Origin of the sequence: Streptococcus sp. A34, from assembly GCF_043674115.1 — a bacterium.
Taxonomy (GTDB): Bacteria; Bacillota; Bacilli; order Lactobacillales; family Streptococcaceae; genus Streptococcus; species Streptococcus suis_V.
Genome location: NZ_JBIMJM010000013.1, coordinates 1 through 43,394, shown reverse-complemented (window position 1 = coordinate 43,394; position 43,394 = coordinate 1). Strand labels below are relative to the sequence as shown.

Genomic DNA, 43,394 nt, shown 5'->3' with positions numbered 1-43,394 from the left:
ATCAACTTACTCAAACATAGTGAAACATCTAATTCTTGACTAAGGTAAGGTGGCTAACTTCATTATAGAACTTTCGAAAATTTTCAGAAAAAATAAATATATCGATAATGGTAAAAAACTATTGACAAAAAAGCCAATAAGTTTACTATATTGATATACAAGAAAACGTTTACAAAAATTGCTTGCAATACAGGTTTGTGCTTCTCATAAATAGAAAGGAATAGGGAATGAAAAAAGTATTGAAATTTTTAGCAATTGCTTTTGTAGGTTTGGTTTTGGTTGCTTGTGGCCAGGCAGCTCAAAATTCGGGTTCAGATTCTGACGGAGGTTCAGGTGGAACTGGAGAAACCTTTGAAGTCGGCGTTGCTATCTATCAATTTAACGATAACTTCATGACACTCTATCGTGAAGAATTGGACGCATATTTCAAAAAATTAGGCGAAGAAACTGGTAATACCTATAACTTGGATATCCAGGATGGTAAGCAAGACCAGGCTACCCAGACAGAGCAAATCAATAACTTTATCGCTCAAGGTAAAGATATTATCCTTGCAAACTTGGTTGACCCAACAGCGGCAGGTACCATCATTAACTCAGCAAAAGCTGCAAATATCCCTGTTGTCTTCATCAATCGCGAGCCTGAAGTAGCTGAGTTGGAAATCTGGCCTGGTAAGACTGCCTATGTCGGTGCTGATGCAACTCAATCAGGTACTTATCAAGGCGAAATCATCGCAGCAACTGATTCTAAAGGGGATATCAACGGTGACGGTACTGTGACCTATATTACTCTCTTCGGTGACCCAGCTAACGTAGATGCTCAACAACGTACTACCTACTCTGTCAAAGCTCTTGACGACGCAGGTATCAAACGCGAAGCCTTGGCTGAACCATATCTTGCAAACTGGGATACTGCTAAAGGTCAAGAAGTGACTGCAGCTGCTTTGGAACAATTCGGCGACAAATTGGAAGTTGTATTTGCTAACAATGATGGTATGGCTGTCGGTGCGGTAACAGCTATCAAGGCTGCTGGCCGTACAGTTGGTAAAGATATCCTAGTAGTCGGTGTAGATGCTATTCCAGATGCTATGGAACTTCTTGGTAAAGGCGAGTTGACAGGTACAGTATTGAACGACCACTTCAACCAATCTCACACCGCAGCAAATATCGCAGTTGAGTTGATGAGTGGTAAAGACGTTTCACCTTACTACTGGGTTAACTATGTGAAAGTTACAAAAGCAGAAGATGCTGAACTCAAAGAAGCAGAAGCTAGAAAAGAAACCATCGACGAAATCAAAGAGCGTTATGCAAAACGTGATGCCGATAAATAAGCAAACTAACTAGTGTAATCAATTTTGGTAAACGACAGTGCGTTCTCACTATTCTATGATATCCAGTAACAATGGTCCTGATTAGTATAGTGAGAACTTAGAACCTGTATTCGCAACCCGGCACTTTTAGCTAAGGCCAATTTTCTGCCACTCATCGTTCGTTTTTCACTGGAATACAGCCAGTATTCCAGTGAAAAACGGCCTTGATTAGCAAGAAGCTATCTCTTATCTAAATGTGCCTTACTTGTGAATGTAGGTTCTTATTTTTTGAAAAGGAGACCTAGGAGAATGAGTGAATATATTTTAGAAATGAAACATATTACCAAGACATTTCCGGGTGTTAAGGCCTTGGACGATGTGACTTTCAAGCTCCGTCCGGGAACCGTTCATGCCCTGATGGGTGAAAATGGTGCAGGCAAATCCACCCTCATGAAATGCTTGTTTGGAATTTACCATCGAGATGGTGGCACTATCATCTTTGATGGCAAGGAAGTGGATTTCAAGGATTCCAAAGAGGCCATTGATGCAGGTGTGTCCATGATCCACCAGGAATTGCAGCCCATCCGCATGATGACCATCGCTGAAAATGTCTTTTTAGGCAATTACCCTCTGGGCAAGTTCAATCTAGTTGACCATGCCAAGATGAACCAGGATACAAGGGCTTTACTGGAAGAAGTTGGTCTTTACATGGACCCCAAAACCTTGCTTAATGCCCTGACTGTATCACAGATGCAATCGGTGGAGATTGCTAAGGCCATTTCGCATAATGCCAAGGTTGTCATCATGGACGAACCAACTTCCTCTCTGACTAGCTCAGAAGTGGAGAAACTTTTTGAAATTATTGCTCAGCTTAAGGCCAAAAACATTGGGATTATCTACATTTCCCATAAGATGGATGAGATTTTGAGGATTTCAGATGACATCACAGTCATGCGGGATGGTCAGTACGTTGGTACCTGGCCAGCTGCTGAGATGACGACGGCTAAGATCATCCAGGCCATGGTTGGTCGGGAATTGACCAGCCTCTTTCCACCTAAGACCAACAAGGTTGAGGAGGAAGTCGTTCTTCATTTAGAAGAGATGACCTCGCCAAATCCTCTATCCTTCAAGCAAGCCAGCTTTGACCTCAAAAAAGGTGAAGTGCTTGGGATTGGTGGCCTGGTCGGTGCCCAACGGACCGAGCTTATGGAGGCCCTTTACGGTATTCGGGCCCTCAAACAAGGTAAGATTTACATCAAGGGCAAGGAAGTCAAGATTAAAAATCCAGCCACAGCCATTGCCAATAAGATTGCCCTGGTAACAGAAGACCGGCGTTTCAACGGTATCTTCGGCGTTCTATCGGTCTCTGATAATGCCGCTGTAGCTTCTCTCAACCAATACCTGGGTGCCTTCGGTCTCTTAGATGACAAAAAGATTAAGAATGTTGTTGATCACAATGTTGATCGTCTGCGCGTCAAGACACCGTCGACCAAGACCCACATCGAAAGCCTGTCAGGTGGTAACCAACAAAAAGTTATCCTGGCCCGCTGGTTGGCCAATGACCCAGATATTCTCATCCTGGACGAACCGACCCGTGGTATCGACGTTGGTGCCAAGTACGAAATCTACCAAATCATCAACAATCTGGCTGCCGAAGGTAAGTCCATTATCATGATTACATCTGAGATGTCTGAACTTCTGGGCGTGTCTGACCGCATCATGGTCATGTGTGAAGGACGGATTTCTGGTTTCTTGGATAAGGAAGAGGCAACCCAGGAGGCTGTGATGCAACTGGCAACTAAATTTATGACTGGCAATCAAGGAGGAGATGACAATGCCTAAATTAGAAACAAAAGCCACTCAATCCTTTAATCTAGGAGAATTTCTAACCAAGAACTCCATGTACATCGTGGTAGCGGCTATGATTCTCTATACAGGATTGACCCAAAACAACTTCTTTACCCTGGGGAACGCGGCCAACATCATGGCCAATACCTCTGTTCGTTTCATCATTGCCCTGGGTGTGTCGGGCTGTTTGATTATCCGTGGTACTGACCTGTCAGCTGGTCGTATCGTCGGTCTGACAGCTATCATCACAGCAACTCTGGTGCAGCGTCCTGATTTCGCCCAGAAATTCTTCCCAAATTTGCCGGATTTACCGATTGTTGTCCCTCTCTTGGCAGCCTTAGCGGTGGGAGCTGTTCTCGGTCTGCTCAATGGTGCTATTATTTCCTTCCTCAGTGTGCCGCCATTTTTGGCTACACTGGGTACCCAAATCATGACCTATGGTTTTGTCTTGATTTATTCCCAGTCTAAGCCGATTGGTACCTTTAAGGATGAGTTTGTAGCGATTGGGCAAGGCAAGCTCTTCGGCTTTATCCCTTACATTACCATTATCGCAGGTCTGGTCGGCCTGGCTATGTGGGTGCTCTACAATAAGACTCGCTATGGTAAGTACATGTACGCTATCGGGGGTAATGAAAATGCGGCTGAGGTGTCTGGTGTCAATGTCCGCATGTCCAAAATCAAGATCTTCCTTCTAGCAGGTCTGCTCTACGGATTGGCAGGTTTCCTTCTGTCAGCCAAGACAGGTTCTGCTGGTGCGGGTGCAGGTATGGGTTACGAGCTGGATGCCATTGCCTCAGCGACAATCGGTGGCGTTTCAACGGCCGGTGGTCAGGGTACCGTTCCGGGCATTCTCTTAGGGGTATTCGTCTTTGAGCTCCTTAAGGTCTGCTTGACCTACCTGGGTGTCACACCAGATATGACCAACGTCATCCAAGGTATCGTTATCGTGGTGGCAGTTGCCCTCGATATTCGTAAGACCTTGGTGAAGAGATAGAATCTGTTTATAAAAAGGCGGATAAGGTAGTTTTCCATTGGTGGATGGCTGCCTATCGCCTTTTTTTTGCTTGCCTGATACTATAAAATTTCTTATATCAGCTCTTTTTCAATGATAAATGCTTGTTTTGACCAAGTAAATCAGCTATACTAGTAGAGTTATGACAAGAGAGAATGAGCAAAGAAAATCTCGGCGACAGGTTTGGACCAAGTCTGCCAAGCGAAAATATCCCCGAAGAGTTCCATCTAAGAGAAATCGTGGTCAGATTCATCAGCGTTTCCCAAGAACGGTTGCGCTAGATCAGTCTAGAGAGAAGCGGATTGTACCAGGAAGACTTGCAGAAAAGCGTCTTCTTCCAACCACAGACAGGATTAAGGGAGTTGTCAAACCGACTGTGGATAAATTTCTTTCATTTTGGAAATTGCCAAAAAGAAGAAAAAAACGTGGGTCGCGGCATGGTAAAAAGCAGGTTTGGACAGACTACATTCCTATCGCTCTAGGTTTACTAGTCCTCCTTACGCTTGGTATGGTTGCCCTTTTCAATCTGGATTCGACCAAGAAAGGGATAGGTAAAGCCGATTCTTCCAACCAAGCAGCGGCGAGTGGATCAAGGGAAACAGAAACCAAAAAAGAAGTAGTCAAGCCTGTTCATAAGTCTCAGGAGGCCAAAGACTTGGTCATGCAGGAAGATTTGGCTTACATGAACAGTCTCTATCTCTATTATGATTATCCTAATCTGAGTTTAGAAGATACGGTCAAGGCCTATCTCTTGGAGCAGGGATTGGACCCATCACAGGTGGCCTTTACCTATAAGAATCTCAAAACCAATGAAGTCTTCTCCATGAACGATACCCAGCCTATGACAGCTGGCTCCACCTATAAGTTACCCCTCAATATGTTGGTGGTAGATGCGGTGGAAAAAGGTGAAGTTTCAGCGACAGAGGCTTACGATATTACCGGCACAACTTATGAATACAAGCCTGAGCATGACGCCTATGTTGCCAATTATAATGGGATGATGACAATCGCAGATATGCAATACGGCTCCATTGTAGTGTCTGAAAATACTCCAGCCTATGCCTTGGCGGAGCGCATCGGTGGTATGGACAAGGCCTACACCATGTTTGGCCGCTATGGTAAATCGAAAAATCCTGACGTGCCAACTATTTCTGCTAATGGCAATCAGACGACAACGAGCTACTATTCGCAGGTCTTGGATTACCTTTATCAGCATCAGGACAAATACGCAGACCTGATGAAGTACCTAGATGATGCCTTTCCGGGAACTTGGTTTGAAGAGTATGTTCACGGGGTGACCGTCTACCAAAAACCCGGCTATGTCCGTGAAGCCCTCAATCTGGATGCCATTGTTATGGAGGAAACACCTTACAGCATTGCCCTTTATACAGCTTATTTTGGTGGCGCATCTGAGGACGATACCGAAATCGATCCTATGGGTTACAATCAAGTGGTCGCCCTCGCCTACGTCATCAACGAGTGGCACAGGGTCAATATGAATCCGGCCAAAGAAGTCCCGGCGCCAGAGGCAACAGAAACTTCCGAAGAAACAAGCAATGGAAACTAGGTTTAGGCCTAGTTTTTTTTTATAGAAAAAAGCCCGACGGTTATCGTCGAGCTTAGTTGGTAGGCTTATTGTTCTTTATTCAGGGTAGCCATTATTTGAGCAGGTGCAGTTAAATCAATAGTTGTTGGAAATTCAGGATTGGTTGAAACACCTTGCATAATAACCTTGTATTGTCCATTTTCTAGAATGAAGCCTGGCAAGAGTTGACCTCCAGCACCACCAATGCCTGTTACACCAGGAAGTAAAGCTGCTCCGTCTCCTGTCGACTTGCGAACTAGGTAATGGTTTGGTTTAGGTGAAATCAAGTCTGTAATGACAGCAGTCCGGTGTTGAACATTCCAGTCGGTTACTTCCTCATCTTCGCTTTGACGGAAGTCCTGAGTAACAGTGAAAGTCCCATCAGCTGCGACGGTCACCTCGACCATACGTGCTTGTGGACTAGTGCCTGTCCAAGTACCGACAAGTTCTGTCGGAAGAGCCACTGATGGTAAGGCCAATAGCTGGTCCCCTGTCATAGTTGTTGAGCTAGGCTGGCTAGCAGTTTCTTCTTGCTTGGTCTGGCTTGAAGATGAGCTACTTGTTGCTTGCGATGAAGTAGTTGTTGCAGCACTAGATTCGGTTGCTTGGCTAGAGCTTGTATCAGTTTCTTTCTTAGTGGAATTGTCTGTAGCTTTTTTACTAGAGCTGGTTTGTTCTGTTTTCTCACTGGTCTTAGTGGATGTAGCTGGGGTAGTTTCTTTTTCACAGGCTGTTAATAAAATAGCTGCAGATAAGAGTAGAATACCGTTTGTTATTTTCTTTTTCATATAAAAATCCTCCTGTTTGATTTTAGTATAGCAAAACAGAAGGATGGTGTCAACACAATTTTGTAACATTTGTAATATTTTTGTAACAAAAGTCGATTTATTTGAAAAATAGAGCAATATCTTCATCGGTCAGGCCAATCATGGGGTCAATGGTGAGGATATTTTTTTCGTTCAGAATGTAGCTAGTGGGCTGGATGGGGGTGTTTTCCACAGGTTCTTGGTACAGTAGGGAAAGTTGGCTGGGTGCAGATACAGTTTTTTCCTCAGGCACTTTGGTTGGTGCGGGCTGTTCAGACGAGATGGTCTGGGTGGCCTTTGTAGGTTTACTAGACGATACTTGCTCTGGCTGCTCTGCCTTTTCTTCAAAATCCCCTTGGAAACGGGGAACCAGATAGGTTTTGCGCAGGGTACCGGCATTCTTGACCGCGTAGTCAAAGGCGGAGATTTCGCCGAGAAGGATAAGCTTACTCTTGGAGCGGGTGATGGCCGTGTAGATCAGATTGCGCTGGAGCATGCGGTGGCTGGTGCGGGTGATGGGCAGAATGACCACCTGAAACTCGCTCCCCTGAGACTTGTGGATGGACATGGCATAGGCCAGAGTGATCTTGTACCACTCATTGCGGGGGTAGGTCACTTCGCTACCGTCGAAATTGATAGAAATCTCGTCCTGTTTGCTGTCGGTGTACTTGGCAGGCAAGAGGTCGGTGATGTAGCCCAAGTCGCCATTAAAGACATTGCTTTCAGCGTCGTTGACCAAGTGGATGACTCGGTCGCCCTGGCGGAAAATCTGGTCGTTATGAGCAAATTCCAATTGCCCCTCGCTTTTTGGGTTGAGTAGGTTTTGGGTCATGATATTGAGCTGGTCAATGCCTGCTGCTCCTCGGTACATGGGAGCGAGGATTTGGACTTCGTTTGCAGGGATACCGGACTTGATAGCTGCGCCGACAATGCGTTCAATCAGGGCAGGGATTTGTTCGTTTTGCGCCTCGAAATAAGACCGGTCTGCCTTTTTCTCACGGAAATCAGCTGGAAGGCTGCCTTGCCGGATTTGACTGGCAAGAGTGACAATGGTCGAGTCGTCGGACTGGCGGTAGATTTTCTCCAGCGTTAGGCTGGGCAATTTTTTAATCTTGAGCAGGTCTGCCAGGACCTGACCGGGGCTGACCGATGGCAATTGCTCCGCATCTCCGACAATGAGGACCTGCGTCTGAGAGGAAATATTCTGGAAGAGCTGGTTGGCCAACCAAGTATCGACCATAGAAAATTCATCGACGATGATAAATTCCGCATCCAGATAATCATCGCGGTAGGATTCTTCTTGACCTTCAACCAAGCCCAGATGGCGGTGGATGGTCGCAGCTGGCAGGCCGGTCAATTCATTCATCCGACGGGCGGCTCGGCCGGTTGGAGCAGCTAAGAGGACAGGACATTCGTCACGGCTTTTCGTCAAATCAATCTTGTGCAAGATAGCATAGACCGCGATGATACCGTTGATGACTGTGGTCTTGCCTGTGCCGGGTCCGCCAGTTAGGATAAAGAGCGGATTGGTAATAGCTCGGACAATAGCCTCTTTCTGAATAGCATCGTAGGTCAGTGATGACATGCTTTCCAGCTCTGCAATGGCAGTCTCGACGTCCTTGCGTGGGAAGGGCTTGAAACCATTTTTGCCCATGAGGCGGCTGAGGTTCTTGTGAATACCTTCCTCAGCAAAGTAGAGACTGTTGTCAAAAATTTTGGTGCCTGCTTGCTGGACCTTGCCGTCATTAATGAGACCGGTCAATTCCTGCGCTACGGCAGCCGGGTCCAACTCGACATGGCGGGATTTTTCCAGCACGTCAATGCTGGCCTCTAGCAAATCACGCGCCTCGACATAAGTGTCGCCCGTCTCCATAGAGCGCTGGAGCAGGCAATAGAGCATGCCGGCTCGGAAACGTTGTGGTGAGTCGCTCTCGATGCCCAGATTTTCAGCGATTTTATCGGCAATGGTAAAGCCCATTCCTTGGACATCTTCGACCAGCTGGTAGGGATTTTCCTCGATGATTTGCAGAGTTTTCTCCTTGTACTGGTCTTGGATTTGAAAGGCGAGTTTGTTGGGAATGCCGTATTCGGCTAGTTTGGACAAAATCATCTCTGTGCCGTAGTTGAGGCGGAGTTTTTCCACAAAAGCCTGCCGATTTTTGCTGGACAATCCTGTAATCTGGGTCAATTTTTCAGGTTCGGCTAGGATTTTATCAATGGTATCCTCGCCGTAGAGCTGGACTATTTTCTCAGCCGTCTTGCGGCCGATGCCCTTGAAATGGTCGCTGGAAAAATACTTGACCAGTCCAGAGGCAGTTGGTTTACTGCGTTCGTAGCGGGAGATTTGCAGCTGCTGACCGTATTTGGGATGGGTAACCAAGTTGCCGTAAAAGCGGTAATCTTCGCCTTCAATAACGTCTGCGATGGTGCCGGTCACAATAATTTCGTAGTCGTCATAATCCGCATTGGTCTCCTCGATTTCCAAGAGCAGGATTTTATAAAAATTACTGGGATTTTCAAAAATAATCCGGTCGATAGTTCCGGTGAAAGATACTTCTTGCATGATTTTTCCTTATCAAAAGGGAGTGGGACAGCTGTCTCACTCCTAATTAGTTTATTTTACGGTACCAATGCGGTTGAGGGGCCACATGCGGAAAACGACTTCTCCCTTGATATTGGCCTTGGTGAATGGACCAACATTACGGCTATCTAGAGAAACTAGGCGGTCGTCTCCCATGAGAAAGTAGTGTCCTTCAGGTACGACATAAGACAGGCTTGGGTAGCCATTGGCATCCAGTGTGAAGGCAGTAGCAGCTGCCGCACGGTTTTGGAAGCTCTTATTATAGGAGTAGGTGGACTGGAGTTTATCCTCTTTAAAGGCTGCCAGGTACTCTGCTAAATAAGGCTCGTCCACCACCTCTTCATTGATATAGAGAACGTCATTCTCAAAGCGGATGGAGTCACCAGGCATACCGATAACCCGCTTGACAATCAGCTTCTCCTTGCCTTGCGAGTCCACTTCGCTGGCCACGACAATGTCAAAACGGTCAATGGTCGTCGTGCGCGCCATGATCAAGCGCTCCTTGTCATGAAGGGTTGGATCCATAGAATGTCCATCGACAGAAACAGGCTGCCAGATAAAGAGCCGTGAGAGCAAGAATCCGATAATAATCAGAGAGAAGATGCCCCACTCAGCTAGGAAGCGAGCAAGGGAATTTTTTTTAGTTGAACGCATGTGGTTTCCTCTTATTTCAATAATTTTTCTGCTTTTTGTGTGTTGGCAAAGTGGAGTTTGGCGGCCTGGCTGAGCCCCGCCATTCCGTATCTCTGCAAAATCTTGGCTGCGACCTGGTCGGACTTGCTGCCGGCGCCGGATGGCAGATTCATGTCTAGTTGCTCCCCTAGTTGAGCCAAATTTTCCAAGAACATGGCGCGTGCGATAATGGATGATACGGCGACGGCCAGGTATTTGCCCTCAGCCTTTTCTTCCAAGGTGACAGGTTTGGCAAAGTGATTGGCCTCTTTTTTGAGATATTTCTGATAATTTTGGCTAGATGTAAAAGCGTCAATGACGATTTTCTCCGGCTGTACCCCTTTTTGGAGTAGCAGGTAGATGGCCTGATTGTGGAGTGCCACCTTGACTGATACGGCATTGTAGCCTTGCTCGATGACCTCGTTGTATTTTTTCGGGGACAATAGCAGAGCTTGGTGGGGGATTTTCTCTTTTAAGAGAGGGGCGATTTGGCAGATTTTTTGGTCTGTCATTTTTTTAGAGTCATTAACGCCCAGCAACTTGAGAAAGGCATGGTCATCAGGTGTGACGTAGCTAGCCACGACAGCCAGACCGCCAAAATAAGACCCGTTTCCAACCTCATCGGTACCAATCATGGGCAGGTTCTGCCCGGAGATGGTCTGATCAGTCTGAGCCTGCTCATAGCCCCAACGACTGGCTTCCTGCTCTGCCATTTCCCCTTGGAAAACGACTTTTCCAGAAGTGTAGATGGAAAGGCTGGCGCCAGGAAGTTTGAAAAATGCTTCGATGTAAGGATTTTTACTGGCCTGCTGGTAGCGGGCGTAGTGGTGGAGCATCTGTGCCTTGTCTGAGGCAGTCACTTTAAGTACAGCGGTCGTCATGTTCTTATTGTATCATAAATGCGACTTGGAGTGTGCGGAAAAGAGTAGAATCTACTATAATAGTTTTAGAACCTGTATGCACAGTAAGAAACTTGACTATGCATAGGAAAGTGAGGTTAAGATGGAAAATCAAGTTCAATATAAGTGGGCGACTCTGGGAACAGGTGTCATTGCCAACGAATTGGTTCAGGCCTTGCAGGCTATGGGAGGGAATATCTACTCCGTTGCCAACCGTACCTATGACAAGGGTGTAGAATTTGCGCAAAAATATGGCATTGAGAAGGTCTATGAGGACATTGATCAGGTATTTGAGGATCCAGAAGTGGATATTATCTACATTTCAACGCCGCACAATACCCATATTAACTACTTACGTAAGGCCTTGGCTGGGGGCAAGCATGTTCTCTGTGAAAAGTCCATCACGCTAAATAAGGATGAGTTGGCAGAAGCCATTCAACTGGCGGAGGAAAACCAGGTCATCTTGGCAGAGGCCATGACTATTTTCCACATGCCTATCTATCGTCAATTGAATGAAGTCATCACATCTGGCAAGCTTGGGTCGCTCAAGATGATCCAGATGAATTTTGGCTCCTATAAAGAATACGACATGACCAACCGCTTTTTCAATAAGAACTTAGCTGGAGGTGCCCTTTTGGACATCGGTGTCTATGCCCTGTCCTTTGTTCGCTGGTTCATGACTGAAAAACCAAATCAAGTCGCTTCCCAGGTCAAATTGGCTCCAACGGGTGTCGATGAACAGGTCGGTATTCTCCTGTCCAATGATGCGGGTGAGATGGCTACGATTGCCCTCAGTCTCCATGCCAAACAGCCTAAGCGTGGGACCATTGCTTATGATAAGGGTTATATCGAACTCTATGAATACCCTCGCGGGCAGAAGGCGGTTATTACCTATACAGAGGATGGTCGGCAGGAAGTGATTGAGGCTGGTGACACTGCTAAAGCTCTTTCTTATGAAGTAGCCGACATGGAGCGCGCCGTCTCTGGTCTCGAAAATAAGATGTATCTGGCCTACACGATCGATGTCATGGACATCATGACTCAACTGCGTGAGGAGTGGGGCTTGGTGTATCCGGAGGAGATGTAGTTAGTCTAGGTTTTGAGAGGTTGGAGAAGTCTAACCTTTTTTCTTTATGGCAGGAGATAGTCAGTCTTGGTGCCACATATCAGGTCACTATGACAATCTTGTGACAAATATAATGCTCAAGTGACAATCAATTTGGTTTGTTTACAGCTTGTTTAAAAGCCTGGGAAAGGCTTGTTTTGCAAAAAAAATTCCGCTATCATAGGTCTATCTCAAAAGAAAGAAGGAATGTTTTGTGAAACGTAAACAGACAAACAAACCGGTTTATATGAAAAGAAAGAGAAAAAGATCTGTACTGAAAGAGAATAAGAAAATGTTCTACGCATCCTCTGTAGCCTTGTCACTCTTGGCAACTGGCCTGGCAGCTCCGACAATTTCCGCCTTGGAATGGACACCACGCAATGTCTCTGAGATTAGCGCTGAATTGGTCAATCAAGGGGGCCAACTCACTTACACCATCAAGTATGGCGATACCTTGAGTGCCATTGCTGATGCCATGAATCTGGATATGGAAATCCTAGCCAAGGTCAATCAAATTACAGATGTCAACCTGATTTTCCCAGATACGGTATTGACCACGACAGTTGACCAAAATAACCAAGTGACCCAAATCGAAATTGAAGCACCTGCCCAGACAGCCAATCAAGAGCCTGTTCAAGCGACGGTGGATTTGCAGACAAACCAGGCGACCATCGACGATACAGTTGTTCATCTCGACGAGGTAGAAGTCCCTGCCGATATTCCAGCCGAGGTAGCTACAGTAGAAGTGCCCCAAGTTTCTATACCCGAAACAACAGAAGCGGTGGCAGCTCCAGCAGCAGAACAGGTTGCTCCAGTTGAAGCACCAGTGGCAGAGCCAGTAGCTGAAACTCCAGTAGTGGAGCCAGCAAGTGAGTCTGTTGTAGCAGCAGAGCCGGTGGTAGAGACTCCAGTGGTTGAAACAGCAGCACCAGTTGCTACGGTAGTTTATGACAATAGTGGCCTCCAGCCCCAAGTTGCAGCATTTAAAGAAGAAGTTGCAAATACTTTCGGTATTACGTCTTTCTCAGGATACCGTCCTGGAGATCCCCAAGACCACGGCAAGGGATTGGCTATTGATTTCATGGTGCCAGTGAGCTCAGCCCTCGGTGACCAGGTTGCTGACTATGCCATTGCCAATATGGGTGCCCGCAACATTTCCTACATCATCTGGAAACAACGTTTCTACTCACCATATCCAAGCATTTACGGACCAGCCTATACCTGGAACTTGATGCCAGACCGTGGAAGTATCACTGAAAACCACTATGACCATGTCCACGTGTCTTTCAATCCATAAAAATACGGGAAATCGAATCGAAACAGGTTCGATTTTTCTGTTTTTGATTGCAAAAATAGGATATACTGTTTAAAAATAAGAGGAGGGCTGGTTGTGCCAAATTTTGTATCTGGCTTATGGAAGGAATATCTGGAAACCCGGACCAATGCAGGAGAGGATTTTCTCTATTAGTTACTTCAGCGTAAGATGACCTGGGGACAGCGCTGGCTGGTGGTATTGGTTCTGACGTTTATGGTCCAACCATCCCTATGTTCTGTACATCCTCTTTCTGATTGGCACAATCTTGTTTGTGATTTATGCTTTTGGTAGCCTTTATTTTTTTATCAAAAGGCGATTACAATCAAAGAAACACTAAAAAACTCGGGAGAAACTTCCGAGTCTTGGTCTTTAATCGGCCCAAATGGCAAGGGATTGATAAGGTTTCAGTCGAATGGTTTTTCCGAGTTTGGTGTCGCTGTAGTTGTCAATGAGGATGCTGCCTTGTGCGTAATCGTCTGCCAACTCTAGTTGAACTTCTTCTGGGAAGAAGTTGTTGAGGACCAAGAGTTTTTGACCGTCGTGGAGGCGCTCAAAGGCGTAAACCTTATCGCTGTCCTTGTAGGCAGCCTTGTAATCCCCTTCAGACACGATTGGTAATTCCTTACGAAGTCGAATCAAGTCTTGGTAGAAGGTGAAGATTGGGCCTGTTTTTTCGGTCTCAACGTTTATGGTCTTGTACGATTTACCAGCTTTTAGCCAAGGAGTACCTGTTGAGAAGCCTGCATTGTCAGAAGCGTCCCATTGCATCGGAGTGCGGGAATTGTCACGGGACTTGGCCTGGATAATCTTGAAGGCCTGCTCAGGTGTGTGACCTTGATCCAAGAGCATCTGATAGGCATTGATAGACTCCACATCGACATAGTCGTCCATGCTGTTGTAGTCAGGGTCAATCATGCCGATTTCCTCGCCCATGTAGATGTAAGGAGTGCCGCGTGACAGGTGGATAGAGGCTGCCAGCATGGTTGCTCCTTCCTTGCGGAAATTCTCCACATCGACAAAGCGATTGAGGGCACGAGGCTGGTCGTGGTTGTTGTAGAAAAGGGCGTTCCAGCCATTTCCGACGGACATTTCTTCACCCCAAGTGTGGAAGAGGTGTTTGAGTTCCTCAAAGTCGAAGTCCATGATGGTCCATTTTTGACCGTCCTTGTAGTCCACTTTCAAGTGGTGGAAGTTGAAGGCCATGGACAATTCTTCCCGCTCAGGAGCCGTGTAGAGAATGCAGTTTTCAATGGTAGTGGCAGACATTTCCCCAACGGTCATGAAGCCTTTTTCGCTACCAAAAGTGGCATTGTTCATCATCTTGAGGTAGTCGTGGGTAATCGGGCGGTCGGTGTAGGCTGGCTTGCCGTCGTTGATTGGGCAATCTTCTAGGACTTCATCCTTACCAATCAAGTTGATAACGTCGAAGCGGAAGCCTTTGACCCCCTTGTCTTTCCAGAAGTTGACCACCTTGAAGAGTTCGTCGCGAACATGAGGATTTCGCCAGTTGAGGTCGGCTTGGGTCACATCAAAGAGATGAAGATAATATTTCCCCGTATCGCCGAATGGTGCCCAGGCATTGCCGCCAAACTTGGAAACCCAGTCAGTTGGCTGGTCACGTAGGATAAAGAAATCTTGATAGTATTTGTCGCCTGCTAGGGCCTTTTGGAACCATTCATGCTCCGTTGAGCAGTGATTGAGGACCATGTCCAACATAAATTCAATACCCAGCTCTTTACCGACAGCCACCATTTCTTCAAAGTCAGCCATGGTGCCAAAATCAGGATTGACAGCTGTGTAATCAGAAATGTCATAGCCGTTGTCCCTTTGCGGACTTGGGTAGAAGGGATTGAGCCAAATCATATCAATGCCTAGCTCTTTTAGATATGGAAGTTTTTCAATAATTCCTCGTAAATCCCCGACACCATTTCCGGTCGTGTCTTTGTAAGATTTGGGGTAGATTTGATAGACGACTTTACGTTTGTCAATGGTCATGATGATAGTACCATTTCCTTTCTCAAAAATGATGTAATCAACGGCAAAGAGTTGGGGTCACCAACTCTCTACACTTTTTGTTTTATGCTTTTGTTACTTTCAAGATTGCTTGGCCACGTTCTACTGAATGAGGAAGGCTTCCAAGAACCACTGTATTGAAATCCGTTTGGTTGGTCACGATAACTGGTGTTTCAGCGACGAGACCAGCACCCTTGATGACATCGATGTCAAAGCTGATCAATTTATCGCCAGCTTTTACCTTGTCACCTTGTTTGACGTGAGCTGTGAAGCCTTTGCCTTCCAATCCAACAGTATCCATACCGACGTGCATAAGGAGTTCAACTCCGTTTGTAGCAGTGATACCAACAGCGTGGTTAGTAGGGAAGAGGACAGATACTTCACCGTCAACAGGTGCAACTAAGATGCCTTCGCTAGGATCGATAAGGACACCTTGTCCCATGACCCCAGATGCGAATACAGGGTCAGTTGCCTGTGACAATTCTTTTGCTTGACCAGTTAGGGGGCTGATCAATTCGATAGCAGAACCAGTTTCAACGACAGTTTCAGTTACGACTACAACTTCTTCAACAGTTTCTTCTTTTTTTGAAAATGCACCTGTACGTTTGAAGACAGCTGTCAAAATCATTGGGACAACAATCGCAACAATCATTGTCATAAAGAATGCACCCCAGTATTCAGCCTTGATAGACAAGATACCTGGAAGACCACCGATACCGATAGAAGCAGCTTGGATGTTGAAGGTTACAGAAAGTAGGCCAGCGATACTTGAACCGATCATAGCCGCTACGAATGGGTAAACGTATTTCACGTTAACACCGAAGAGGGCTGGTTCTGTAACACCAAGGTAAGCAGAAATTGTTGCAGGAAGAGAAACTTGCGCTTCTTTTTCATTTTTACGGTTCATGAGGAAGTAGGCAAATACTGCTGAACCTTGAGCAATGTTAGAAAGAGCAATCATTGGCCAGAGACCAGTTCCACCAGCATCCGCAATCAATTGTGTATCGATGGCATTTGTCATGTGGTGAAGACCAGTGATTACGAACGGTGCATAAAGGGCACCGAATACCGCACCAAAGAGCCATTTCAATGGACCAGTCAAACCAGCTAATACAACTGTTGACAACCATTGCCCGATTGTCCAACCGATAGGACCAAGGACAGTGTGAGCCAAGATAATTGCTGGAAGAAGTGATAGGAATGGTACGAAGATCATTGAGACCACTTCTGGAACAACCTTACGCCAGAAGATTTCTAGGTAAGACAGTGCCAAACCGGCAAGGAGGGCAGGGATAACTTGCGCTTGATAACCGATACGAGCAATACTAAATGCACCGAAGTTCCAAGACCAGTCGCTGGCAATGGTTGCTGCATCTGTACCAGGTACAGCATAAGCGTTGAGCAACTGTGGAGAAACCAAACAGATACCAAGGACGATACCAAGGATTTGAGAAGTTCCCATTTTACGAGATACAGACCAAGTGATACCTACTGGTAGGAAGTGGAAGATGGCTTCACCTGGCAACCAGAGGAAGTGGTTGACACCATTCCAGAATGGTGATACTTGAACGATAGTGTTCCAGATTGGTTTACCACTTGCGTCAAAGAGGAGTTCTCCATCTTTCATAGCTTGACCAAGTGCTTCGATTTGTACGCCTTCCAAGACGTTACGGAAACCGAGGATCAAACCGCCGACGATAAGGGCAGGAATGATCGGTGTGAAGATTTCCGCCAGCATGGTCATGACACGTTGGATGGCATTTTGGTTACTTTTAGCGGCTGACTTAGCAGCTTCTTTTGATACGCCTTCGATACCAGACACAGCTGTAAAGTCATTGTAGAAGATTGGAACGTCGTTACCGATGATGACTTGGAACTGACCTGCGTTTGTAAAGGTTCCTTTTACAGCAGGAATATCTTCGATGACTTTTACGTTTGCTTTTTTGTCATCCGCAAGAACAAAACGCATCCGTGTTGCACAGTGAGTAACTGCGTTAACATTTTCTTTGCCGCCAATAGCGTCCAGGAGCTGTTTGGCTTCTTTTTCAAATTTTCCCATATATTTTTCCTTCTAGACGGCTTATGGAATCCGTCACCTTATATTTTTAGACATCTCCCAAAAGTATGTCTTTTTTAAAATTTGTACGAACAAATTTTGTTAACAAAGACCATTGTATCCGATTTCAAAAAATATTGCAAGCGTTTTTAACATTTTTTTATAAAATTTCATAAAATTTCTGTTATACTAGAGTAGTTGTATGATAAAGTGGCTACAAATTAAGGAGACATCATGAAGAAATACCAGGAAATTTACAATGACTTAAAGGAAAAAATCCGTACAAATACCTACCCTGCTGAAACCAGTCTGCCGACCGAGCAGCGCCTGCAAGAAATTTACGGTGTCAGTCGTGATACTGTCCGCAAGGCCCTGTCTATGTTGACAGAAAGAGGTATGATTCAGAAAGTTCAGGGCCGAGGTTCCCTAGTTCTCAAGCAAGAAATGCTGAATTTCCCTGTTTCTGGTCTGACTTCCTACCAGGAATTGGCTGAGTCTTTGCAGCTGGAGACCAAGACAGAAGTAGTCAGCCTGGATCAGATTGTTATCAGTAGCAACTTGGCGAATTTGACTGGGTTTGAACCCCATAGCAAGGTCTGGAAAGTTGTCCGTACACGTTCTATTGATGGCAAGGTGTCGGTTGTGGATACTGACTACCTGTCTGCGGATATTGTGCCGACCATTACCAAGGAAATTGCTGCATCTTCCATTTACAATTATCTGGAGAAGACCCTCAAGCTGGATATTGCCTATGCCCAAAAGGAAATTACTGTTGAGCCGACCAGCCGTGAGGAGCGAGAGCTCATGAAAAATGAAGATGACTATCTGGTCCTCATCAAATCCCGCGTCTATCTGGGAGATACCAAGCAATTCCAATACACTGAAAGCAAGCACAAAATCGACAAATTCCGCTTTGTAGACTTTGCGCGTAGAAAACACTCTATATAGTAGGAATTGGCGAAAATAGCCATTTTGAGGTATAATAGGAAGCGAGGTGTACTATGGCAAATCTGAATCGATATAAATTTACATTTGGTGAAAAACAATTAACCCTGACGACCGAGCATGACAATCGTTTTATGACGGAAGTGGAGAAGCTAGCCCAGGAAAAATACCAGGCCATCAAGGAGAAAATGCCCAAGGCAGACCCTGAAACCCTGGCCTTGTTGTTGGCTATCAATTCCCTCTCAGTCCAGCTGACCCGCGAGATGGCCTTTGAAAAGACAGAGGCAGAATTGGCGGCCATGAAAGAAAAGGTCTTAAAAAAGAACGTGACCCTGCTGGACCTAGATGAGCTTGAGGAGTAGACATGGTATCAATTGCAATTCTTATCCTCCTAGCCTGGAGTTTTTATATCGGCTATAGTCGAGGACTGGTCCTTCAAGGCTTTTACGGTGTGTCTAGCCTCTTTGCTATCTTGGTGGCGGCCTTGACCTATAAGAAGTTGTCAGGGATTCTCTATCTATGGGTACCCTTTGCCAATGCAACCCAGGGTAGCTTTAACTATTATTTTGATGAAAAATACCTGTTTGATTTGGACCAGGTCTTCTATGCAGGCTTGGCCTTTCTGACAGTCTATCTCCTGGTCTATGCCATCATGCGTTTTGTTGGAATCTTTGTCCACCTCTTGGAAGCCTACAATCCTGATACAATCCAATCAAACCTTATCAGTGGTGCCATTGCGGTAGTGGTGGCCTTGCTTTCTCTGCAAATGGTCTTGGTCCTGGTGGCGACTATTCCTGTGGACCTTGTACAGGAGCAACTCCAGAAAAGTTTCCTAGCAAATCTGCTAATCCAGTACATTCCGACGGCTCATTTTTTCAAGGCTGTCTGGCTAAGTAATATTACAGGGTAGGGCAACCTACTCTTTTTCTAAGTAGGAAAGTATGAATCATAAAATTTTAGAAACCCTTGAATTTCACAAGGTAAGACGAAAAATTGAGCCCTATCTGCTGACAGACCAGGGCTTGGACGAATTACGGCAACTGGAGCCCATGGTGGACATCAACCGTATCCAGCAGGCCTTTGATGAATTGACAGACATGGGGCAGATTTTTGTGGAAAATCCCTATTTCAGCCTGTCTGAGACTACAGACATCAATCCAGCCATGCGTCGTTTGGAGTTGGATACGGACCTCAATATTACGGAGCTCTTAGCTGTCAAAAAAGTCCTGGAGGTGTCCAAATCCCTCTTGGATTTTTATGGCAATCTGGAAAACATCCAGCTAAGCCAGTTGGACAAGCATTTTGAGAAAATCGAGCTCTTTCCGCATCTACAAGGCTCGCTCCAGTCCATCAATGATGCTGGTTTTGTAGAGGATTTTGCTTCTGAAAAGCTGGCGAAAATCCGCCGGAAGATCCGTGAAGCAGAGGATCAGGTCCGTCAGGTCATGCAGGATTTGCTTAAAAATAAGGCAGATATGCTGTCGGATGCCATCCTTGCCAGCCGGAATGGCCGCAATGTATTGCCGGTCAAAAATACCTTCCGCAATAAGATTGCAGGTGTGGTCCATGATATTTCCGCATCAGGTTCGACCGTTTATATCGAGCCGCGGGCTGTGGTGACCTTGAATGAAGACATCAGCCATCTACGGGCTGAGGAGCGCCATGAGCTCAATCGGATTTTGGAGGAGTTGTCTGACATGCTCCGTCCTCATGCGGGTATTATCCGTAACAATGCCTGGGTGATTGGTCATTTGGACTTTGTCCGTGCCAAGCATCTTTTTGCCCGTGACCATGAGGCGGTTGTGCCCCTCTTGTCTGAGCGGCAGGATATCGCCCTGCTCAATGTTCGTCATCCGCTGATTGCCCAGCCAGTGCCCAACGACCTTTACTTTGGCAGTCAGTTGATGGCCATCGTGATTACAGGTCCCAACACGGGTGGTAAGACTATCATGCTCAAGACCTTGGGTTTGACCCATCTCATGGCTCAGTCGGGTTTGCCAATCTTGGCTGACAAGGGGAGTCGGGTGGCGATTTTCAAGGAAATCTTTGCGGACATTGGAGACGAACAGTCCATCGAGCAGAGTTTATCAACCTTCTCCAGTCACATGACCCACACGGTGCAGATTTTAGCGGAGGCGGATCAAGATTCTTTGATTTTATTTGATGAGTTGGGGGCGGGTACAGATCCGCAGGAGGGTGCGTCGCTGGCAATGGCTATTTTGGATGACCTTCGCCTGCGGGGGATCAAGACCATGGCAACCACCCACTATCCTGAGCTCAAGGCCTACGGGATAGAAACCTCTGGTATTGAAAATGCCAGCATGGAATTTGACACCAATAGCCTGCGTCCGACCTATAAGTTTATGCAGGGTGTTCCTGGTCGCTCCAATGCCTTTGAAATCGCCCGGCGTTTAGGTTTATCGGATATCATCATCCAGTCAGCCCAGTCTTGGACCGATACAGATAGTGATGTCAATCGCATTATCGAGAAGTTAGAGAGCCAGACGGTTGAAAGCCGTCAGCGTCTGGATAAGATTCGTGATGTGGAACAAGAAAACTTCAAGATGAACCGAGTCCTCCGCAAGCTCTATGACGAGCTTAATCGTGAGCGGGAAAATGAGCTCAACAAGGCACGTCTGGAAGCCAAGGAAATTGTCGACTTGGCTCTGGCAGAGAGTGAGGGCATTCTCAAAAATCTTCATGCCGCAGCCACTCTTAAGCCTCACCAGATTATCGAAGCCAAGGCAGAGCTGAAAAAATTGGCGCCTGAAGTGGTGGATTTGTCTAAAAACAAGGTGCTGAAAAAAGCCAAAATCCAACGTGCTGTCAAGGTGGGTGATGATATTATCGTCACAGCCTATGGACAACGTGGTACCTTGACCAATCAACTAAAGGACGGCCGTTGGGAAGCACAGGTGGGCTTGATTAAGATGACCTTGACTAAGGAGGAGTTTGAGCTAGTTAAGGTGGAGAAGGCAGAGCAGCCTAAGAAGCGCCAGGTTCATACAGTTAAACGTGCCAATGTACGAGGACCAAAAGCCCGCTTAGACCTCCGTGGCAAACGCTACGAAGAGGCTATGATGGAATTGGATGAATTCATCGACCAGGCCCTGCTTAACAATATGGCCCAAGTCGATATTGTTCATGGTATCGGTACAGGGGTCATCCGAGAAGGGGTGACCAAGTACCTCCGTCGCAACAAACAGGTCAAGGAGTTCGGCTATGCCCCACAAAATGCAGGTGGATCAGGCTGTACTATTGTGACCTTTAAGTAAAAAAGTAAAGCACTTGCAAGTAGCAGGTGCTTTTGAATACAGTTGCAAAACTCAAAAAAATAGTAATATGAAATTAGGAGGTCTATATGATTATCAGAAAATATCAAACCAGTGATGAAAAAGGCTGGGTTTACTGTAAGGCACTCAGCTACCTCTTCTCTCCATTCTTTGATGATAGAGAAACAGAGAAGCCCGAACTAATGACAGACGTTTATGATCATCGTGTGGAATGGGTGGCTGAAGTAGACGGACAAATTGTTGGTCTAATCGACATCGATATTTACACAGAGGAGTGCAGCCGATCTTATGTTTACGCACCAAGTAAGCGAACAGCTTATTTTACTAACCTAGCAGTCCACCCTGATTTTCAAGGGAAGGGCATTGCCCAGGCACTTTATGAAAAAGCAGAGCAGGAGTTGAGAGAGCAAGGTGTAGAGAAACTAGCCATCTTTACTCGTGAGGATGACGCAGCCAACCATTTGTATCAAAAATGGGGGGACAATTGGTCTGCACTGATTATCTAGTCGTTGGAGCACTCAAGGACGTTCCAACCTTCCGTTTCGGAATTGATTTAGAGCGAGGTAGATTGTCCTTTTCAGATATGGAAGGTCAGCCGGTTCCCTACTATTTGAGAGAAGGTGTTTATGTAGTCAGTGAAGAAGCTGGCTTGGATCTCTTTGACATAGAAGATGTCTATCAGGAACTGACCTATGTGGTGGATTTGACGGAAAAAAGTTGAAAAGGTTCAACTTTTTTCTTTTTTTGCTTGCTATGGAGTGGACTCCATAGTTTATAATCGTATTATCATCAGCTGGTGAAAGGAAGTGATATTTTGAAAACGATGAAAGAAGTGGCGGAGGAACTGGACTTGTCCAATGACACCATTCGCTATTATGAACGAATCGGGCTTTTACAGGTGCCGCGAGACAAAAACGGCTACCGGCAATTTGACCAGCAGTCGATTGACTGGCTCTTTTTGGTCAAAATGCTCCGTAAGTCTGGGATGTCCATTGAAAGCTTGGTGGATTATGTTGACCTTGTGCGACAGGGTGATTGTACTATTGCTGCTCGAAAGGCTATTTTACAGGAGCAGGAAGAGTGGTTGAAGGAGCAAATTGCTCAGCAAGAAGCCGTCTTGGAAATGTTGAGTCACAAGGTGGCGACCTATGATAGTCACTTGCTACGCTTTGAACAAGAACATTTAGATCAGGGAGAATAAATATGCAAACAGTTACATTACACAACGGAGTTGAGATGCCAACAGTCGGATTTGGAGTCTTCCAAATTCCAGACCCAGAAACCTGCCAACAGGTTGTTGAAGAAGCTATTCGGACAGGTTATCGCTTGATTGACACTGCTCAGGCTTATGGCAATGAAGAGGCGGTTGGTCGTGCTATTCGCAATGCGAGTGTGCCACGGGAGGAACTGTTTATTACGACCAAATTGTGGATTTCGGATATGAGCTATCATGGTGCCAAGGAAGCTTTTGCGGCCTCTATGGAAAAGCTGGGCTTGGATTATCTGGATCTCTACCTACTTCATCAGCCAGTAGGAGATACTTTTGGAGCTTGGCGAGCCGTAGAAGAACTCTATCAGGAAGGGAAAATCCGTGCCATTGGCGTATCTAATTTCAAACCAGACCAGATTGCCAACCTAGCTCTCTTTAATACAGTAAAGCCGATGGTCAATCAGATTGAACTCCATGTTTTCAACCAAAAACCAGAAGAACGGGCTTATCTAGCTAGCAAGGACATCCAAGTCCAAAGCTGGGGAGCCTTTGCAGAAGGGAAATTTGACGTCTTTACTAATCCTATCTTGACAGAGATCGCCAATAAATACGGCAAATCAACTGCCCAGGTCATGCTCCGCTTCCAACTCCAGTTAGGCATTGTTTCCTTATCGAAATCTGCCAATCCAGAGCGTGTCCGTCAGAATTTTGACATCTTTGACTTTACATTGGCAGAAGAAGATATGACCGCCATCCAAGGGCTCAATACAGATACAACAGTCTTTGCGGATCACCACCAAGCTCAAACCATTGAAGCTCTAGCAGGCTATGTAGGGAAGACCTTTTAAGAGTGAGCTTGTTTTTGGCTACATCTAGACTTGACAAGCAAAACAGTCTCCCATTTCCCCCTCGTCCTCCTGCGGTCTAGTTTAGAATGATCAACATGCTTTCAAATCACAATTGTTTAAGCATGTCTATCTCATTTCTCTTCCGTAGCAAAAATTCGCTTTCTGTTTTTTTTTGGTGTAGAATGATAGTAGAAAAACAGAAACGGAGAAAATTATGGTTCAAGTTATTACAGATGCAAACTTTGAAGTTGAAACACAAGAAGGCGTAGTCCTTGTTGACTTTTGGGCACCTTGGTGTGGTCCATGCCGCATGCAAGCACCAATCTTAGAGCAATTAGCAGGCGAAGTGGATGAAGATGAACTGCGTATCTACAAGATGGATGTTGATGAGAATCCAAACACAGCTCGTCAATTTGGAATCATGTCTATCCCAACTCTATTGTTCAAAAAAGACGGACAGGTTGTGAAACAAGTAGCAGGTGTGCATACCAAAGACCAAATCAAAGCAATCTTGGCAGAAATTGCCTAGCTAGGAAGGACTGAGAAAAGTCCTTTTTATCTATCAAAAAATAGATTGTTATAATAAAGTCACCTAAAAAACTGAGAGTGGAGAATATGAAAAACAAGTATTTTACAACCATGGAATACCGTGATAAGCTCTTTGAAGAGTTGGATTTACAGACTCGTGATATGGTTATCCTAATGTGTGCGATTTTTATTGCTTCTGTTGGTTTAAATATGAATAGCACGGCAGTGATTATCGGTGCTATGCTGATTTCCCCCTTGATGACACCGATTGTTGGGCTTGGTCTGGGCTTGGCGATTTATGACCTTGCCTTGATGAAGAAGGCGTTGAAGTTGCTGGCTGTCGAAGTTGTTATTAGCCTGTTGGTCTCCAGCATCTATTTCTATCTTTCGCCGATTACAGTAGCCAGTACAGAGTTGACTGCTAGAATTTCGCCGACAGTCTGGGATATTATTATTGCCATTGCTGGCGGAATTGCTGGAGTGATTGGCAGTCGGAAAAAAGAGGCCAATAATATTGTGCCCGGTGTTGCCATTGCGACAGCCCTCATGCCTCCTATTTGTACAGCAGGTTTTGGCTTGGCTCATGGTAATACCCAGTACTTCTTTGGAGCCCTCTACCTCTTTTTGATCAACTGTATCTTCATCATGTTGACCACCTTTTTCGGCTCCCGCTTTATGATGCGACGGACCAAGGCAGTTGAATTGAACAAATTGAACCCAAAATTGAGATATGGTATGACGGCTCTAGTCCTTGCCTTGACCATTCCGAGTCTGCTTTCAGCAGGAAATCTGGTCTTAGACTATGCCCGTAAGGATGCCATGAATCAATACATTAGTGAGAAATTTACCTCTCACACTATTCTTAGCCGGACTTATAATAAAACTAAAAATCAGTTGGAGATTACCATTGTCGGACAAGAACTGACCGAACAAGAATTGGAAAAATTAGTCAAGGAAAAGTCGAAATACGGATTAGAGAAATTGACGGTCAAGGTCAACCAGGTTGCCAGCTTGTCACAGGCAGATGCTAAGGAGGTTTACCAGTATATTGACCAGTATATTGAGCAAAAGTTGTCCAACACAGATACAAAAAATGAAGAAATTCAAGATGAGATAGAGTAGGCGGGAGGAGTATGCGTCCTACTTTTAAGAATAGATTAGATGATATAGGAGGAAACTCACATGAAAGAAATCTACCTAGCAGGCGGTTGTTTCTGGGGGATGGAAGGCTACTTTTCCCAGATCGATGGTATTCTTGACACTAGCGTTGGCTATGCCAATGGACAGGTGGAGACGACCAATTATCAACTCCTCAAACAAACAGACCACGCAGAGACACTCTATCTAGCCTATGATGAGACTCGTATCAATTTGCGGGAAATTCTCCTCTACTATTTCCGCGTCATTGACCCTTTCTCTGTCAATCAGCAGGGACCTGACAAAGGTCGTCAGTATCGGACTGGTATCTATTACACCGATGAAGCTGATTTACCGACCATCGAGCAGGTTATGACGGAGCAGTCCCAGCTCTTTGGCGGACGTCCCCTAGCCGTTGAAGTGGAGCCACTCGCGCATTACATCCCCGCCGAAGACTACCATCAGGATTATCTCAAGAAAAATCCCCAAGGGTACTGCCATATCGATCTTGGGCAGGCAAAAATCCCTCTGATTGATGTTGCAGACTACCAAAAGCCAGACCAACAAGTCTTAAAAGACAGCTTGACCGACCTCCAGTACCAAGTCACTCAAGAAGCTGCGACGGAAAGACCCTTCGAAAATGAGTTTTGGAATAGCGACCAGGCTGGTATCTACGTCGATATTACGACTGGCGAACCCTTGTTCTTATCCACAGACAAGTTCGACTCAGGTTGTGGCTGGCCGTCCTTCACCAAGCCTATTTCCAAGGAAGTAGCTAGCTACTATCAAGACTTATCTCACGGTATGAACCGAATTGAGGTCCGCAGTCGGGCTGGTCATGCTCATTTAGGTCATGTCTTTGATGACGGACCGCGTGACAAGGGTGGATTACGTTACTGTATAAACTCCGCAGCCCTTCGTTTCATACCGAGAGAGGAAATGGAAGCAGCAGGATATGGCCTGTTTTTGGACTTGTTGGGATAATTTTTTGAAAACATTCTTGATTTTTTCTGAAAAATAGTCTAAAATAGAGCGAGATAAAACTAAATAACCGGTTGATAGTGGGCAGAAAGGCAACTGACTGTCCAAAGGACGGAACTCTGGAGAGACCATAAGGCACCGAAGGGGCAAGGTAGTTCTGCTTGGAAAAGTAGGGCTGCTGAAACTCTCAGGTAAAAGGACAGAGCGAAATCAAAGCGGGGTTAGCCGGTATTTTCGCGTTCCAGAAGTTGATTTCGTCTTTCTATTATGTTTATTGTGGTGTCAAGTTTCCTTGCCTCCTTCTAAACGTAAAATAGAAGACGAAGATTCGATTTCTGGTTTTTTATTTTCCAGCTGTTTTATCAGGAAAAAACCGGAGGATTCTATGTTAGAACTATTTAAGGGCATCAATGATATTGTCTGGGGACCGCCCCTGCTCATGCTTTTGGTTGGAACGGGTGTATATTTTACGGTCCGTATGGGACTTTTTCAAATCAGTAAATTGCCAAAGGCGTTTGGTTTGATTTTCAAGAGTGATCAATCTGGGGATGGCGACGTTTCTAGTTTTGCGGCCCTTTGTACGGCCCTGGCGGCTACGGTTGGTACGGGAAATATTGTCGGGGTGGCAACAGCCATTACGACAGGTGGCCCAGGAGCTCTTTTCTGGATGTGGGTGGCAGCCTTCTTTGGTATGGCAACCAAGTATGCGGAAGGTTTCTTGGCTATCAAGTACCGGACCAAGGACGCCAACGGTCAAGCGGCTGGTGGGCCTATGCATTATATCACCTTGGGGATGGGTCCCAAATGGAAACCCTTGGCTATCTTTTTTGCGGTATCGGGTGTCTTGGTAGCCCTCTTTGGAATGGGGACCTTTTCTCAGGTCAATTCGATTGCATCTTCGGTGTCATCTAGCTTTGGACTGGCGCCACAGTTTGTCAGTGTTGTCACTGCGGTGACGGTGGCCTTTTTCATCTTTGGTGGGATTGAGAAAATCTCGGATATTTCGACCAAAATCGTGCCCTTTATGGCTATTCTCTATATTTTGGCAGCCGTGAGTATCTTGGTTCTTCATGCAGACCAGCTACTACCTACCCTAGGTCTGGTCCTGAAATCAGCCTTTAGTCCCGCAGCTGCCGTAGGTGGCTTTGTTGGAGCTACCGTCAAGGATGCCATTCAGCGCGGGATTGCACGAGGAGTGTTCTCAAATGAATCTGGTCTGGGTTCGGCTCCTATCGCAGCAGCAGCAGCCAAATCAGACAATCCAGTGGAGCAGGGCTTGATTTCCATGACAGGTACCTTTATCGATACCGTCATCATCTGTAACCTGACGGGTCTGACCATCTTGGTGACTGGCAAATGGACAGTCGAGGGACTTGCGGGAGCCCCTCTGACTCAATCAGCTTTTTCAACAGTCTTTGGTAATCCAGGTGCCCTGGCCCTGACGATCAGTCTTGTCCTCTTTGCCTATACGACTATTCTGGGCTGGTCTTATTATGGGGAGCGTTGTGTGGAATATCTGATGGGTACCAAGGCCATTACTCCTTACCGAATTCTCTTTGTTATCATGGTGGCTCTGGGCGGTTTCCTCAAGCTGGACTTGATTTGGATTATTGCAGATATTGTCAATGGTCTCATGGCTCTGCCGAACCTGATTGCCTTACTGGCCCTATCTCCAATCATTATCAAGGAAACGCGGGAATATTTTAAGGAGAAGAAATAGAGAAAAAGACAGTTTCGGCTGTCTTTTCTGCTATAATAGTGTTATGAATGATTTTATCAACAAATACTTATCCCAATTTAATCTAGAAGATCTATTGACCAAGGGGCTCAATAAGGTCCTGTCCCTGGTCCTGCTTTTCCTGGCCTTTCTGGTCATCAAAAAGATTGCCAAGGGCTCAGTCAAGCGGATTTTGATTCCCTCGCTCAAGGTTTCTACCCAGGATATTGGTCGTCAAAAGACCATTAGCCGCCTGGTTGAGAGCATGCTTAGCTATCTGCTTTATTTTATCCTGATTTACTGTATTTTGAGTATTCTCGGTCTGCCAGTGACCAGCCTTCTAGCTGGAGCTGGGATTGCTGGTGTGGCTATCGGTATGGGGGCGCAAGGCTTTCTATCGGACCTGGTCAATGGATTTTTTATTCTAGTGGAGCGTCAATTTGATGTGGGAGATGTGGTTAAGCTGACCAACGGACCGATTACCATTACTGGAACGGTTGTTAGTATGGGCATTCGGACCAGCCAGGTACGGGATGCGGACGGGACCCTGCATTTCATTCCCAACCGAAATATCCTAGTTGTCAGCAATCAGTCTCGTGGTGACATGCGGGCCCAGGTGGACATTCCACTCAAGTTTAATACGGATTTGGACCGGGTTGCCCAGGTCATCGAAGAGGTCAATCGTCGCGAACTGGGCAAGAATGACCAGATTACAGGTATCACGGTTCTAGGACCGCAGAATACAGCTACTGGACAATTTGTCTACCGGATCAACCTCTTTGTGGCCAATGGTCAGCAGAGCAAGGTCTACCATAAATTTTTAGGATTTTATCAAGATGCCCTACGCCAGGCAGGCATCGACCTGCCTACAGCCAGCTTGAAATAAGGAGTTCCTATGCAGCAGAAAGATTTCGTCGTCGAAGACGGCTATATGTACTATCCTAAGAAAGCACTCTACAAACAGCCCCTCTTTTGGACCACCATAATTGGCGCTGTAGCCAGTCTTGTGCTGGGGGTGACTTGCTTGTTACTCATCATTGGTCTTGGCTTTAGCGAGCTTTCTCTGGACCAGCCTTCTACGGAATTTGATAGCACCAGGACCTATCGAGAGCATGAGGTCGGAGAAAGTGTTGACTTTGCGGATGGCCTGCGCGTGACGGTGCAATCCATGGGACAAGACGACAGCGTGGATCTGGTGGATGATTATTACCCTTCGGCCTATGTGGTGGATTTGGAAGTGGAAAATCCTGGTCAGGAAGATATTTACCTTGACGAATATTATTTTAACCTCATTGACCTTTCAACGGACTTCCCTTTGACCCTGGACTTACGGACCTATGATGTCAATCTGGCTGAGAAAATAAAGGCCGGTGAGAAGATATCTGTCCGTCTTATCTATGGTTTGGACGGTGAGACCAATCTTGGTTTTGTCTATGATGATGTCATGTGGACGGAGCAGCTGATTGGCCAGGGGATTTGATACTCTTCGAAAATCATCTTATCCGTTGTCAAGAGCCTCGGTGAGTGAAAAGATCCGGGGGAGGTTTTCAGACTTCAACTGTTCCCAAAACAGTTGAAGCTGGGCTAGATTGATTTTCATTGAGTATGAGTAAAGCGGGCAATCGACATAAAATTATATGTAAGTTAAAAAGCTGAAACTTCAGCTTTTTTTAAGTTCTTTCTCAAAACTCTCCGACCTTGCTTCTACTCTAATTTCTTCGAGTGTCAGTGGGTGGGTCAGGCTGAGGCGGGCTGCGTGGAGCATGAGGCGGGGAGCGCTGACTTTGCTATAGAGTGGGTCGCCAATGAGGGCATGACCGTGGTGGGCTAGGTGGACGCGGATTTGGTGGGTGCGTCCAGTTTCTAAGCGGCAGGAAATCAGGCTGTTCTTGCCGACTTTTTCCAGTTGTTTGACATAAGTGACAGCCTCCTGACCCTTGCGGTGATCGACCAATCGTTTCCTGCGATCATGACGGTCGCGCCCGATTTTGTCTGTAATGGTCCAACTCTCCTGCTTGAGATGACCTTGGCAGAGGGCTAGATAATCGCGATAGATGACCTTATCCTCTAAGAGACGGTTGAGAATGGGCAGGATAAAGGGATTTTTGGCAAAAAGAATGGCACCGCTGGTCTCCATATCCAGCCTGTGAACCACGTAGCAGGTTTGACCGACATAGGCGGAGACATGGTTGAGCAAGGCGATTTCCGTCGGTTCATTGCCGTGGGTTTTCATTCCTTCGGGCTTGTTGACAATAATCAGATGCTCATCCTGATAGAGCTCTTCGACCAAGTCTGCCTGCCCCATAGGAATCGTCTTTTCCGGATAATCTTCCTCATCAAAGGTCAATTCTAGTAGGTCGCCTGCCGCAATCGGACTCTGCCAGTTAATCAGCTCACCATTGACACGGACGTGTTTTTTGGTGCGGAGGAAGTGGCGGATTTTTCTGGGAATGAGAAAATAATCTTCCAAGACTTCTTTGATAGTCAATTCTGGAAAGGATTGGGGAATGCGAATGTCAATTTTCATCATAGGCTGGTTGAGTGTTTTGGTTGCACTTTTTCGTTTGGATTGATGTAGTTCATGGCGTTGTTGACGGCAGTCGGAGCCTCGCCAAAGCCTGTAGCAATCAGGTCAACCTTGCCTTCGTAATAGCAACAATCGCCGATAGCATAGACGCCGGCCTGCGAGGTTTCCTGTTTGGTGTTGACGACAATGCGGTGACGATGCAGGTCCAAGCCCCATTCTTTTAGCGTTCCGACCGATGATTTGAAACCGTAGTTGACAAAGAGGTGGTCGAAGTTCAGGGTGAGCTGGTCCTCGCTCTTGACTTTGTCGAAACGAATAGCAGCAGCTCTGCCATTTTCTCCAGAAAGTTCCTTAGGAACATAGGGAGTGTGGATGGCGACGCTAGACTTTTTCAGGTCCTCGACGCTGTGCTCTAGGGCACGGAAATTGTCGCGTCGGTGGACGATGCTGGTGGTTTTGGCGATTTTTTCAAAGGCCAGAGACCAGTCAACAGCGGAGTCGCCACCACCCAAGACAAGGACGTCCTTGTCTGCGTACTGCAGGATATTGGACACATGGTAGTGGACGTTTTCATAGCTGTCAGCTCCGTCAATCTCCAGAGGACGGGGCTTGAAGGCGCCACCACCCATGGCGATGATGACCGACTTGGTCTGGTGGGTGTCCTTGTTGGTTGTCAAAGTGATGACTTCACCCGGTTGGATAGCTGTCAGGGTTTCATTGAGGCAAATAGTGGTGTCAAAGGGTGCCAGTTGGGCCAGGAGGTTGTCGGTCAATTCTTGACCAGTCAGGCTTGGGAAGGCAGGAATGTCCAGGATGGATTTTTCAGGGTAGAGGATGGCGGGTTGTCCACCGAGTTGGGGCAGCGAATCAATCACTTTGACCTTGGCCTGGCGCAGATGGGCGTAGAAGGCAGCAAAGAGCCCAACAGGACCACCGCCGATAATGGTAATGTCGTAGATTTCAGTCATAGTCTTTTCCTTATCAATAGAGAATAGTCCTATTCTACCATATTTTCAGTCCTAAGACCGATTTTATGGGCTGTCACAGTTCAACCAAAGGATTGGTAGCTGAAAAATTTGGGCCGATATAGTATAATAGTCCAAAACTAGAGAAAGAGGAGGGGGCATGGACAAGGACGATTTGCAGTTTGAGCCCATTGAAGTGCCAGCGGATTTTGAGTCTCTGGACCAGACCAAGGCCTATACTAGCGACCAATTTACAAGCGCAGAGTCTGACATGGGAGAAACGAAAAACATAGACCTGCCAGGTTTAGAAAGTGGGAAGAAAACCAGATTTAGCCGTCGCTCAGCCCGAGGCAGTCGTGACAGGTCCGATAAACCTAAAAAGGAAAGTCGGATTCCAGAGCCTGCTCGCAAATTTTGGCGCCGTTACCAGCTGACTAAAATTATGCTGATTATCCTGGGTGTTCTGATACTGACGGTGGGAGGCTATCTCTTCTTCCTAGCCAAGACCGCAAATGTTGGCGATTTGCAGGAGGCCCTCAAGGCCAAGACGGTTATCTATGACAAGGACGGTGTGGAAGCTGGTACCCTGTCGGGGCAGAAAGGAACCTATGTGGAGCTAGATGCCATTTCGGATAATCTGGAAAATGCCGTCATCGCTACGGAAGACAGGACTTTTTATGAAAATTCTGGTATCAACTACAAGCGGACCCTACTGGCCTTCCTCACCTTGGGCCGGTCTGGCGGTGGTTCGACCATTACCCAGCAGTTGGCCAAAAATGCCTTCCTGACTCAGGACCAGACCATTAGCCGGAAGGCGAGGGAGTATTTCCTGGCCCTTGAAATCAATAAAAAATATAGCAAGCAGGAAATCCTGGCCATGTACCTCAACAATGCCTATTTTGGCAACGGGGTCTGGGGGGTTCAGGATGCTAGTCTCAAGTATTTTGGGGTTAATGCTAGCGATTTGAGTTTGGAGCAATCGGCTGTTTTAGCCGGCATGCTCAAGGGGCCTGAGATTTACAATCCTTATTATTCCATTGAAAATGCGACTAACCGCCGTAATACTATTTTGCAGGTCATGGTGGATGCCCAGTTTATTGATCAGGCGACTGCTGATGCAGGAATGCAGGTGGACGTGGGCAGTCAGCTCTACGATGCCTATGCGGGCAAGGCTAGCAACTATGCCTATCCCTCTTATTTTGATGCGGTTATTGCAGAGGCCATTGACCGATATGGATTGAAAGAAAGTGACATTATCAACAACGGCTACCGGATTTATACGGAGATGGACCAGACCTCTCAGGCTAATCTCCAGGTGATTTTTAATGATGAGAGTCTCTTCCCGCAGTCTGCCTATGATAGTTCCTATGCTCAGGGGGCAAGTGTGGCCCTGGATCCGTCTACAGGTGGCGTTCGAGCGCTGGTTGGGCGGGTTAATTCATCCGAAGATTATGCCTTCCGTAACTTCAATTTCGCGACCCAGGCCAAGAGAAGTCCGGGTTCGACCATCAAGCCCTTGGTTGCCTATGCTCCGGCAGTGTCGGCAGGCTGGGAAATTGATAAAGAGCTGGACAACCATACGACGACCTACGGGACCTATACCTTGCAGAATAATGACCTGTCTACATCGGAATCTATTCCCATGTACCAAGCCTTAGCCCTGTCTTACAATTTGCCTGTGGCATCCATTGTAGACACCTTGGGGATTGACATCGCCTTTGAATACGGGAAAAAATTTGGCCTGAGCATGAATAAGGTTGAAAAGGTACTGGGAGTGGCTATAGGATCTGGAGTGGAGACCAATGCCCTGCAAATGGCCCAGGCCTATGGTGCCTTTGCCAACCATGGGACCATGAAGGATGCTCATCTGATTAGCCGTATTGAAACGGCCAATGGCAAGGTCATCGTGGACCACCGTTCTCAGTCGACCAAGGTGATCGATAAGTCAGTGGCAGACAAGATGACCTCTATGATGCTGGGAACTTTTACCAACGGTACAGGGGTCAATGCGGATGTCTACGGCTACAATCTAGCCGGAAAGACGGGGACTACCGAGACCAACTTTGATGTCTCTCTTATCAATGACCAGTGGATTATCGCCTATACACCTGACTTGGTTATCAGCCAGTGGGTTGGTTTTGAAAAGACTGACGAGACCCACTATATCGATGCCAATAATTCCTGGAAGGCGCCTGTGCTCTTCCAAACAGTTGCGGCCAATCTCTTGAGTCAGACCAGCGGGACACCATTTACAGTGGACAATGCTTACGCCATGAATGGCATTGTGCCTATCAATCAAGTGGAGACAGGACCGACAGAGCCGGTCATAAGCCCAGAGCAAATCCAGGAAATCAGTGACCGAGCAAGACAGCTTCTAGAAGAAACCAAGCAACAAATCATTGATGCCCAGCTACCTGAGCGAGCACGCACCCTCATAGACAATATAAGAAGTTGGTTTGAGTAGTTGTCAAATGAGCTAAAACATGATAAAATAAGGTTTATTGGAGGGCTATATGGCACTAAAAAAAGCAAGCCTAGCCTGTACAGTTTGTGGATCTCGTAACTATTCAATTTCCCTATCGAGCAATCCCAAGCCAACACGGTTAGAAGTAAATAAATTTTGTAAACACTGTGGTCAGTACACGATCCACAAGGAAACTAGATAGGAGTAGCAGGTGAAATTCGTCGCAGATATTTTCCGTATTTTAAAAGACACTGCCTGGCCAACGCGCAAGCAGAGTTGGAAAGATTTCTTCTCAGTCGTAGAATACACAGCCTTCTTCGTGGTACTTGTGTATATATTTGACCTCATTTTGTCCAAGGGCTTGATGAGCTTGATCAATCTTTTCTAGTAAAATACTTGCCATTTGTAAAATGGAAGTGGTATAATAAAGAAAAGCGAAAGCCTTCGGGCTTTTTTTAGCGTCTTCAATACAGCTTTCAAAAGAAAGGAACGACTATGTACGATAGTTTTGACAAAGGCTGGTTTGTCCTACAAACCTATTCAGGATACGAGAACAAGGTAAAAGAAAACCTTCTCCAACGTGCGCATACCTACAATATGTTGGAAAACATCTTGCGCGTGGAAATCCCAACCCAGACGGTTCAGGTAGAAAAGAACGGCGAGAAGAAAGAAGTGGAAGAAAACCGCTTCCCAGGTTATGTCTTGGTAGAGATGGTCATGACTGACGAGGCTTGGTTCGTGGTTCGTAATACGCCAAACGTTACAGGTTTCGTGGGTTCTCACGGTAACCGTTCCAAACCAACTCCACTCTTAGAAGAAGAAATCCGCCAAATCCTGGTATCTATGGGACAAACAGTCCAAGGAGATATCGATGTCAAGGTGGGCGACACAGTCCGCATCATTGACGGTGCCTTCACAGACTACACTGGTAAAATCACTGAAATCGATAATAACAAGGTTAAGATGGTTATCTCCATGTTTGGTAATGATACCATTGCAGAAGTGAATTTGAGCCAGATTGCAGAATTATAATATCCATCAGACAGAACAGTCAACAACTGTTTTGTCTTTTTTATTAAAAAATACTTGACCAGTTAACCATTTTTGTGTTATAGTTAACTGGTTAATAAAAAACAAGGAGAAATCTAATGAAGTGGATGAAATATCTCTTTTTATCACTCATGCTACTAGTCCTCTCGGCCTGTGGCCAGCAGAGCCAGTCTAGCCAAGTCCAATCTGGCCTGCGGATTGTGACTTCCTTTTACCCAATTTATTCACTGGTTAAGGAAATTTCTGGTGACTATAATGACATTCGTATGATTGGCTCCAGAAATGGGATTCATTCCTATGAGCCCTCGCCAGCAGATGTCAAGGGGATATACGACGCAGATGTCTTTATCTACCATTCTAAGATTTTGGAGTCCTGGGCCGGTCGCCTGGAGCCGAATGTGCAAGGTTCCAAGGTCAAGGTCCTGGAGGCCTCCAGTGGTTTAGAGCTACAGCGAGTTCCTGGTCTGGAGGATGTGGAGGTGACAGAGGGCATGGACGAGGCCAGTCTATACGACCCCCATACCTGGTTGGACCCAGTTCTGGTGGGGCAGGAGGCGGTCTTGATTGGTAATTTACTGGCTGAGGCAGACCCTGAGCGGGCTAGTTACTACAACGAAAATGCCAGCAAGCTCCAGCAGCAATACCAGGATTTGGCAGACAAGTACAGGCCTATCTTTGAAAAAACAAGATCCAAGACCTTCGTCACCCAGCACACAGCCTTTTCCTATACGGCTAAGCGCTACGGCCTCCGGCAACTGGGCATAGCTGGTGTGTCAGAGGAAGAGCCTAATCCACGACAATTGGCAGAAATCAAGGAATTTGTCGATACCTACGATGTCAAAACCATTTTTGTGGAAAAGGGCAAGTCAGACAAGCTGGCCCAGACCTTGAAGAGCTCCACAGGTGTTGACCTGAAAATCTTGGACCCACTTGAGGCAGATCCAGAAAACAATCTAACCTATCTGGAAAATCTAGATGCCGTCTTAGACACCCTCGCCAAGGAATTACAGTAAAGGAGAAAACATGAAAAACAAGAAATTAGTTGGTTCAGTGGCCGTCCTGGTTCTGGGCATGAGCATTTGTAGCTACCAGTTGGGACGTTACCAAGCCACGGAAGACAGCAAGAACCGAGTAGCCTACATCGAAGACAGCGAGACAGAAAAGAGTATGCTGGCTGAACAGTTGACGCCAGAGGAAGTTTCTGCCAAGGAAAATATCGACGCCGAGCAGATTGTGGTCAAAATCACCGACCAGGGCTATGTGACTTCCCACGGTGACCATTTCCATTACTACAATGGCAAGGTGCCCTTCGACGCGATTTTCAGCGAAGAGCTGATTATGACCGACCCAGCCTATGTCCTCCAAGACAGCCACATTGTCAATGAAGTCCAGGATGGCTATGTGATTAAGGTGGATGGCCAGTATTACCTCTATCTCAAAGATAAAAAGCAGCAGAAAAATGTGCGGACAAAGGAGGAAGTTCAGAGACAGAAGGGTGTATCCTCTTCTGACAGGGCCTATCAGGAGGCTGGTGGCGGCCGGACAGCAGATGGTCGCTATAAGACCGATGACGGCTATGTCTTCAACCCTACTGATGTGATTGAGGACACGGGAGACGGCTTCATCGTGCCTCACGGTAGCCACTTCCATTTTATTCCTAAGAAGGACTTGTCTCCGTCCGAGTTACAGGCAGCCCAGGCCTCTATTGACGGCAAGTCCTCAAACAAGGGTCAGTCGACCAAGGCCACTTACCCGTCTCAGGGCCAGACTGGCTCGACCGCCCTTTCAAGCCACTCAGGTCAAGACTTGAACAGCCTCTTGGCCCAGCTGGATGCTACACCGCTCTCCCAGCGCCATGTAGAGGCCGACGGTCTGGTCTTTGACCCACGCATGATTAGTAAAAAGACCGCTGCCGGCGTCATCATCCCCCACGGCGACCACTATCATTTCATCCCTTACAGCCAGATGTCGCCACTGGAGGCTCAGATTGCTCGGATGATTGGGGAAAATAGCAGAGCAGGCTCAGGGCATGCAGCTACCCATCCGACGCGGACTGACTATCCGACAGGCACAACCCAGCCAGCCACACCAGCCAATCCCCCTCATCAAGCCCAGCCAAGTCCTGCACCAAAACCAGGTCCTACTGATTCCCAAGCCACTAACCAGCCATTTGTTACCTATCTAGGTCGTCGCATCCCTGCCTACGGCAAGGGATTGGATGGCAAGGTCTATTTCACCAGCGACGGCTACACCTTCAGCAAGGCCAGCATCACATCTGTTGATGACCAGGGCTTGATTGGTAGCCACGGCGACCATTTCCACTATATCGGCTTTGGCGAATTAGAAGACTTTGAAATCAAGCAAGTCGAAGAATGGGTTCGGGAAAAGCAAGGCTTGACAGGAAATACTAAGCCTGCTAATAAACCAGCCACTCCAAAACCAAGTCAGCCGACGGCGCCGACACTTCCAGTCCTGCCAAGCCAACCAGCTCTTCCTGAACAACCGACTCAACCAAGTCCAGTTGATACGAGCGTAAACAAACCAGTCTTTGATCCGCAAGCCGTGACTGGCAAGCGGCTTGAGGCAGGCAAGGTCTTCTACCAAGTTCAGCTGGACGGCAAAAGCTACCGTTACAGCCGAGATGAATTGGACCTGATGAAAATTTCCTTTGCAGAATTGCGCCTGATGGAACTGGACAAGGACTACCGCTTTGACACGGCTCCACAGGTTGCTGGAGATTTGGCACCAGCTATGCACGTCAGCATTGACAAGATCCCAATGAAGGGAGCCAACGCGACCTACGATACAGGCGAGTCCTTTGTCATTCCCCATATCGACCATATCCACATCCTGCCTTATAGCTGGCTGAGCAAGGAGCAGATCGCGACCATTCGCTACATTATGCAGCACCCAGAGGTTCGTCCTGCAGCTTGGACCACAGCAGGTCATGGCGATGATGTCATGGATCCAAATGCCCTGAAACCGATTGCCAATGCGACCGACCAGGCTCAGCGTACCGGCCTGAAAAACTGGCAGATTATCCACACGGCTGAGGAAGTGGCAGCAGCACGCGCCCAGGGCCGCTTTGCTACCAACGACGGCTATATCTTTACCCCAGAGGACGTCCTGGATCCGGCCAGCTTTATCTTCAGCGGCGCCTTCAGCCTGCCACGGGCGACCGGTGGTTCCCTCCGATCTATCGCCAAAAAAGAGCTGTCAGACAAAGAGTTGGCGGCAGTCCAGGCTCTCTTGGACCAGCGTGATGCAGAAATACTGGCTAAAAATGTTACACCGATTGAAAAACGTGAAGGGTTGAAAAACTGGCAGATTGTTCACTCTGCAACAGAACTGGCTGAAGCTAAGTCTGCAGGGAAATACACAACAAAAGATGGCTATATCTTTGACCCAGCAGACCTATTAGATCCCAAAGTGAAAATAGGTACGGATAACTATCGCATCCCACGTGTAATTACAGATGGTTACCGTCGGATTAACAAGAGTGATTTGAATTACTTAAGCGAGCTGATCCCAGCAGAGGCTATGGTGGCTCAACGTGAGAAATCTAATTCTAGTTCACCGTCAACACCTGCACCAACTGAAACAGAATCAAGTGCAGGCGAGACAACAACGCCAGAACAGCCGCAAGTTGCCAAAGAAACAGCAGAGGAAATCTATAACCGAGTTGAAGCGAAGAAAGTCGTTCCTTTCGAAGCACTGACCTACAATGCTGGCTATGCGACCGAAGTACGCAACGGGACTCTGGTAATTCCGCATCAAGATCACTATCACTATGTATCCTTTAAATGGTTTGACCAAGGTAGTGCAAGAAGTCCTGAAGGGTACAGTCTAGAAGATTTCCTAGCAACGGTTAAATACTACATGACTAATCCACAAGAACGCCCAGTTTCAGACGATGGCTGGGGAGTATTTACACCAAATACACCATCTGAATCGACAGAAGAAATAGAGACGGAAGAAAGTGATGAAGAAATTATTTCTGAGGAAACTGAGGAAATTGACGAGTTTACAGAAGAATTAAAACGAAGAGCAGAAGAGTTTGGCATGGACTTCAAAACCTTTGAACAAAGTCTGGTCACACTCTCAGACCGTTACAGAGTTTCTTTTGAAGCTTTCGAATATGATGCAGCAAGCAAAGTTGTTCGACTTGTAGATAAGGATGGGGTCAAACGGACCATCTCCCTTCCAAATTTAGAAGAACAAGTATAGTAAACAAAATACCTGTAGCGCTGAGCTCTGCAGGTATTTTTTACAGAAAAACGATAAAGATTATCTTTGACTATTTGCTTTTTTTAGCGTAAAATAGAAAGGAAAGACGAAAAAGGAGAAAAGCCTTGGAACTTAACGTATTTGCAGGACAAGAAAAAAGCGAACTTTCCATGATTGAAGTAGCTCGTGCTATTTTGGAAGAACGTGGACGTGACAATGAAATGTACTTCAATGACTTGGTCAATGAAATTCAGAATTATTTAGAAAAATCAAACAGTGAGATTCGTGCAGCCTTGCCAACTTTCTATTCTGACTTGAATGTGGACGGTAGTTTCATTCCGCTAGGTGAAAACAAATGGGGTCTTCGTTCATGGTATGCCATCGATGAGATTGATGAGGAAGTTATTACTCTCGAAGAAGATGATGAAGATGCGCCAAAGCGTAAGAAAAAACGTGTCAATGCCTTCATGGATGGTGATGAGGATGCTATCGATTATGGCAACGATGATCCAGAAGATGAAGATAGTTACGAAGACAAGCCTGGTTCAGAATACGATGATGAAAATCCAGATGATGAGAAGGATGAAGTAGAATCATACGACTCAGAAATCAATGAAATTATCCTCGATGATGAATTGACGGATGATGAAGAAGTTGATGTCGGTGAAGAAGATGACGACTATTCTGACGACGAGTCGACAGAAGACTAAGTTCAAGATTGACAAACGCATCGAATTGAGTTAGTATATTATCGGGCACCTCTTTTGAGGTCAGGGCTCCCTAGTTGATAGGGAGCTATTTTTGTTTTTTCTTCATGTTGCTTACCCCCTCCATGCGACATGAGCAGAGGAAAGGAGTTTGCATGACAAAATATATTTTTGTAACTGGTGGTGTGGTTTCGTCGATTGGTAAAGGGATTGTGGCGGCAAGTCTGGGGCGTTTGTTGAAAAATCGTGGTCTCAAGGTGACCATTCAGAAATTTGACCCCTATATCAATATTGACCCAGGGACGATGAGCCCTTACCAGCATGGTGAAGTGTTTGTTACGGATGACGGTGCGGAAACGGACTTGGATTTGGGACATTATGAGCGGTTTATTGACATCAATCTTAATAAATATTCCAACGTGACAACAGGGAAAATTTACAGCGAAGTCCTTCGAAAAGAACGCAAGGGCGAATACCTTGGGGCTACTGTGCAGGTTATTCCACATATCACGGATGCTTTGAAGGATAAGATTAAACGCGCTGCTCGGACAACAGATGCCGATGTGATTATTACAGAAGTCGGTGGAACTGTCGGTGATATTGAAAGTCTGCCTTTCCTTGAGGCTCTGCGTCAGATGAAAGCAGACGTGGGCGCGGACAATGTCATGTATATTCACACGACGCTCTTGCCCTATCTCAAGGCGGCTGGGGAAATGAAAACCAAGCCGACCCAACATTCGGTCAAAGAATTGCGCGGATTGGGCATTCAGCCCAACATGTTGGTCATTCGTACAGAAGCGCCAGCCGGCCAAGGGATTAAAAATAAATTAGCCCAGTTCTGCGATGTGACACCGGAGGCGGTTATTGAGTCACTCGATGTGGAGCATCTTTATCAAATTCCGCTCAATTTACAGGCCCAGAATATGGACCAGATTGTCTGCGACCATTTGAAATTGGATACACCGCCAGCGGATATGACAGAGTGGTCAGCTATGGTTGACAAGGTACTCAACCTCAAGAAAAACGTTAAGATTGCTCTTGTTGGAAAATACGTCGAACTCCAAGATGCCTACATTTCAGTTGTAGAAGCCTTGAAACACTCTGGCTATGCCAACGATGCTGCGATTGAGTTGGATTGGGTCAATGCCAACGACCTGACAGCAGAAAATGTAGCTGACCGACTTGGACAAGCCCAGGGAATCATCGTACCTGGTGGCTTTGGTCAACGCGGTACCGAAGGAAAAATTCAAGCCATTCGCTATGCGCGTGAGAATGATGTGCCTATGTTAGGCGTCTGCTTGGGCATGCAGTTGACCTGTGTGGAATTTGCTCGCCACGTTCTTGGATTAGATGGAGCCAATAGTTTTGAGTTGGATCCAGAAACCAAATACCCAATCATTGACATCATGCGTGATCAAATTGGCGTGGAAGACTTGGGCGGTACCCTCCGCCTTGGCCTCTATCCGAGCAAGCTCAAACGAGGCTCCAAGGCTGCTGCAGCCTATGACAACCAAGAAGTTGTCCAGCGTCGCCACCGCCACCGCTACGAGTTTAACAATGACTTCCGTCAGCAATTTGAAGAAGCTGGTTTTGTCTTCTCTGGTGTATCGCCAGACAACCGCTTGGTTGAGATTGTTGAAATTCCTGAGAACAAGTTCTTTGTGGCCTGTCAGTATCACCCAGAACTCCAATCTCGACCAAATCGTCCTGAAGGACTCTATACTGCCTTTGTCACAGCTGCAGTTGAGAATGAAAGCAAATAAGTATTGACAAGCGCATTTGAGTTGAGCATCCTTTTAGGGTGCTCGTTTTTTATGGGCAAGGCTTGACTAATTGGTGGATTCTGTTAAGCTTTTTAATATGTGTAATGAGTAATCTAGGAAAAGGAGGGAGAAGGAGTGAGGAGTCTTCATTTTATCGCGACATTGGTGGCGATTAGCTTGGTAGCAGGATTAAACGTGCTCTTTAACTACCAGTTAGCAGGAATAACCGATAGTCTAACTAGTGGGGATAGGGCTGGTTTTATGGTACAGATTTGGCAGTTGCTTGCGATTTTATGCTTGATGCTGCTAGCAGAGTTTGTTCGTCAAGTCTGCAATCAGCAGTTTTTGAATAGGGTTGGCTACAAGATTCAGGCTACTCTAGTCAATCGTTTTTTGCAGGGGCCCAGCTTGCTCAAGCAATCAGAAGTAGCGGCAAGGGTTTCAGCTATTCATAATGATAGCGAGATGGTCAAGGAACTCTACTATGATACCCTGTTTTCCCTCTATCAAGGAGTGGTGTCCTTCTTGTTTGCCTGTCTGGCTCTCTTTGGTTTGGATAGCCAGGTATCCATAGCAATCCTGCTTTTGACCTTGGTGCCGATTGGGCTTCCCTACCTTTTTCAAAATAGTCGGCAAAGGGTTCAGGAGGCCATCTCTCAGGAGAAGGCTGCCTATCAGATTCTACTCAATGACCTCCTTTCAGGTCTAGTCATTATCAAAAATGCCGATCGTAGCCAGTATTTTTCTGACAAGACAAATGATCAATACAAACGAATCTATCAACTGGAAGATCGGAAGGCTTTTCTGTCAGCCTTGTTGAATGTCCTATCTGGTTTGTTCTTCTATCTATTGACGGTTCTGATTCTCTGTTTGGGAGGTCAAAGGATTTTGGCAGGGCAAATGACAGTAGGAGCCTTGGTGGCAATTTATAGTATTTCTTTAGAATTGACCATGCCGATTAGCTTAATTGCATCGTCTATTGCGGATATGGCTTCTGTTCGCAATCTACGTGAGCAGCTCTTAAAACAGGAACCAGCTCTGCCATTTTCCCAAAAAACCAAACACCCCTTCACCTCTCTTCAGGTGCGCAATCTTTCTTTTTCTATAGAAGGAACTCCCCTGTTTTCGGAGTTGAGTCTAAACTTTGAGCCTGGGAAGAAGTATCTGATTCAGGGAGAGAGTGGCGTAGGTAAATCGACCTTAGCCTATCTCCTGATGGGACAAATGGGTCAGGGTGATGAAGGGGTCTATCTGAATGGGCAGTCTTTGAATGAAGTGGGAGAAGAGGTGGTTCAAGCTAATCTTGCCTTTTTGCCACAAAAAGTGAAACTTTTCCATGCCAGCATCTGGGAGAATATTAGTTTGGGAAGGGATATTGACGAGTTGGAGGTTCTTACTTGGTTGCAGTTGGTAGGCTTGGGACAACGTTTTGCAAGTCGTCAGCAGTTGGAAAGCGAGCTCTTTGATGCAGAATCAACTCTTTCAGGTGGGCAACAACAACGCTTGGCCTTGGTGCGGACCCTCTTGCTCCACAAACCTGTCTTGCTCCTAGATGAATCCCTTTCAGGTTTAGATGATCGGACCTTTGCCATGGTGGAACAAGCCCTGCTTGACTTGGAGAGGACAACGGTCATTCATATTAGTCATCGTTCATATCATGAGGCAGACTATGATCAGATAGTGGTGCTGGAGAGAAGAAAGTAATAAATACGCACATTGTCAAGTCAAGTGCAACAAGTTCATTGGTAACTAGAGTTCCAGAGGTTAAGCTGTCTGGGCTAGCCCAAACAGAAATTTCGAGGATTGATATTGAAGAAGTCGTCTGGGGCGCTC

Annotated in this window: 35 protein-coding genes, 1 pseudogene and 1 riboswitch; of the genes and pseudogenes, 28 read left to right on the top strand and 8 right to left on the bottom strand. The window is 46.4% G+C overall.

Features of this window, described 5'->3' with window-relative positions; translation table 11 throughout:
- Positions 1 to 227: 227 nt before the first annotated feature.
- The 4 genes from ACHBGV_RS05145 (at position 228) to ACHBGV_RS05130 (ending at position 5,734) form a co-directional block, all read left to right on the top strand.
- Positions 228 to 1,328: a galactose ABC transporter substrate-binding protein gene (locus ACHBGV_RS05145; RefSeq protein WP_105160112.1), complete on the top strand. Its 1,101-nt coding sequence runs from the start codon at positions 228 to 230 to the stop codon at positions 1,326 to 1,328.
- A gap of 288 nt (positions 1,329 to 1,616) precedes the next feature.
- Entirely contained in the window at positions 1,617 to 3,149 is a 1,533-nt protein-coding gene (locus tag ACHBGV_RS05140; RefSeq protein WP_172009082.1) for an ATP-binding cassette domain-containing protein, read from the top strand.
- Positions 3,142 to 4,149: a beta-methylgalactoside transporter gene (locus tag ACHBGV_RS05135; RefSeq protein ID WP_105160110.1), complete on the top strand. Its 1,008-nt coding sequence runs from the start codon at positions 3,142 to 3,144 to the stop codon at positions 4,147 to 4,149. The genes ACHBGV_RS05140 and ACHBGV_RS05135 overlap by 8 nt, the downstream gene beginning before the upstream one ends.
- A gap of 160 nt (positions 4,150 to 4,309) precedes the next feature.
- Positions 4,310 to 5,734 (top strand): serine hydrolase, encoded by a 1,425-nt coding sequence (locus ACHBGV_RS05130; protein ID WP_394735787.1) that lies wholly within the window; start codon positions 4,310 to 4,312, stop codon positions 5,732 to 5,734.
- 65 nt (positions 5,735 to 5,799) lie between these two features.
- Here ACHBGV_RS05130 and ACHBGV_RS05125 read toward each other — a convergent pair whose 3' ends face one another.
- The 4 genes from ACHBGV_RS05125 to rnhC all read right to left on the bottom strand — a co-directional run bounded on the left by ACHBGV_RS05125 (position 5,800) and on the right by rnhC (position 10,692).
- Complete coding sequence (locus ACHBGV_RS05125; protein WP_172022641.1) at positions 5,800 to 6,540, bottom strand: hypothetical protein; 741 nt, start codon at positions 6,538 to 6,540, stop codon at positions 5,800 to 5,802.
- 97 nt (positions 6,541 to 6,637) lie between these two features.
- Entirely contained in the window at positions 6,638 to 9,121 is a 2,484-nt protein-coding gene (locus ACHBGV_RS05120) for an ATP-dependent RecD-like DNA helicase (protein WP_394735786.1), read from the bottom strand.
- 51 nt (positions 9,122 to 9,172) lie between these two features.
- Positions 9,173 to 9,793 carry a signal peptidase I gene (gene lepB, locus ACHBGV_RS05115; protein WP_105111737.1) on the bottom strand — a complete coding sequence of 207 codons (621 nt, stop codon included), beginning with the start codon at positions 9,791 to 9,793 and terminating at the stop codon, positions 9,173 to 9,175.
- Between the two features lie 11 nt (positions 9,794 to 9,804).
- Positions 9,805 to 10,692, bottom strand: coding sequence for a ribonuclease HIII (gene rnhC, locus ACHBGV_RS05110; RefSeq protein WP_394735785.1), 888 nt, complete (start codon positions 10,690 to 10,692; stop codon positions 9,805 to 9,807).
- Between the two features lie 121 nt (positions 10,693 to 10,813).
- On the opposite strand from rnhC, the gene ACHBGV_RS05105 reads away from it, so the two are divergent.
- On the top strand, positions 10,814 to 11,797 hold the full coding sequence (locus ACHBGV_RS05105) for a Gfo/Idh/MocA family protein (RefSeq protein WP_394735784.1): 984 nt from the start codon (positions 10,814 to 10,816) through the stop codon (positions 11,795 to 11,797).
- A gap of 232 nt (positions 11,798 to 12,029) precedes the next feature.
- Positions 12,030 to 13,112: a LysM peptidoglycan-binding domain-containing protein gene (locus tag ACHBGV_RS05100; protein WP_394735783.1), complete on the top strand. Its 1,083-nt coding sequence runs from the start codon at positions 12,030 to 12,032 to the stop codon at positions 13,110 to 13,112.
- 387 nt (positions 13,113 to 13,499) lie between these two features.
- Here ACHBGV_RS05100 and treC read toward each other — a convergent pair whose 3' ends face one another.
- Both treC and treP read right to left on the bottom strand, forming a co-directional pair.
- Positions 13,500 to 15,125 carry an alpha,alpha-phosphotrehalase gene (gene treC, locus ACHBGV_RS05095; RefSeq protein WP_394735782.1) on the bottom strand — a complete coding sequence of 542 codons (1,626 nt, stop codon included), beginning with the start codon at positions 15,123 to 15,125 and terminating at the stop codon, positions 13,500 to 13,502.
- 82 nt (positions 15,126 to 15,207) lie between these two features.
- Entirely contained in the window at positions 15,208 to 17,202 is a 1,995-nt protein-coding gene (gene treP, locus ACHBGV_RS05090; protein ID WP_394735781.1) for a PTS system trehalose-specific EIIBC component, read from the bottom strand.
- Positions 17,203 to 17,433: 231 nt separating this feature from the next.
- Between treP and treR the strand changes: the two genes are divergently transcribed.
- From treR to ACHBGV_RS05025, 13 genes and pseudogenes are all read left to right on the top strand, one after another.
- Positions 17,434 to 18,147, top strand: coding sequence for a trehalose operon repressor (gene treR / locus ACHBGV_RS05085; RefSeq protein WP_105111742.1), 714 nt, complete (start codon positions 17,434 to 17,436; stop codon positions 18,145 to 18,147).
- Between the two features lie 53 nt (positions 18,148 to 18,200).
- Positions 18,201 to 18,506 carry a cell division protein ZapA gene (gene zapA, locus ACHBGV_RS05080; protein WP_105111743.1) on the top strand — a complete coding sequence of 102 codons (306 nt, stop codon included), beginning with the start codon at positions 18,201 to 18,203 and terminating at the stop codon, positions 18,504 to 18,506.
- A 2-nt stretch (positions 18,507 to 18,508) separates the two neighbouring features.
- On the top strand, positions 18,509 to 19,054 hold the full coding sequence (locus ACHBGV_RS05075; protein WP_105111744.1) for a CvpA family protein: 546 nt from the start codon (positions 18,509 to 18,511) through the stop codon (positions 19,052 to 19,054).
- 31 nt (positions 19,055 to 19,085) lie between these two features.
- On the top strand, positions 19,086 to 21,419 hold the full coding sequence (locus tag ACHBGV_RS05070) for an endonuclease MutS2 (RefSeq protein WP_394735780.1): 2,334 nt from the start codon (positions 19,086 to 19,088) through the stop codon (positions 21,417 to 21,419).
- A gap of 86 nt (positions 21,420 to 21,505) precedes the next feature.
- Positions 21,506 to 22,158 (top strand): annotated as a pseudogene (locus ACHBGV_RS05065) (GNAT family N-acetyltransferase).
- A 102-nt stretch (positions 22,159 to 22,260) separates the two neighbouring features.
- Positions 22,261 to 22,638 carry a MerR family transcriptional regulator gene (locus ACHBGV_RS05060; protein WP_238140697.1) on the top strand — a complete coding sequence of 126 codons (378 nt, stop codon included), beginning with the start codon at positions 22,261 to 22,263 and terminating at the stop codon, positions 22,636 to 22,638.
- A gap of 2 nt (positions 22,639 to 22,640) precedes the next feature.
- A complete protein-coding gene (locus ACHBGV_RS05055; RefSeq protein ID WP_394735779.1) occupies positions 22,641 to 23,495 on the top strand; it encodes an aldo/keto reductase in 855 nt (284 codons plus the stop codon).
- Positions 23,496 to 23,709: 214 nt separating this feature from the next.
- Entirely contained in the window at positions 23,710 to 24,024 is a 315-nt protein-coding gene (trxA, locus tag ACHBGV_RS05050) for a thioredoxin (RefSeq protein WP_105108141.1), read from the top strand.
- Between the two features lie 71 nt (positions 24,025 to 24,095).
- The gene (locus ACHBGV_RS05045; protein ID WP_394735790.1) at positions 24,096 to 25,145 is read left to right on the top strand and encodes a DUF389 domain-containing protein; all 1,050 of its coding nucleotides are present in this window, start codon (positions 24,096 to 24,098) and stop codon (positions 25,143 to 25,145) included.
- 60 nt (positions 25,146 to 25,205) lie between these two features.
- Positions 25,206 to 26,144 carry a peptide-methionine (R)-S-oxide reductase MsrB gene (gene msrB, locus ACHBGV_RS05040; protein WP_257104913.1) on the top strand — a complete coding sequence of 313 codons (939 nt, stop codon included), beginning with the start codon at positions 25,206 to 25,208 and terminating at the stop codon, positions 26,142 to 26,144.
- A gap of 106 nt (positions 26,145 to 26,250) precedes the next feature.
- Positions 26,251 to 26,354, top strand: a riboswitch (glycine riboswitch).
- Between the two features lie 172 nt (positions 26,355 to 26,526).
- A complete protein-coding gene (locus ACHBGV_RS05035; protein ID WP_172074713.1) occupies positions 26,527 to 27,861 on the top strand; it encodes an amino acid carrier protein in 1,335 nt (444 codons plus the stop codon).
- A 43-nt stretch (positions 27,862 to 27,904) separates the two neighbouring features.
- Positions 27,905 to 28,744 carry a mechanosensitive ion channel domain-containing protein gene (locus ACHBGV_RS05030; protein WP_172074714.1) on the top strand — a complete coding sequence of 280 codons (840 nt, stop codon included), beginning with the start codon at positions 27,905 to 27,907 and terminating at the stop codon, positions 28,742 to 28,744.
- 9 nt (positions 28,745 to 28,753) lie between these two features.
- Positions 28,754 to 29,338, top strand: coding sequence for a DUF4352 domain-containing protein (locus tag ACHBGV_RS05025; protein ID WP_172022660.1), 585 nt, complete (start codon positions 28,754 to 28,756; stop codon positions 29,336 to 29,338).
- A gap of 180 nt (positions 29,339 to 29,518) precedes the next feature.
- On the opposite strand, the gene ACHBGV_RS05020 is transcribed toward ACHBGV_RS05025, so the two are convergent.
- Together ACHBGV_RS05020 and ACHBGV_RS05015 are read right to left on the bottom strand one after the other, a co-directional pair.
- Positions 29,519 to 30,385, bottom strand: coding sequence for an RluA family pseudouridine synthase (locus tag ACHBGV_RS05020; protein WP_394735789.1), 867 nt, complete (start codon positions 30,383 to 30,385; stop codon positions 29,519 to 29,521).
- Positions 30,385 to 31,353 (bottom strand): NAD(P)/FAD-dependent oxidoreductase, encoded by a 969-nt coding sequence (locus tag ACHBGV_RS05015; protein ID WP_394735778.1) that lies wholly within the window; start codon positions 31,351 to 31,353, stop codon positions 30,385 to 30,387. Before ACHBGV_RS05015 ends, ACHBGV_RS05020 begins: the two co-directional genes overlap by 1 nt.
- Positions 31,354 to 31,621: 268 nt before the next feature.
- On the opposite strand from ACHBGV_RS05015, the gene pbp2a reads away from it, so the two are divergent.
- The 9 genes from pbp2a to ACHBGV_RS04970 all read left to right on the top strand — a co-directional run bounded on the left by pbp2a (position 31,622) and on the right by ACHBGV_RS04970 (position 43,265).
- A complete protein-coding gene (pbp2a, locus tag ACHBGV_RS05010) occupies positions 31,622 to 33,814 on the top strand; it encodes a penicillin-binding protein PBP2A (protein WP_394735788.1) in 2,193 nt (730 codons plus the stop codon).
- 49 nt (positions 33,815 to 33,863) lie between these two features.
- Positions 33,864 to 34,016, top strand: coding sequence for a 50S ribosomal protein L33 (gene rpmG / locus ACHBGV_RS05005; protein WP_125266548.1), 153 nt, complete (start codon positions 33,864 to 33,866; stop codon positions 34,014 to 34,016).
- 9 nt (positions 34,017 to 34,025) lie between these two features.
- Positions 34,026 to 34,202, top strand: coding sequence for a preprotein translocase subunit SecE (gene secE, locus ACHBGV_RS05000; protein ID WP_105111754.1), 177 nt, complete (start codon positions 34,026 to 34,028; stop codon positions 34,200 to 34,202).
- Between the two features lie 107 nt (positions 34,203 to 34,309).
- Entirely contained in the window at positions 34,310 to 34,846 is a 537-nt protein-coding gene (nusG, locus tag ACHBGV_RS04995) for a transcription termination/antitermination protein NusG (RefSeq protein ID WP_105111755.1), read from the top strand.
- 116 nt (positions 34,847 to 34,962) lie between these two features.
- Complete coding sequence (locus ACHBGV_RS04990) at positions 34,963 to 35,877, top strand: metal ABC transporter solute-binding protein, Zn/Mn family (protein WP_394735777.1); 915 nt, start codon at positions 34,963 to 34,965, stop codon at positions 35,875 to 35,877.
- A gap of 10 nt (positions 35,878 to 35,887) precedes the next feature.
- Complete coding sequence (locus tag ACHBGV_RS04985; RefSeq protein WP_394735776.1) at positions 35,888 to 39,091, top strand: pneumococcal-type histidine triad protein; 3,204 nt, start codon at positions 35,888 to 35,890, stop codon at positions 39,089 to 39,091.
- A gap of 125 nt (positions 39,092 to 39,216) precedes the next feature.
- Entirely contained in the window at positions 39,217 to 39,801 is a 585-nt protein-coding gene (gene rpoE / locus ACHBGV_RS04980; protein WP_105111758.1) for a DNA-directed RNA polymerase subunit delta, read from the top strand.
- 152 nt (positions 39,802 to 39,953) lie between these two features.
- The gene (locus ACHBGV_RS04975) at positions 39,954 to 41,561 is read left to right on the top strand and encodes a CTP synthase (protein ID WP_394735775.1); all 1,608 of its coding nucleotides are present in this window, start codon (positions 39,954 to 39,956) and stop codon (positions 41,559 to 41,561) included.
- Positions 41,562 to 41,696: 135 nt separating this feature from the next.
- On the top strand, positions 41,697 to 43,265 hold the full coding sequence (locus ACHBGV_RS04970; protein ID WP_394735774.1) for an ATP-binding cassette domain-containing protein: 1,569 nt from the start codon (positions 41,697 to 41,699) through the stop codon (positions 43,263 to 43,265).
- Positions 43,266 to 43,394: the final 129 nt, after the last annotated feature.

Excerpts from the sequence above, each read along its gene's own strand:
- treC (WP_394735782.1), bottom strand. The coding sequence starts at position 15,125 with ATGACCATTGACAAACGTAAAGTCGTCTATCAAATCTACCCCAAATCT.
- ACHBGV_RS05055 (WP_394735779.1), top strand. The coding sequence starts at position 22,641 with ATGCAAACAGTTACATTACACAACGGAGTTGAGATGCCAACAGTCGGA.
- zapA (WP_105111743.1), top strand. The coding sequence starts at position 18,201 with ATGGCAAATCTGAATCGATATAAATTTACATTTGGTGAAAAACAATTA.
- ACHBGV_RS04975 (WP_394735775.1), top strand. The coding sequence starts at position 39,954 with ATGACAAAATATATTTTTGTAACTGGTGGTGTGGTTTCGTCGATTGGT.
- ACHBGV_RS05125 (WP_172022641.1), bottom strand. The coding sequence starts at position 6,540 with ATGAAAAAGAAAATAACAAACGGTATTCTACTCTTATCTGCAGCTATT.
- ACHBGV_RS05020 (WP_394735789.1), bottom strand. The coding sequence starts at position 30,385 with ATGAAAATTGACATTCGCATTCCCCAATCCTTTCCAGAATTGACTATC.
- ACHBGV_RS05015 (WP_394735778.1), bottom strand. The coding sequence starts at position 31,353 with ATGACTGAAATCTACGACATTACCATTATCGGCGGTGGTCCTGTTGGG.
- ACHBGV_RS05105 (WP_394735784.1), top strand. The coding sequence starts at position 10,814 with ATGGAAAATCAAGTTCAATATAAGTGGGCGACTCTGGGAACAGGTGTC.
- lepB (WP_105111737.1), bottom strand. The coding sequence starts at position 9,793 with ATGCGTTCAACTAAAAAAAATTCCCTTGCTCGCTTCCTAGCTGAGTGG.
- trxA (WP_105108141.1), top strand. The coding sequence starts at position 23,710 with ATGGTTCAAGTTATTACAGATGCAAACTTTGAAGTTGAAACACAAGAA.
- msrB (WP_257104913.1), top strand. The coding sequence starts at position 25,206 with ATGAAAGAAATCTACCTAGCAGGCGGTTGTTTCTGGGGGATGGAAGGC.
- ACHBGV_RS04985 (WP_394735776.1), top strand. The coding sequence starts at position 35,888 with ATGAAAAACAAGAAATTAGTTGGTTCAGTGGCCGTCCTGGTTCTGGGC.
- ACHBGV_RS05030 (WP_172074714.1), top strand. The coding sequence starts at position 27,905 with ATGAATGATTTTATCAACAAATACTTATCCCAATTTAATCTAGAAGAT.
- pbp2a (WP_394735788.1), top strand. The coding sequence starts at position 31,622 with ATGGGAGAAACGAAAAACATAGACCTGCCAGGTTTAGAAAGTGGGAAG.
- ACHBGV_RS05145 (WP_105160112.1), top strand. The coding sequence starts at position 228 with ATGAAAAAAGTATTGAAATTTTTAGCAATTGCTTTTGTAGGTTTGGTT.
- treP (WP_394735781.1), bottom strand. The coding sequence starts at position 17,202 with ATGGGAAAATTTGAAAAAGAAGCCAAACAGCTCCTGGACGCTATTGGC.
- ACHBGV_RS05025 (WP_172022660.1), top strand. The coding sequence starts at position 28,754 with ATGCAGCAGAAAGATTTCGTCGTCGAAGACGGCTATATGTACTATCCT.
- ACHBGV_RS05120 (WP_394735786.1), bottom strand. The coding sequence starts at position 9,121 with ATGCAAGAAGTATCTTTCACCGGAACTATCGACCGGATTATTTTTGAA.
- ACHBGV_RS05075 (WP_105111744.1), top strand. The coding sequence starts at position 18,509 with ATGGTATCAATTGCAATTCTTATCCTCCTAGCCTGGAGTTTTTATATC.
- ACHBGV_RS05070 (WP_394735780.1), top strand. The coding sequence starts at position 19,086 with ATGAATCATAAAATTTTAGAAACCCTTGAATTTCACAAGGTAAGACGA.
- rpmG (WP_125266548.1), top strand. The coding sequence starts at position 33,864 with ATGGCACTAAAAAAAGCAAGCCTAGCCTGTACAGTTTGTGGATCTCGT.
- treR (WP_105111742.1), top strand. The coding sequence starts at position 17,434 with ATGAAGAAATACCAGGAAATTTACAATGACTTAAAGGAAAAAATCCGT.
- nusG (WP_105111755.1), top strand. The coding sequence starts at position 34,310 with ATGTACGATAGTTTTGACAAAGGCTGGTTTGTCCTACAAACCTATTCA.
- ACHBGV_RS05035 (WP_172074713.1), top strand. The coding sequence starts at position 26,527 with ATGTTAGAACTATTTAAGGGCATCAATGATATTGTCTGGGGACCGCCC.
- ACHBGV_RS05130 (WP_394735787.1), top strand. The coding sequence starts at position 4,310 with ATGACAAGAGAGAATGAGCAAAGAAAATCTCGGCGACAGGTTTGGACC.
- ACHBGV_RS05060 (WP_238140697.1), top strand. The coding sequence starts at position 22,261 with ATGAAAGAAGTGGCGGAGGAACTGGACTTGTCCAATGACACCATTCGC.
- ACHBGV_RS04990 (WP_394735777.1), top strand. The coding sequence starts at position 34,963 with ATGAAGTGGATGAAATATCTCTTTTTATCACTCATGCTACTAGTCCTC.
- ACHBGV_RS05135 (WP_105160110.1), top strand. The coding sequence starts at position 3,142 with ATGCCTAAATTAGAAACAAAAGCCACTCAATCCTTTAATCTAGGAGAA.
- ACHBGV_RS05140 (WP_172009082.1), top strand. The coding sequence starts at position 1,617 with ATGAGTGAATATATTTTAGAAATGAAACATATTACCAAGACATTTCCG.
- rnhC (WP_394735785.1), bottom strand. The coding sequence starts at position 10,692 with ATGACGACCGCTGTACTTAAAGTGACTGCCTCAGACAAGGCACAGATG.